This is a genomic window from Archangium sp., from assembly GCF_036277355.1.
Classification (GTDB): domain Bacteria; phylum Myxococcota; class Myxococcia; order Myxococcales; family Myxococcaceae; genus Archangium.
On the sequence record NZ_DASUNC010000065.1, the window covers coordinates 1 to 53,795 of the forward strand.

37 protein-coding genes, 1 tRNA gene, 1 pseudogene and 1 riboswitch are annotated in these 53,795 nt (G+C 70.4%); of the genes and pseudogenes, 28 read left to right on the top strand and 11 right to left on the bottom strand.

Going from position 1 to position 53,795, the window contains the following annotated elements; genetic code table 11:
* A pseudogene (locus tag VFZ09_RS17650) lies at positions 1-330 on the top strand (integrase core domain-containing protein); the annotation flags it as partial.
* A 52-nt stretch (positions 331-382) separates the two neighbouring features.
* On the opposite strand, the gene VFZ09_RS17655 reads toward VFZ09_RS17650, so the two are convergent.
* The 3 genes from VFZ09_RS17655 to VFZ09_RS17665 all read right to left on the bottom strand — a co-directional run bounded on the left by VFZ09_RS17655 (position 383) and on the right by VFZ09_RS17665 (position 3,745).
* Complete coding sequence (locus tag VFZ09_RS17655) at positions 383-2,233, bottom strand: aminoglycoside 6-adenylyltransferase (RefSeq protein WP_329728757.1); 1,851 nt, start codon at positions 2,231-2,233, stop codon at positions 383-385.
* 293 nt (positions 2,234-2,526) lie between these two features.
* Positions 2,527-2,622, bottom strand: a tRNA-Sec gene (locus VFZ09_RS17660).
* A 46-nt stretch (positions 2,623-2,668) separates the two neighbouring features.
* Positions 2,669-3,745 carry a metallopeptidase family protein gene (locus VFZ09_RS17665; protein WP_329728758.1) on the bottom strand — a complete coding sequence of 359 codons (1,077 nt, stop codon included), beginning with the start codon at positions 3,743-3,745 and terminating at the stop codon, positions 2,669-2,671.
* Positions 3,746-3,835: 90 nt separating this feature from the next.
* Between VFZ09_RS17665 and VFZ09_RS17670 the strand changes: the two genes are divergently transcribed.
* A complete protein-coding gene (locus tag VFZ09_RS17670) occupies positions 3,836-4,192 on the top strand; it encodes a response regulator (protein ID WP_073563930.1) in 357 nt (118 codons plus the stop codon).
* A 156-nt stretch (positions 4,193-4,348) separates the two neighbouring features.
* A complete protein-coding gene (groL, locus tag VFZ09_RS17675; protein WP_329728759.1) occupies positions 4,349-5,989 on the top strand; it encodes a chaperonin GroEL in 1,641 nt (546 codons plus the stop codon).
* Between the two features lie 103 nt (positions 5,990-6,092).
* Here groL and sinK read toward each other — a convergent pair whose 3' ends face one another.
* Complete coding sequence (sinK, locus tag VFZ09_RS17680) at positions 6,093-7,673, bottom strand: hybrid histidine protein kinase/response regulator SinK (RefSeq protein WP_329728760.1); 1,581 nt, start codon at positions 7,671-7,673, stop codon at positions 6,093-6,095.
* 140 nt (positions 7,674-7,813) lie between these two features.
* Between sinK and VFZ09_RS17685 the strand changes: the two genes are divergently transcribed.
* On the top strand, positions 7,814-8,209 hold the full coding sequence (locus VFZ09_RS17685) for a demethoxyubiquinone hydroxylase family protein (RefSeq protein WP_329728761.1): 396 nt from the start codon (positions 7,814-7,816) through the stop codon (positions 8,207-8,209).
* Between the two features lie 7 nt (positions 8,210-8,216).
* On the opposite strand, the gene VFZ09_RS17690 is transcribed toward VFZ09_RS17685, so the two are convergent.
* Complete coding sequence (locus VFZ09_RS17690) at positions 8,217-9,593, bottom strand: diguanylate cyclase (protein WP_329728762.1); 1,377 nt, start codon at positions 9,591-9,593, stop codon at positions 8,217-8,219.
* A 49-nt stretch (positions 9,594-9,642) separates the two neighbouring features.
* On the opposite strand from VFZ09_RS17690, the gene VFZ09_RS17695 reads away from it, so the two are divergent.
* The 4 genes from VFZ09_RS17695 to nadC all read left to right on the top strand — a co-directional run bounded on the left by VFZ09_RS17695 (position 9,643) and on the right by nadC (position 16,307).
* Entirely contained in the window at positions 9,643-10,455 is an 813-nt protein-coding gene (locus VFZ09_RS17695; protein ID WP_329728763.1) for a chemotaxis protein CheW, read from the top strand.
* 123 nt (positions 10,456-10,578) lie between these two features.
* Positions 10,579-11,802 (top strand): response regulator, encoded by a 1,224-nt coding sequence (locus VFZ09_RS17700; RefSeq protein ID WP_329728764.1) that lies wholly within the window; start codon positions 10,579-10,581, stop codon positions 11,800-11,802.
* 90 nt (positions 11,803-11,892) lie between these two features.
* Entirely contained in the window at positions 11,893-15,441 is a 3,549-nt protein-coding gene (locus VFZ09_RS17705; RefSeq protein WP_329728765.1) for a valine--tRNA ligase, read from the top strand.
* 23 nt (positions 15,442-15,464) lie between these two features.
* Entirely contained in the window at positions 15,465-16,307 is an 843-nt protein-coding gene (gene nadC / locus VFZ09_RS17710) for a carboxylating nicotinate-nucleotide diphosphorylase (RefSeq protein WP_329728766.1), read from the top strand.
* A gap of 9 nt (positions 16,308-16,316) precedes the next feature.
* Here the strand turns inward: nadC and VFZ09_RS17715 are convergent, their stop codons facing one another.
* Positions 16,317-17,933 (bottom strand): alkaline phosphatase family protein, encoded by a 1,617-nt coding sequence (locus tag VFZ09_RS17715; protein ID WP_329728767.1) that lies wholly within the window; start codon positions 17,931-17,933, stop codon positions 16,317-16,319.
* Between the two features lie 96 nt (positions 17,934-18,029).
* Here VFZ09_RS17715 and VFZ09_RS17720 point away from each other — a divergent pair, with 96 nt between their 5' ends.
* From VFZ09_RS17720 to VFZ09_RS17735, 4 genes are all read left to right on the top strand, one after another.
* Positions 18,030-18,431, top strand: a complete 402-nt coding sequence (locus tag VFZ09_RS17720; protein WP_329728768.1) for a thioesterase family protein — start codon at positions 18,030-18,032, stop codon at positions 18,429-18,431.
* Positions 18,432-18,469: 38 nt separating this feature from the next.
* On the top strand, positions 18,470-19,435 hold the full coding sequence (gene glpX / locus VFZ09_RS17725; protein ID WP_329728769.1) for a class II fructose-bisphosphatase: 966 nt from the start codon (positions 18,470-18,472) through the stop codon (positions 19,433-19,435).
* A 27-nt stretch (positions 19,436-19,462) separates the two neighbouring features.
* A complete protein-coding gene (locus VFZ09_RS17730; RefSeq protein WP_329728770.1) occupies positions 19,463-19,891 on the top strand; it encodes an SRPBCC family protein in 429 nt (142 codons plus the stop codon).
* 388 nt (positions 19,892-20,279) lie between these two features.
* On the top strand, positions 20,280-20,459 hold the full coding sequence (locus tag VFZ09_RS17735; RefSeq protein ID WP_047857058.1) for a hypothetical protein: 180 nt from the start codon (positions 20,280-20,282) through the stop codon (positions 20,457-20,459).
* Positions 20,460-20,555: 96 nt separating this feature from the next.
* Here VFZ09_RS17735 and VFZ09_RS17740 read toward each other — a convergent pair whose 3' ends face one another.
* Positions 20,556-21,674: an ADP-ribosylglycohydrolase family protein gene (locus tag VFZ09_RS17740; protein ID WP_329728771.1), complete on the bottom strand. Its 1,119-nt coding sequence runs from the start codon at positions 21,672-21,674 to the stop codon at positions 20,556-20,558.
* A gap of 46 nt (positions 21,675-21,720) precedes the next feature.
* Between VFZ09_RS17740 and eno the strand changes: the two genes are divergently transcribed.
* Genes eno through VFZ09_RS17760 form a run of 4 tightly spaced genes read left to right on the top strand, consistent with a single transcriptional unit; the run spans position 21,721 to position 26,217 of the window.
* Positions 21,721-23,010, top strand: a complete 1,290-nt coding sequence (gene eno / locus VFZ09_RS17745) for a phosphopyruvate hydratase (RefSeq protein WP_329728772.1) — start codon at positions 21,721-21,723, stop codon at positions 23,008-23,010.
* 15 nt (positions 23,011-23,025) lie between these two features.
* Positions 23,026-23,805, top strand: coding sequence for a 5'/3'-nucleotidase SurE (gene surE, locus VFZ09_RS17750; RefSeq protein WP_329728773.1), 780 nt, complete (start codon positions 23,026-23,028; stop codon positions 23,803-23,805).
* A gap of 2 nt (positions 23,806-23,807) precedes the next feature.
* Complete coding sequence (locus tag VFZ09_RS17755; RefSeq protein WP_414640713.1) at positions 23,808-24,725, top strand: peptidoglycan DD-metalloendopeptidase family protein; 918 nt, start codon at positions 23,808-23,810, stop codon at positions 24,723-24,725.
* A 58-nt stretch (positions 24,726-24,783) separates the two neighbouring features.
* Positions 24,784-26,217: a glycoside hydrolase family 1 protein gene (locus VFZ09_RS17760; RefSeq protein WP_329728774.1), complete on the top strand. Its 1,434-nt coding sequence runs from the start codon at positions 24,784-24,786 to the stop codon at positions 26,215-26,217.
* Here VFZ09_RS17760 and VFZ09_RS17765 read toward each other — a convergent pair.
* Positions 26,214-27,179, bottom strand: coding sequence for a hypothetical protein (locus VFZ09_RS17765; RefSeq protein ID WP_329728775.1), 966 nt, complete (start codon positions 27,177-27,179; stop codon positions 26,214-26,216). The two genes, VFZ09_RS17760 and VFZ09_RS17765, sit on opposite strands and share 4 nt — an antisense overlap.
* A 101-nt stretch (positions 27,180-27,280) precedes the next feature.
* On the opposite strand from VFZ09_RS17765, the gene VFZ09_RS17770 reads away from it, so the two are divergent.
* The 3 genes from VFZ09_RS17770 to VFZ09_RS17780 all read left to right on the top strand — a co-directional run bounded on the left by VFZ09_RS17770 (position 27,281) and on the right by VFZ09_RS17780 (position 30,946).
* The gene (locus tag VFZ09_RS17770; protein ID WP_329728776.1) at positions 27,281-28,642 is read left to right on the top strand and encodes an MFS transporter; all 1,362 of its coding nucleotides are present in this window, start codon (positions 27,281-27,283) and stop codon (positions 28,640-28,642) included.
* 92 nt (positions 28,643-28,734) lie between these two features.
* Positions 28,735-29,793, top strand: a complete 1,059-nt coding sequence (locus VFZ09_RS17775) for a hypothetical protein (protein WP_329728777.1) — start codon at positions 28,735-28,737, stop codon at positions 29,791-29,793.
* Between the two features lie 16 nt (positions 29,794-29,809).
* Positions 29,810-30,946: a tetratricopeptide repeat protein gene (locus tag VFZ09_RS17780; protein ID WP_329728778.1), complete on the top strand. Its 1,137-nt coding sequence runs from the start codon at positions 29,810-29,812 to the stop codon at positions 30,944-30,946.
* A gap of 241 nt (positions 30,947-31,187) precedes the next feature.
* Here VFZ09_RS17780 and lexA read toward each other — a convergent pair whose 3' ends face one another.
* Complete coding sequence (gene lexA, locus VFZ09_RS17785; protein ID WP_329728779.1) at positions 31,188-31,850, bottom strand: transcriptional repressor LexA; 663 nt, start codon at positions 31,848-31,850, stop codon at positions 31,188-31,190.
* Positions 31,851-32,032: 182 nt separating this feature from the next.
* On the opposite strand from lexA, the gene VFZ09_RS17790 reads away from it, so the two are divergent.
* The 7 genes from VFZ09_RS17790 to VFZ09_RS17820 all read left to right on the top strand — a co-directional run bounded on the left by VFZ09_RS17790 (position 32,033) and on the right by VFZ09_RS17820 (position 48,941).
* The gene (locus tag VFZ09_RS17790; RefSeq protein WP_329728780.1) at positions 32,033-35,368 is read left to right on the top strand and encodes a response regulator; all 3,336 of its coding nucleotides are present in this window, start codon (positions 32,033-32,035) and stop codon (positions 35,366-35,368) included.
* Entirely contained in the window at positions 35,365-37,203 is a 1,839-nt protein-coding gene (locus VFZ09_RS17795) for a sensor histidine kinase (protein WP_329728781.1), read from the top strand. The genes VFZ09_RS17790 and VFZ09_RS17795 overlap by 4 nt, the downstream gene beginning before the upstream one ends.
* Before the next feature lie 35 nt (positions 37,204-37,238).
* Positions 37,239-38,210 carry a hypothetical protein gene (locus VFZ09_RS17800; RefSeq protein ID WP_329728782.1) on the top strand — a complete coding sequence of 324 codons (972 nt, stop codon included), beginning with the start codon at positions 37,239-37,241 and terminating at the stop codon, positions 38,208-38,210.
* 79 nt (positions 38,211-38,289) lie between these two features.
* Positions 38,290-38,369: riboswitch (cyclic di-GMP riboswitch) on the top strand.
* Positions 38,370-38,466: 97 nt separating this feature from the next.
* Complete coding sequence (locus VFZ09_RS17805) at positions 38,467-40,182, top strand: hypothetical protein (protein WP_329728783.1); 1,716 nt, start codon at positions 38,467-38,469, stop codon at positions 40,180-40,182.
* A 62-nt stretch (positions 40,183-40,244) separates the two neighbouring features.
* The gene (locus tag VFZ09_RS17810; RefSeq protein WP_329728791.1) at positions 40,245-42,149 is read left to right on the top strand and encodes a hypothetical protein; all 1,905 of its coding nucleotides are present in this window, start codon (positions 40,245-40,247) and stop codon (positions 42,147-42,149) included.
* On the top strand, positions 42,146-45,739 hold the full coding sequence (locus VFZ09_RS17815) for a flagellar motor protein (protein ID WP_329728784.1): 3,594 nt from the start codon (positions 42,146-42,148) through the stop codon (positions 45,737-45,739). Before VFZ09_RS17810 ends, VFZ09_RS17815 begins: the two co-directional genes overlap by 4 nt.
* Positions 45,740-45,746: 7 nt before the next feature.
* The gene (locus tag VFZ09_RS17820) at positions 45,747-48,941 is read left to right on the top strand and encodes a hypothetical protein (protein ID WP_329728785.1); all 3,195 of its coding nucleotides are present in this window, start codon (positions 45,747-45,749) and stop codon (positions 48,939-48,941) included.
* On the opposite strand, the gene VFZ09_RS17825 is transcribed toward VFZ09_RS17820, so the two are convergent.
* Complete coding sequence (locus VFZ09_RS17825; RefSeq protein WP_329728786.1) at positions 48,925-50,868, bottom strand: DUF4388 domain-containing protein; 1,944 nt, start codon at positions 50,866-50,868, stop codon at positions 48,925-48,927. The two genes, VFZ09_RS17820 and VFZ09_RS17825, sit on opposite strands and share 17 nt — an antisense overlap.
* Positions 50,869-50,896: 28 nt before the next feature.
* Here VFZ09_RS17825 and VFZ09_RS17830 point away from each other — a divergent pair, with 28 nt between their 5' ends.
* Complete coding sequence (locus VFZ09_RS17830) at positions 50,897-51,283, top strand: VOC family protein (RefSeq protein ID WP_329728787.1); 387 nt, start codon at positions 50,897-50,899, stop codon at positions 51,281-51,283.
* A gap of 55 nt (positions 51,284-51,338) precedes the next feature.
* A complete protein-coding gene (locus tag VFZ09_RS17835; RefSeq protein ID WP_329728788.1) occupies positions 51,339-52,700 on the top strand; it encodes a hypothetical protein in 1,362 nt (453 codons plus the stop codon).
* Between the two features lie 9 nt (positions 52,701-52,709).
* On the opposite strand, the gene VFZ09_RS17840 is transcribed toward VFZ09_RS17835, so the two are convergent.
* Complete coding sequence (locus VFZ09_RS17840; protein WP_329728789.1) at positions 52,710-53,675, bottom strand: HEAT repeat domain-containing protein; 966 nt, start codon at positions 53,673-53,675, stop codon at positions 52,710-52,712.
* Between the last annotated feature and the right edge of the window lie 120 nt (positions 53,676-53,795).

The window sequence follows — 53,795 nt, forward strand, 5'->3', positions numbered from 1 at the left end:
GCCGCTATCTCCGGTGTCCACCTCGGCCGCCGTGCTGCTTCCAACCACGCTGGCTCCGCCTTCGTCGTCGCTGTGCTCGTCGTCATCGCGCCGCGCACTCTGCGGCTCCTCGAGCACCTGCACTACCTGGGCTGGATCGGAGGCTTACGCCAGTACGCCAGCGAGGACTACCAACGGGCGCTGGCTGCACGAGGCAGCCAGTGCCGCATGTCGCGTCGGGGCAACTGTTGGGACAACGCCGTGGTGGAGAGCTTCTTCTGCGCACTGAAGCAAGAACTCGTTTACACCACGGACTTCGTCACGCACGAGCAGACGCGGCGGGCCCTCTTCTAATACATTGAGGTCTTCTACAACCGGCAGAGGCGGCACTCGACCATAGTCGTCATTCACGGGAAGGGCGGGCGGGCGCCGGGAGCGTGGTGCGGATCCACTGGCTCACACGGTCGAATTGGGGGCCCGGAACCGGATGGCCCAACGCGGTCGCCAGTTCGTTCGCCGCCGAGGCGAATACCTCTAGCAACTCCAGCAGCACGGCGGACGCCGACTGCGCGTCGTAGGTCGGAAACCACTGCGGTACCCGCTCGAGCCAACGGCGATCCACCCATTGCTCGAAGCGACGCTCGGGCATGTCGTGGGCCCAGCCAGAGACGGAACTCGCGTGCCATTCGAGCATGCGGGCGAGCAGGGTGAACTTCATGGATTCGTTGAGCAGCCAGAAGCAAGGGAACCACACCTCACCCACGTGCAGCCACTTCGCGGCCTCGGTCGCGGCCAGCAGGACGTCGGAGACGGTGCGCTGGAATTCGTAGCAGGACGGTGGTCGGCGGGTGCGATCCCTGGCTTCGCTCGTCACGGGAACGGAGCGCAAGAGGCTGTCCTTGTCCAGCAGGAGCCGGTGGTCCCCCTGCAGGGTCATCTTGATCTTATCTGGCAGGGAGGCGCCCGGTACCGGGACGGTGCTCATCACCATATCGCACTCGAGCGCGTCTTCGTACAACGCCCTGACGAGGTGTCCGCCGAGAGGGTCCGGCATTCCCTTCTCCGGCGGGCTGTGCCGGTACATCGTGGCAGACCAGAGATTGCCGAAGGTGCGCAGCCACGCTTCGTCATCGAGGTATCGATCCGGGTTGCTTGAGAGCACGATGATGTCGAGATCCGACCACCGGTCCGCCCGGCCGTCGACGGCATGGGAGCCGAACAGCAGCAGGGCTCGGATGTCGGGGGTGGCTTCCGCCCACTGGATGAGCCGGTGCAGGAATGCCTCCATCGGCGCCAGGCCGGCACCGCCGTCCTCTCGCGGTGCGCTGGGCGTCTGCCGGTCTGGTTGTGCCAGCAAGGGCACGATGCATAATTCCACCCAGTCATACACACGTTCATCCGTCGGACGGGTGAGCGGTTCCGCGAGCGCCTTTGCAGTCTCATCGGTAAGCCAGCGATATAGCTTCATGACGTGCAGGAGCGAGCGGGCCAAGGCGACCAGGTCATGACGGGGAAATACCTGAGCGAGCGCGGCAAGGGCGCGCGGATCGGCCCAGGTCTCGAGGTGCAGGCCGTCGGGAGACGTCCGGGCCCGGGCCGTTGCCCACGCGTGGGCGGCGAGCATGCGCTGAAGTAGATGGGGAAGCAGCCGATCGAACTTCTTGCGGCGCGTGTACCAGAGCTCACCGCGGCGCAGGTGCTTAGCCGTCCACACCAGAGCGGAGCGGAAGCTCTCGACGTCGTTGCGAAGATCTTCGATCGAGAGGGGAGGGCCCTCCAGCGCCCTCGGGGCGGCGGGCGGCGCGGTCGTGAGGCTCGTCATCAACCCCGCCTCGTCGAGCAGGATCCTCAGGGGCAGCTGGAGGTTCTGGGCCAGCATTCGAGTGGCATCGAGGGGGGAGCTATCGGAAGGGCTGGACTGGACCAACAGCAAATCGACCACGAGGCCCGGGTCGAGCAGTGCGCGCAGGGTGCGCCGGACGGTGCGCTCCGAAGGAAGGTGGGGCAGCTCCAGCCAGATGGCATCGAAACACCGTGACCACCAGGGGTCGGCGAGACAGCGTTCGATGTCCTCGGCCAGTACCACCACGCAGCCGTCGGTGATTTCGCGGCGAGCGGTTCCCCCTCTCGAGATGGACCATGCGATCGCGCGTCTCCCCGGTACGTGCTTGGCTCCTTCAGCGAGGCGGCGGACGAGTGCCTCAAATCCAGAGACCGCCAGAAATGAGCTCGACATGCGCACCGCTTCTACCATGCGGTTCTGGCCCCGTCTCTCTTGTGACCCGAGAGACTTCGTGAGTCCCACCAGCGCATGAAGGCTGGATCGCGACCGACCCAAGGCCCCGCGTGCTCGTTCTACGAGCGCAGCCGCATGCCCGGCATCATTGCTTCCGAGCGCACTTCCCTATGAGGGATGAAAGCGAAGGGGCTGCCCTCTTGAGGGACGTAAAAGGGACGTAATCGAACGGACGCCCCCGAACGCTGGTGAACACCTGGGCCCAAGGGCTCACCCGCCGCAAACGCCCATTCTTAGAGGAGAATAGGGGTCGGTAGGACAGAGGAATCGAACCTCCCAGGGACATGTCTCCATGCCCCCCACCGGTTTTGAAGACCGGGCCGGCCACCAGGTCCGGAGGTCCTACCACTCGCGATTACTGCCGGGCCGTGCCTCCCGCGTCAACGCCGCGTTTCAATCCAACCCGCGCTGCCACAAGTCATCCTCGTCCAGCCCCATCAAATGCCCGACCTCGTGCATCACCGTGATGCCGATCTGCTCGAGGAGCTCCTCGCGCGTCTTCGCGAAGCGCTCCAGGTTCTTCTGGTACAGCACGATGGACGCGGGGTAGGGGTCGAAGTTCCCCAGGATGCTGTGGCGCTCGCCCACCGGCGAGCCCCGGAACACCCCCAGGATGCACGGCGACAGCGGCGGACTCTCCCCCAGCAGATCCTCGTCCTTGGGAATCTCCTCCACCGCGATGGTGACGTTGTCCAGGTACTCCTTCACGTGCCCGGGCAGCGCCTTCACCGCGTCCTCCACCGCCTTGTCGAAGGCCTCCTCGCCCAGCTCCACCGGCGGGGGGAACTCCTGGGGCGCCACCGCCTGCGCCTTCCCGAACCGCTTGCGCGCCTCCTTCCCATCTCCCCGCCGCTCCGCCAGCAGTCCCAGGTAGTGGTGCGCCCACGGCTCGTCCGCCGCGTCCCTCAACACCTCCTCGAACGCCGCCTGCGCCTCCTCGAACCGGCACAGCTCGAACAGGGCAATCGCCCGCTCCAGCCGCGCCTCCACCGACCTCGGCACGTGCCCCAGCGCCGCGTCCAGGCTCCCCATCGCCCGCGCACACTCGCCCACCTGGTTCAGCCCGGTGCCCTCCAACAGGAGGAACTCGAAGAGCAGCTCCACGTCGCCCGCCCGCTGGGCCAGCTTCCGGCCCCGGGCGCACAGCTCCAGGCCCTCCTCCACCGCCTCGCGGTCGTCTCCCGCCCGGCACACCAGGCACTCGGCCGCCCCGAGCAGCAATTCGAGGTCATCCGGGGCCGCCTTGAGGGCTTTCCCGTATGCCTCCAGGGCCTCCTCCATCCGCCCCAGCTCCGCCAGGGTGGCCGAGCGCCAGTGCAGGGCCTCCGGCAGCCCCGGGGCCTTGGCCAGCAGCGCCTCCGCTCCGGCCAGGGCCTCCTCGTAGGCGCCCTCTTCAAATGCCGCCGCCACCCCGTCGAGCCGAACCTCCACGTCCGACGGCGCCGCCTGCTTCGACGTACGCTTCCCCATGTGCGGCGACATACGAACCCCTTCCGCGCGTTGTCAACGTGCGTCACGGCTGTTACGTTCCGCGGCCCCCTGCCTCCCTCGTAAGGGCCCGTGAACATTCTGGTCGTGGATGATGACGTCGAGCTGTGCACGCTGCTCTCTCGGTTCCTGGAGAAGCACGGCTACACCGTCTATTCCGCGGCAGACGCCTTGCAGGCCCTCGACATCCTCGAGCGTCACGAAGTGGGCCTCGTCATCAGTGACTACCGGATGCCCCACATGGACGGCATCCAGTTCACCGAGATGCTCAAGGCGGACCCCCGTCACCAGGGCACCTCCGTCATCCTCATGACGGGCAACGCCGATGGCAACGTGCACGACAAGGGCCTGCGCAAGGGCGTGGCCATGACGCTGGAGAAGCCCCTGGACTTCAATCAGCTTCTCAACCTCGTGCGCTTCGCCGAGTAGCCCGCCCTCCACCCGGGCCGTCCGCTCCCCCACAGCCACTTCCTTCCGTGTTGACAACCCGGGGCCGGCTCTTATTTTGGCGCTCGCCTGGGCCGAGTGCTAATCCCCGCACCCCGGCCCGCGTAGTCCATTCTTCAATTTTTTCAGGAGGTTACGATGGCAGCCAAGGAGATCTTCTTCCACCAGTCCGCCCGCGAGGCGATCCTGCGCGGCGTGCGCACCCTCTCGGACGCGGTGGCGGTGACGCTCGGTCCCAAGGGCCGCAACGTGGTGATCGAGAAGTCGTTCGGCTCGCCCACGGTGACCAAGGACGGTGTGACGGTCGCCAAGGAGATCGATCTCGAGAACAAGTTCGAGAACATGGGCGCCCAGATGGTCAAGGAGGTGGCGTCCAAGACATCGGACAAGGCCGGTGACGGCACCACGACGGCCACGGTGCTGGCCCGGGCCATCTACGAGGAGGGCCTGAAGCTGGTGGCCGCCGGCCACAGTCCGATGGACCTCAAGCGCGGCATCGACAAGGCCGTGGAGACGGTGGTCGCCGAGCTGAAGAAGCTGTCCAAGCCCACGGCCGACAAGAAGGCCATTGCCCAGGTGGGCACCATCTCCGCCAACGGCGACGAGACGATCGGCACCATCATCGCCGACGCCATGGAGAAGGTGGGCAAGGAGGGCGTCATCACGGTGGAGGAGGGCAAGGGCCTGGAGACGACGCTGGACGTGGTCGAGGGCATGCAGTTCGACCGCGGCTACGTGTCCCCCTACTTCGTCACCAACCGGGACCGCATGGAGGCCGTGCTGGATGACGCCTACCTGCTCATCAGCGAGAAGAAGGTCTCGGCGATGCAGGACCTCATCCCCGTGCTCGAGCAGGTGGCGCGCTCGGGCAAGCCGCTGCTGATCATCGCCGAGGACGTGGAGGGCGAGGCCCTGGCCACCCTGGTGGTGAACAAGATCCGCGGCGTGCTGAACGTGGCCGCCGTGAAGGCCCCGGGCTTCGGTGATCGCCGCAAGGAGATGCTGCAGGACATCGCCACGCTGACGGGTGGCACGGTGGTGAGCGAGGAGCTGGGCCACAAGTTCGACGCCCTCACGCTCAACGACCTGGGCCGCGCCAAGCGCATCACCATCGACAAGGACAACACCACCATCGTCGACGGTGCCGGCAAGCGCGAGGCCATCGAGGGCCGCATCAAGCTGATCCGCGGCCAGATGGAGACGACCACCAGCGACTACGATCGCGAGAAGCTGCAGGAGCGGCTGGCGAAGCTGGCCGGCGGCGTGGCCGTCATCCACGTGGGCGCCGCGACCGAGACGGAGATGAAGGAGAAGAAGGCCCGCGTCGAGGACGCGCTGCACGCCACCCGCGCGGCCGTGGAGGAGGGCATCGTCCCCGGCGGCGGCGTGGCCTACCTGCGCACCCTGGCCGCCCTGGACAAGATGAAGCTGGGCGGGGAGCAGGACTTCGGCGTGGACATCATCCGCAAGGCCCTGCAGGAGCCGCTGCGGAAGATCGCCTCCAACGCGGGCCTCGAGGGCGCCGTCATCATCAACAAGGTCCGCGAGGGCCAGGGCGCGTTCGGCTACAACGCCCGCACGGACGTGTTCGAGGACCTGGAGAAGGCCGGCGTCATCGACCCCACCAAGGTGGAGCGCACCGCGCTGCAGAACGCCGCCTCCGTCGCCTCGCTGCTGCTGACCACCGAGGCCATGGTCGCCGATCGTCCCAAGAAGAAGGCCAAGGGCGCGGCGGCTGGCGGCGCCCCGGACTACGGCGGCGACGATCTGGAGTACTGAGCTTCAGTGACTTGAGCTGAGCTCCCGGCCCCGGGTGCCTCCCTCGAGGAGGTGCTCGGGGCCGTGGTGTTTCGGGGACTCGGTGGACGCGGAGGGAAGACCCTCACCCCGGCCCTCTCCCAGAGGGAGAGGGAGCGCCCAGGAGGCGGGACAGCTCGTGGCCGAGCTCCCGGGCATCCAGGTCCCGGGGCAGGCACCCGGACGCACCCGCGCGCAGGGCCTCCAGCACCAGCTCCTGCGAGAGGTACCCGGCGAGCACCACGAAGGGGGCTCCCCGGGCCTGCTTCCGCGCCAGGTCCAACGCCTGTTTCCCGTAGGCGCCAGGCAGCTCCCAGCTCACCACCACGGCCGCCGGGGCCTCCGCGGTGGGCTCCGCGGGCGCGCCCGTCAGCACCCGCGCCTCCAGTCCCAGCAGGGCGAGCGCCTCGGTGAGCCGCCGGGCCGCGGCGGGGCTCTCCTCGAAGACGTCCACGCGGCGGCTCGCCGGGGGCTGTGCCCGCCGGGGGGGCGCGGCTTGCGTGAGGGCCTCGCGCAGCTTCGTGCGCACCTCGCGGATGTCGTCGAAGGGCTTGAGCAGGTAGTCCAGCAGCCCCAGCTCCATGGCCTGCTGCGCCGTCACCAGCGAGGGGTAGCCCGTCATCAGGATGACGCGCGAGTGGGGATCCAACCGGCGCGCCTGCTGCGCCAGCTCCAGGCCCGAGAGGCCCGGCAGGTTCTTGTCCGTGACGATGAGGTCCACCGCTCCCCGCTTCAGCTGCTCGAGCGCGTCCTCGGCGGTGGCGGCCTCGAGCACCTCGCACTCCCGGCCCATCAGGTCCTTGAAGACGCTGCGGATGATCTCCTCGTCATCCACCACCAGCAGGCGGCGGCGCGCGGGGGCCTGCGTGGGCGCGGGGGCGCCCGGGGCAGGGCAGGGGGAGGCCACCGGGAGCGAGCCCGGGGCGGGGAAGAGGACGCGGAAGACGGTGGTGGGCGGAGGTTGAGCCGCCAGCACCGAGGAGGGGACGAGCTCCAGCCGCGCATGGTGCTCCTGCGCGATGCGCCGGCACACCGCGAGCCCCAGCCCGGTGCCGCGCTTGTTGCCCGTCACATAGGGCTCGAAGAGGCGGTGGCGCACGGCCTCGGAGACGCCCGGGCCCCAGTCCGCCACGTACATCACCGGCGACGTTCCCTCGCGCCCCAGCACCACCTTCACGCGCCCCGGCCCCGACACCGCGTCGCGCGCGTTGTTGAGCAGGTTGAGGGTGAGCTGCTCCAGCAGCCGGCCATTGCCCTGGACGGTCAGGTCCTCGGGCGCCTCCACCTGGAGCGTGACGCGGGCGGAGTCCGGGTTGAGGCCGAAGGCGCGCGTCGCCGCCTGCACGTGCGTCACCAGCGACACGGCCTGCTGCGGCGCGGGGCGCTCGCTGGCCAGCCGGGTGAAGTCGGAGATGATCTGCTCCATCCGCTCCACCTGGGCCAGCATCTGCTTCAGGGGGCCGCGCGTGCCGATCTCCTCGGACAGCATCTGGGTATAGGCCTTCACCCCCAACAGCGGCTGGCGGAGCTCGTGGAGCACTTCGGCCGCGAGCTGGGTGGAGACCGTGCTGGTGCGTTGCAGCTCCGCGGCGGCGGCCTTCGCCGCCGGCAGATCTCCCGCCTCCAGGGCCTGCAGCAGGTGCGCGAGCGGGACCGGGATGTCCATGGTTCATCAGCATGGCCGAGCCACCCGCCCGGCCGCAACGCGAGCCGCTGGAATCCGTTGACCAGCGGCCCCTGGCGCACGGATGCTGCTGGCGCCACACCTTCCGCTCATACTCACCGTATGTGCCCGGGGAGTCCTTCATGCCGCAGACCAATCCCTTCCACGCGATGGTGCCCAGGAAGTTGACGGACTCGGAGCTGGCCCGCGCCATCCGCCTGGACATGGAGGCGGAGCTGGACGCCATCAACCTCTACGCCGCCCACATCGACGCCACGGACAACGAGGACGCCAAGGCCATCCTCCGTCACGTCATGGACGAGGAGCGCGAGCACGCCGCGCTCTTCTGGGAGCTGATCGCCCGCCTGGATCCCGCCCAGGCCGAGCACATCAAGGTGATGTCGGAAAAGTACCGGCTCATCGTCTCCGGCGCCTCGCACGAGGCGGTGGAGTCCGCGGGCGAGGGGGGGGGCGGGGGCTCCGCCGCGCCCGAGCCCGGCCTGGACAAGCGGCTGACGGTGGGCTCGCTGCGGCGCTGAGCCCGGCTCAGCTTCCGGTGGGCTGGCTGTGGCGGGCCTGGGGCGTGGCCTCCAAGTCGCGGGCCGCCATGTAGACGACGTTGCGGCTGCCCTTCTTGCCCCGGTACATGGCGCGATCCGCCAGGTCCAACAGCGTGGCCTTGTCCTGCGCGTGCTCGGGGAAGCTGGCCATGCCGATGCAGGTGGAGAGCGCCAACGAGTGGCCCTCGCGCGCGAGGAAGCGGTGGTTCTCCACGGTGCGCCGGATGCGCTCGGCCACCTTCAGCGCCCCGCCCGAGTCGGTACCCCGCAGCAGCACCACGTACTCGTCGCCGCCGTAGCGCACCGCCACGTCCCTGTCTCTCACGCACCCCTTGAGCACCCGCGCCATCTCCACCAGCAACTGCGAGCCCACCAGGTGCCCGTGGGTGTCGTTGACGCTCTTGAAGTAGTCCAGGTCCAGGAAGAGGAGGCTGAAGACGCCCTGGGTCTGCTGGGCGCTCTTCACCTCGCGGTCCAGCACCAGGTGCAGGTAGCGCGTGTTGAAGAGGTGGGTGAGGTCGTCCAGGTAGGCCAGGTCCTCCACCTCGGCGATGCGGCCCAGGTTGCGCAGGGCGAGCGCCAGACAGCGGGCGAGGAAGCCCGTGGCCTCGGCGATGCCCTCGGGCGGAGAGCCGGGGTAGAGGAGGACGGCATGGCCGAGCAGATCCTCCCCCTCGATGGCGGGCACGGCGAGGGCGCGCGGCCAGAGGCCCGGCAGCCCCTCCAGCACCCGCACCTCCCGGGACGTGCCCAGCCGCGGCGCCACGGAGGTGATGAGGGTGGCCTCCTGCGTCTGACTGCTCAGCCCCTGGGTGCCCAGCAGCCGCGTCCGGCCGCTGCCATCACACTGGAACAGCAGGGCGGCGCCGGCCGAGGCCCTGGAGAGGAAGGCGGCGCAGGCGGTCTCCGTCAGCCGGGCCCGGTCGAGCGTGGTGGAGATGCGCTGTCCCGTTTCCAACAGGGAGACGTACCGGCGCAGCGCCGCGTTCTCCGTCAGCAGCTCGCGCGTGGCGAGCGCCCGGTTCACGGCGTGCTGGAGCACCTCGGGCGCCACCGGCTTGACGAGGTACTCGGAGGCCCCGCTCTTGATCGCGCGCACCGCCGGATCCACCTTGTCCAGGCCGGTGATGACGATCACCTCGATGCCCGGGTAGTGCTCCTTGGTGTGGCGCAGCACCTCCATCCCGTCCCCGGTGGGGAGGATGAGGTCCGTCACCACCACGTCGTAGGGGGCCTGGGCCAGCGCCTCCTTGACCTCCTGGACGCTGGCCACGGCGGTGACGTCGTGGCCCACCCCACGCAGGTAGTCGCCGTACAGGGCCCGGGCGATTTTTTCGTCATCCACGAGGAGGAGGCGCGCCATCTCACCGAAGGGCTTACCACCCCGGCTCCGGGGCTGCTAGCCTGCCTCCGTGCCTCCCTACGAAAGCGGACGCCGGCTCTGTCTCCTGATGGAAGCGGGCGACACCCGCTTCTCCGTCGAGGCCACCTCCGTCATGGAGGTCGCCGCGCCGGGACCCGATGAGACCAGTCTGCGCGGTGTGCTCGAGGTGAAGGACTTGTCCGTGCTGCTCGGCGGCGAGCCGGAGCAGACCCCGGGCATGGTCGTGGTCTTCGACGTCAGCCCCACGCTGGCCGTCCGCGTCCGCTCCATCGTCGAGGTGACGGACGTGGCCCCGGCTCCCCACTTCCTGCTGCCCACGGGCCTGGGCGGCACGCTGGCCGCGCTCAGCCGCAGCGCCGTGCTCCACAAGGAGCGGCTCTACCTGGAGATCAACGCCGAGGCGCTCCCCCACGAGCCCGGCACCGTGCGCCCCCCTCCGCAGCTCCCCGTACGGCTCACCGAGTTGGCGCCTGAACGCTCGCTCGTCTTCGAGTCGCAGGGGCGTTTGTTTGGTGTCCCACTGTCCTGGGTGTCCCAGGTGGTGATGCGCGGGCCCGCCTTCAGCGCGCTGCCGGGGCGGAGTGGGGCGGTCGCGGGCGTCATGCCCCATGGCCAGGCGCTCTGGCCCCTGTACTCGGCGCCGGCGCTGCTGGGAGGCCCCTCCCGGGCGGAGGACTTCCTGGTGCTGGCCGAGCTGGAGGGCCGGAGCCTGGGGCTGTGCGCCTCGCGCGTGCTGGGCGTCCACCCCCGCTTCGAGCCCGCAGGGGAGCCGGGGGAGTTCACCGCGCCCGGCGTGCCCGGCCCCGTGCTCTTTCTGGACCTGCGGCGCATGTTTTCTTGAGCAGCCGCTTGTTTTCTTGAAGGCCCGGGTGCCCAACCGTAAGCTGCCCGGCTTGACAGTGGGACGCATCGTCCCGATTTCTCACCGAATTCCAGGGGGTTTGGACCCCCGAGGCCCGAACCGATGCCCAAGAATCTGCTGGTCGCCGATGACTCGCTCACCATCCGCAAGGTGATCGGGATGATCTTCGCGACCGAGGACTTTCAGGTCACCGCGGTCGACAACGGGCTGGACGCCATCACCCGGTCGCGCGAGCTGCGTCCGGACGTGGTGCTCGCGGATGTGATGATGCCGGGCAAGAACGGCTACGAGGTCTGCGAGGCACTCAAGAACGATCCGGCCACGCAGAGCATCCCCGTGCTGTTGCTGGCCGGTACCTTCGAGGCCTTCGACGAGGCCCGTGCGCGTGCGGCCAGGGCGGACGACCACATCACCAAGCCCTTCGAGAGCCAGGTGCTGCTCGACAAGGTGAAGACGCTGGTGGGGCAGAAGTCCAACACCATGCCCGCCTCCGCCGCCACCCAGGTCATCTCCAGTGGCCCCACCGCCGCCCCGCAGCCGCAGCGTCCCGCCGGTCCTCCGGGCCCTGGCGTGCCGCGTCCTCCGGGGCCGGGCATGCCGGGTCCGGGTGTGCCCCCGGGGCCGGGTGCTCCGGGCATGGCGCGTCCTCCGGGGCCGGGCATGCCGCCGGGGCCGGGTCCTCGTCCGGGGATGCCGGGGCCGGGCATGCCGCCGGGGCCGGGCGCTCCGGGCATGGCGCGTCCTCCGGGGCCGGGCATGCCGCCGGGTCCGGGTCCTCGTCCGGGGATGCCGGGACCGGGCATGCCGCCGGGTCCGGGTGCTCCGGGCATGGCGCGTCCTCCGGGACCGGGCATGCCGCCGGGTCCGGGCGCTCCGGGCATGCCGCGTCCGGGAATGCCGGGGCCTGGGGCCTCTCCCACCGCGGGCATGCCGACGGGCGGTCTGCCTCGTCCTCCGGGTGCCACGGCGCTGCCCACGGCGGCGCCTCCCGCCGCGGGCCGCGGCAGGGATCCGTTCGGTCTGGGTGCCCCCGCGGCCCAGCCCGCTCCCATCGAGGAGCCGGCCGAGGCCAGTGGCCTGGAGGAGCTCTCGCTCGATGAGCCCGAGCCCATCGCTCCGGCGCCGGCCCGCACTCCGGCGCCCGTCGCGGAGGCCCGGCACGCTCCCGCCGCCGATGGTGGCGAGGCCCTGCTGCGCGAGGCCCTCTCCAAGGCCTCCCGCGAGGTCATCGAGAAGATCGCCTGGGAGGTCGTTCCCCAGCTGGCCGAGACGATCATCCGCGAGGAGCTGGAGCGGTTGATCAAGGACCGCGAGACGAAGCACTGAGCTCCCATCTTCGTAGCTGCTTTCTCACCCCGACCGGCCCTCGTCGGGCCGGTCCTTCCACCGGCCCGCGTGGGCCGGTTCTCGTTTTCCATGAGCGATACGACCGAACTGCCCAAGGCCTATGACCCGAAGGAGGTCGAGGCTCGCTGGTACGCCTGCTGGATGGAGCGGAACTACTTCCGCGCCGACCCCGCGTCCGACAAGCCCGCCTTCTGCATCGTGCTGCCGCCGCCCAACGTGACGGGCAGCCTCCACCTGGGCCACGCGCTCACCGCCACCATCCAGGACATCCTCATCCGGTGGAAGCGCATGAGCGGCTTCAACGCCCTCTGGGTGCCTGGCACGGACCACGCCGGCATCGCCACGCAGATGGTGGTGGAGCGCGAGCTCAAGGAGAAGGAGAAGAAGTCCCGCCACGACCTGGGCCGCGAGAAGTTCCTCGAGCGCGTCTGGGAGTGGAAGAACAAGTACGGCAACCGCATCCGCGAGCAGCACAAGGTGCTCGGCGCCAGCCTGGACTGGAGCCGCGAGCGCTTCACCATGGATCCGGGTGTCTCGGCCGCGGTGCGCGAGGTCTTCGTCCGCCTGTACGAAGAGGGCCTCATCTACCGCGCCCAGAAGCTCATCAACTGGTGCCCCTCGTGCCACACCGCCCTCAGCGACCTGGAGGTCGAGCACGAGGAGAAGCAGGGCTCGCTCTGGCACATCCAGTACCCGGTGAAGGGCAGCGACCGGAAGCTCACCGTCGCCACCACCCGCCCGGAGACGATGCTCGGCGACACCGCCGTGGCCATCCACCCCGACGACGAGCGCTACCAGGGGCTCGCCGGCCAGTTCGTGGTGCTGCCGCTCACCGGCCGCGAAATCCCCATCATCGCCGACGCCGAGCTGGTGGATCCGGCCTTCGGCACCGGCGTGGTGAAGGTGACGCCCGCCCATGACTTCAACGACTACCAGACGGGCCTGCGGCACCACCTGCCCATGCTCAACGTCCTGGACGAGGCCGCGCGCATCAACAAGGAGGGCGGTGCGTACGCGGGCCTGGAGCGCTTCGCCGCGCGCAAGAAGATCCTCGAGGACCTCACCGCCCAGGGCCTGCTGGAGAAGGAGGAGCCGCACAAGCTGTCCGTGGGCGGCTGCCAGCGCTGCGCCACCGTGGTGGAGCCGCGCCTGTCTCCGCAGTGGTTCGTGAAGATCGAGCCGCTCGCCAGGCCCGCCATCGAGGCGGTGGAGCAGGGCCGCACGAAGATCATCCCGGAGTCGTGGACGAACACGTACTTCCACTGGATGCGCAACATCCACGACTGGACCATCAGCCGCCAGCTGTGGTGGGGCCACCAGATTCCGGCCTGGTACTGCGCCGAGTGCAGCCCGCGCCTGGAGGCCACCGGCGGCATCGACTACTCGCGCGCCGAGCCCCACGTCTCACGCACCGCGCCGGAGGCGTGCCCCAAGTGCGGCGGCTCTCGCCTGGAGCAGGACCCGGACGTGCTCGACACGTGGTTCTCCTCGGGCCTGTGGCCCTTCAGCACCCTGGGCTGGCCCGAGCAGACCCCCGAGCTGAAGGCCTACTACCCCAACTCCGTCATGGAGACGGGCCACGACATCCTCTTCTTCTGGGTCGCCCGGATGATGATGTTCGGCCTGCACTTCATGAAGGACGTGCCCTTCCGCACCGTGTACCTGCACGCGATGGTGCGCGACGAGAAGGGCGAGAAGATGTCCAAGACGAAGGGGAACGTGATCGATCCCCTCGACATCGTCCTGGGCGCTCCGGCCGATCAGCTCAACAAGAACCTGCGCAACAAGTTCCCCCAGGGCATGCCCGCCCACGGCGCGGACGCGCTGCGCTTCACCCTGGCCTCGCTCACCCAGCAGGGCCGCGACATCAAGCTCTCGCTGGATCGCGTGGCCGGCTACAAGGCCTTCGCCAACAAGCTGTGGAACGCCAGCCGCTTCGCCCTGATGAACATGGGCGACTTCAAGCTCGAGAACGAGAGGCGCATCACCGATCGCGAGCTCACCCTGGCGGACCGGTGGATCATCTCCCGGCTGCAGCGCGCCACCACGGAGACCCGCACCGCGCTCGAGGCCTACAACTTCGGCGAGGCCGCCTCCACCCTCTACCAGTTCCTCTGGGCCGAGTTCTGTGACTGGTACATCGAGCTGGCCAAGGGCGCGCTCTACGGTGAGGACGCCAAGGCCAAGGACAACACCCGCGCGGTGCTCGTCTTCTGCCTGGACCGCATCCTCCGGCTGCTCCACCCCTTCATGCCCTTCATCACCGAGGAGATCTGGCAGAAGCTGCCGATGGAGCGGGAGACCGACTCCCTCATGATCGCCTCGTACCCCGAGCCGGATGCGCAGCTCGTGGACGCCGCCGCCGAGGAGCAGATGGGCCCGGTCATCGCCGCCATCGAGGGCCTGCGCAACATCCGCGGCGAGAGCAACCTGCCGCCCTCGGCCCGCATCACCGCGTACGTGCAGAGCGCGGATGCGCGCACCCGCGAGCTGCTCGAGCGCTCGCGCGGCTACCTGATGCCCCTGGCCGGCCTGGGCGAGCTGCGGATTTCCGCTCCGGGACCCAAGCCCGCGCAGTCCGCGGCCTTCGTGGGCCCGCGGATGGAGGTCTTCGTCCCGCTCGCCGGCCTCATCGACGTGGATGCCGAGCGCGAGCGCCTCACCAAGGAGATCTCCCGCTCCGAGCAGGAACTGGGCGGCATCCAGCGCAAGCTGGACAACCCCAACTTCGTCGCCAAGGCGCCTCCGGACGTGGTGGAGAAGGACAAGGCCCGCGTCGAGGAGCTCACGGCGCGCATCTCCAAGCTGCAGGACAGCCTGAAGCGGCTCGCTCCCGACACGAGCACGCCCGCCGAGGCCGAGACGCCGGCTCCCGAGCCCAGCGCCAGCAAGGCGGACGCAGAGGGTGAGGTCGTCAAGGCCGAGGCGGGTGCCGTCGAGGCCGAGGCCGTGGAGACCGAAGCGGGTGCCGTCGAGACGACGACCGTCGTGGACGAGGACGACGAGGAGTTCGAGGCCATCGACGAGGAGTTCGACGAGGACGACGGGGACGGCCACGCGATCGGAGAGGCGGAAGCCGGAGAGGCTCCGGCCAGGGCCGAGCGCAAGGGCGACACCGCCCAGGGCGAGGTGAAGGCCAAGGTCGCCCCCGAGGCCTCGCCCGTCAGGGCTTCGGCGGAGAAGAAGGCCCCCGCCAAGAAGGCGGCTCCGGTCCCGAAGCCGACCCCAGCCCCGGCCCCAAAGCCGACTCCGGCCCCGAAGCCGAAGCCGACTCCGACCCCGAAGCCGACTCCAACCCCGACTCCGAAGCCGACTCCGGCCCCGAAGCCGGCTCCGCCTCCGAAGCCGGCACAGAAGGCGGCGGCCAAGAAGGCGGCCCCCGTGAAGAAGGCGGCGGCCAAGAAGGCTCCAGCCAAGAAGGCGGCTCCTGTGAAGAAGGCAGCAGCCAAGAAGGCGGCCCCCGTGAAGAAGGCGGCGGCCAAGAAGGCGGCTCCGGTGAAGAAGGCCGCGGCCAAGAAGGCTCCAGCCAAGAAGGCTCCGGCCAAGAAGGCTGTTGCCAGCAAGGCACCGGCGAAGAAGGCCGCGGCCAAGAAGGCTCCGGCCAAGGCCCGGCGCTGACCTCGATCGGAGACGCGACTCACATGGATGCCTTCCTGGATCGCCTCATCTCGCTCGCCCTGGAGGAAGACCTCGGGGCGGCGGGCGACATCACCACCGAAGCCCTCGTCCCCGCGGACGCCATGGGCTCCGCCGAGCTCATCGCCAAGGAGCGGCTCGTGCTCGCCGGGCTGGACACCTTCGCCCGCGTCTTCGTGCGCGTGGATCCCGACGTCAAGGTCGAGCTCCTCGCGCGCGACGGACAGGAGGTGCAACCCAAGGCCCTCGTGGCCCGGGTTCACGGCCGCATGCGTGCGCTCCTCACCGCCGAGCGCACCGCCCTCAACATCGTCCAGCGCACCTCGGGCATGGCCACCATGGCCCAGCAGGTCATGGCCGCGGTGCGCGGCACCAAGCTGCGCATCCTCGACACGCGGAAGACCGCCCCCGGCATGCGCTCGCTGTCCAAGCAGGCCGTGAAGGCCGGTGGTGCCTTCAACCACCGCTTCGGCCTCTTCGATGGCGTCCTCATCAAGGACAACCACATCGCGGCCGTGGGCGGCTCCGTCCGCGAGGCGCTCCGCCGCGCCCGCACCAACGCGCCTCAACTGGTGAAGATCGAAATCGAGGTCACCCACCTCGATCAGCTCGCCGAGGCGCTGGAGGAGGGTGCGGACGTGGTGATGCTCGACAACATGGACGACGAGCAGATCCGCCGCGCCGTGGAGCTCACGGCCGGCCGCATCCCGCTCGAGGTCTCCGGCGGCATCACCCTGGAGCGCCTGCCTCGTCTGGCGAAGCTCGGCGTGGACTTCGTGTCCATGGGCGCGCTCACCCACTCGGCGCGCGCCATGGACCTCTCCCTGGAGATCGTCCAGGCGCGGTAGGCCGTCCGCTCAGCGGCTGGGGACGAGGGCTTCGTAACGAGGCTCTCCCTCGGCCGACGCGGGGAGGTTCATCTCCAGCGCCGCCGCCACGGTGGGCGCCACGTCCGTGGTGCTGATCTCCCGCGGGTAGATGCCCGGCTTCACTCCCTTGCCCGCCAGCACGAGGGGCACGAGCTGATCGTACGCGTACGGGGTGCCGTGGTTGGTGCCGACGGACTCGGCGCTGATGACGTGGAAGGGCTTCACCACGTACAGCACGTCGCCACTGCGCCCCGGGTAGTAGCCCTTGCGCAGGGGCTCCACCCACCCCGCCACGTCCGGCGTCGTGTAGAGGTCGTCGCTCGCCACCGCCAGCGTGATGGCCGGCTGCTTCGCCAGCCAGGCCGCCGCGGCCCGCCGCACCGCCGCCCCGTCCACCTTGCCTCCTTCCAGCGTCTTGCCGCCCAGGTACACGTCCAGCTCCTCGACGGTGGCCGTGACGTCTCCGCCGAACCGCGCGCGCAGCGCCTCGGTCAACCCCTTGGAGAGGGCTCGCGGATCCACCCGCTCGGCATCCACGCCCGAGGCCGCCCAGTGCTCGGGCACCGCCGCGCCGCCGTGGTCCGCCGAGAGCACCACCAGGAGGTTGGCCCGCCCGCCCGCGGCGCGCTCGGCCAGGGCCACCAGATCTCCCACCGCCTTGTCCAGCCGGTGCATCGTGTCCTGCATCTCCCACGAGTTGGGGCCGTACTGGTGGAAGACGCGATCCGTGGCGCTGAAGCTCACCGTGAGCACGTCCGGCACCTCGTCCTTGCCCAGGTTCTCGCCCTCGATGGCCGCCCGGGCCGCCTTCACCACCAGGTCCATGGACAGGGGGGAGATGGCGAACGCGGTATAGGACTGGGGGCCAGGGGAGGGGAGGCCGCCGGTGAGGGGATGCGGAAACACACGCCCCAGCCCGTAGTGCTCGCCCTCGTAGGGCCGGTCATCCTCCCCCACGTACGCGGTGCGGGGCAGCAGCGGCTCCCACGTCTTGTTGAACCACGCCTCGGCGGGGTTGGCCGCGTTGAAGGCCTTCAGCCAGCCCGGCAACTCCTTCGTGTACCAGGTGCCCGTGGTGAACTTTCCCACCGTCTCGTCGAACCAGTAGGCCTGGCCGAGCCGGCCCGCCAGCGGGATGGCCGAGCGCGCCTTGCCCGACAACGCGATGACCTTGCCCTGCTCCTGCGTGGACAGCCGCAGCCGGTCCGCGAACGTCTCCGCCATGAGGTTGGCCGGGCTCACGTCCTCCTGGGAGAGGGGCGCCTCCAACACCGGGTGCGCTGGATCCGGGAAGACGCGCTCGGGCTTGCCCGTGGCCCGGTCGATGATCCGATTGTCCACGATGCCGTGGCGCCAGGGGTTGGCCCCGGTGGCCAGGGTGGTATGGCCCGGCGCGGTGCGCGGCTTGGCGTAGCCATAGCGCGCGTACGGGTAGAAGGCCCCCGAGTCGATGAGCTGCCGCAGCCCTCCCTTGAGGCGCGGCTTCGTGCGCAGCAGCAGATCCGAGCCCATCGCATCCACCGTGATGAAGAGCGTCAAACGGGGGGGCGTGGCCAGGGCGGGTAGGGCGGTGAGCAGCAGCAGCGGGAACAGGACACGGAGCATGGATATGGATCCTCCATGCCTCTTGCTCAGAAGCAACCAACTCCCGAGCCCCATGCTTTCCGGGCGCACACTCCCCTGTTACGGTCGCCGCGACTCATGGTCGAAGCACGAATCCGAGTGATCTACGGCGACACGGACCAGATGGGGGTCGTGTATCACGCCAATTATTTCCGCTACTTCGAGTTCGCTCGCAGTGAGTACTTCCGCTCCCGCGGAGGCAGCTACCGCGAGGTGGAGCGCGAGGGGCTCTCCCTGCCCGTGGTGGAGGCCACTGCCTCCTATAAGTCGCCCGCTCGCTACGAGGACATGCTGCTCGTGCGCCCCTGCGTGAGCGAGGTAAAGCGGGTGTCGCTGACGTTCACCTACGAGATCTTCCGCGAGGGGGGCCCGGATACCCCCCTGTGCACCGGGCGCACCGTGCACGCCTGCGTGGGCCGCGATGGCAAGCCCACCCGCCTGCCGGACGCGGTCGTGCGCCTGTTGCACGAATCGCCCTGAGTCCCCACTTCTTCACGTCGTTTCCAAGGAGACACACAATGGATCGCAACCTGGCAATGGAGGCCGTGCGCGTCACCGAGATGGCGGCCATCGCCTCCGCCCGGCTCATGGGCCGCGGCCACAAGAACGAGTCGGATCAGGCCGCCGTGGACGCCATGCGCCGGGCCTTCGACGCCCTGCAGATCCAGGGCACCGTGGTCATCGGCGAGGGCGAGCGCGATGAGGCCCCCATGCTCTACATCGGCGAGAAGGTGGGCCGGCGCAACCCCGAGGATCCCGAGGTGGACATCGCGTTGGATCCGCTCGAGGGCACCAACCTGTGCGCCTACGGCCGTCCGGGCAGCATCTCCGTGGTGGCCATGGCCGGCAAGGGCAAGCTGCTCAACGCGCCGGACACCTACATGGAGAAGATCGTCGTGGGCCCCCGCGCCCGGGGCGCCATCGACCTGCGCCGCAGCCCCACCGAGAACCTCCACGCCATCGCGGAGCGGATGAAGCTCTACGTGTCGGATCTCACCGTGGTCATCCTCGACCGCGAGCGGCACGCGGACCTCATCAAGGAGGTGCGGGCCGCGGGCGCGCGCATCCGCCTCATCGATGACGGAGACGTGGCCGGCGGCATCGCCACCTGCTTCGAGGACACCGGCGTGGACGTGCTGATGGGCATCGGCGGCGCCCCCGAGGGCGTCATCACCGCCGCGGCCATCCGCTCCACGGGCGGCGACATGCAGGGCCGCCTGGTGCCTCGCAACAACGACGAGATCGCCCGCGCCAAACGCATGGGCATCACCGACATCTCGAAGATCTACACGGCCGAGGAGCTGGCGGGCGGCGAGGTGATGTTCGCCGCCTCCGGCGTCACCACCGGCGACTTCCTGCGCGGCGTGCGCTTCTTCGGCAACGGCTGCGAGACGCACTCGGTGGTCATGCGCAGCAAGACCGGAACGGTGCGTTTCATCCAGTCTCGTCACCGCCTGGACAGCAAGCCGGGTTACAACTTCTAGGCAACCCCCATCGAGGAGACCCGCACCATGCCTGGCGCCTCACGGAGCATCGTCGTCAACGCCCCGCCCGAGAAGGTCTACGACATCGTCACCACCTACGACCGCTACCCCGAGTGGCTCGGCGAGGTGAAGAAGATCCGCACCTCGGATCGCAAGGGCGACGAGGTGAAGATCCACTACGAGGTGGACTTCAAGATCAAGACCATCCACTACACCATCCTCGCCCGCGAGGAGCGGCCCAAGCGGATGTCCTGGTCCTTCCTGGAGGGCGAGGTGATGAAGGACAACAAGGGCAGCTGGGTGCTGGAGCCGGAAGGCGAGGGCCGCACCAAGGTCACCTACAGCGTGGATGTGACCGTGGGCCCCCTGGTCCCCAAGTCCATCCTCAACGCCCTGGTGGACCAGTCGCTGCCCAAGATGCTGGATGCCCTCAAGCGCCGGGCCGAGGGCGCCTAGCGGCTTCGACGCTGTGCGGCATATGCCCTCCGGTCCGCCGGAGGGCAGGCGGGTGGACGGCCCGGAGCCCGCAAGAGCCGTCACTCCGGATGTTCCGGTGACTCCGTCCGGTTGGAGCGCTTGCGGGGGGCGCTGGCTCGATTAGAATCGAGTCAACGTTCTCGGCGTCCGGTGGTTCGAGGCCACATCGTTTCCTGGACATTTCCGCCAACTCCAGGTGCCGGGTGGTAGACGGGCAAGCGTACGAGGTTGCTTGCGCGTATTCAGAAGGAACCAGGGTCCTTACTTTGCATCTGAAGTACTCAGAAGCCGATAGGGTGGCAGGAAACCAGGAGCGGGATGGCGGGCGTACATCAGGGTACGTAGGCTGAGTGGAGAAACCGAACCCATGCTCGACGCCTTCATCATCGAGGAAATCAAGCGCCGGGAACGCAACCGGGAAGAGCGGGATCGCCCCGCCCTGGAGATCCCGCTGCCGCTGCCCGAGGATCGTCCCAAGCGCCGGTCCGACGCCGACGACGACGAGAAGCCGCAGCGCGGCGTCATCATCATCGACCTGCTCGGCTGAGCCGGTCCCGCTTGCGTCATTCCGAGGCCCGCGGTGGACGTCCTGTCACGGGGACGGCCCACGCGGGCTTCGTGCTTCCTGGTACCTGTGGCCGCCTCACTCCGGCGCCAGCGGCAGCAGCTGGCGGGGGTGGTAGAGCGAGCCGAGCGGACCCGAGCCGGGCCCCAACGCCTCCAGCACGCCGTGCCGCCACTCGGACGGGATGGCGTCCTCGCCGTGGAATGCACCCAGGAGTGCTCCGGCGACGGCCCCGTTCGCGTCCGCGTCTCCACCCCGGTTGATGACGTCCAGCAGTCCGGTCTCGAAGCTGGGCGCGTGCAGCACCTCCCAGTAGGCCAGCCGGAAGGCCACCCGCACGTGGTCCTGCTTCCGGTGCATGTGCAGGTCCGGCCAGTAGAGCATCGGATCCTCCTGCTGGGCCGCGGCCAGGTCCTCCTTGAGGGCCTGGGTGGCGACCGTGACTTCCTGGACGTAGTCGCCCGCCGAGCGGCCGAGGATCGCACTGCCCACCGTCAGCCCGCTCATGGCGGCGGTGATGAGGTCCTCCTTCTTCAACGGCTCGCCCGCGGTGAGGGCGTGCGCGAGGGAGCCATTGAAGGCGGCGCACGCCAGCTGGCAGCGCGGGTCGAAGTGCGTGAGCGCCGAGTCCGCGAGCGAGGCCTGGACGCGGGCCTGGGTGTCCTCGTGGAAGAAGACGCCGAGGGGCGCGGTGCGCGCCAGGCTGCCGTTGTGGGCCACGCGCCGCATGCCCTTCAGCCACACGCGCCGCCCCGCCGTCGCCTTGGGGAGGCCGGACTCGGCCACTTCCGTCAGCACCTCGGTCATGTACTCGCTCAGGCCGGCGGCGTGCCCCTGCCAGGCGAGGTAACGGCGCAGCTGCTGATCCGCGTCATAGGTGCCCAGCTCGCGCAGGCCCACGCCCAGGCAGCTCGCCATCTGCCCGTTCTCGCCCACCTGGCCCCTGCGCAGCTCGAAGGGGCCACCTCCCTTGAGGGCGCGGTGCGGCCCGTCCGCCAGCTGGGGGAAGGGAGGGGCGGGGAGCAGCCGCGCCTTCAAGGGGACGCCGAGCGCATCTCCCACGGCGAGCCCCAGCAGCGCGCCTCGGCCACGCTGGCTCGGGTAGGGGTCGGGTCCAGGAGTGACGGGTCGGCGTGGAGGCGGCATGCGAGGGGGGGAAGAGCCTTCAGGGGGCCGACAGTGTAGCAGCCCTCCCATCGAGCAAGCTTGCGAGGGCGGGAGCCGTCCTCTAGAACCCCGCGCCATGACCGAGATTGCTCAAATCGTGGCGCGTGAAGTGCTCGACTCCCGCGGCAACCCCACCGTGGAGGCCGAGGTTTTCCTGGCGGGTGGGGCCAAGGGCCGTGCGGCGGTACCCTCCGGTGCTTCCACCGGTGAGCACGAGGCGCTCGAACTGCGGGACGGGGAGAAGGATCGCTACCTGGGCAAGGGCGTGCGCAAGGCCGTCACCCACATCATGGACACCATCGCCCCCGAGCTGGTGGGCATGGACGCGGCGGACCAGTTCGCGGTGGACCAGCAGATGCTGGAGATGGACGGCACGCCCACCAAGAGCAAGCTGGGCGCCAACGCCATCCTCGCGGTGTCCATGGCCACGGCGCGCGCGGCGGCGGATGCCTTCGGCGTTCCCTTCTACCGCTACGTGGGCGGGGCCCAGGCGCGCACCCTGCCGGTGCCGCTGATGAACATCCTCAACGGTGGCGCCCATGCCGACACCCGCGTGGACGTGCAGGAGTTCATGGTGGTGCCCGCGGGCGCTCCCTCGTTCTCCGAGGGCCTGCGCTGGGGCGCCGAGGTCTTCCACGCGCTGAAGAAGATCCTCAAGGGCCGCAAGCTGGCCACCGGCGTGGGTGACGAGGGCGGCTATGCCCCGGACCTGCCGGCCAACGAGGAGGCCCTCAAGCTCATCATGGAGGCCATCTCCGCGGCGGGCTTCAAGGCCGGCGAGCAGATGTTCCTCGCGCTGGACGTGGCCGCCAGCGAGTTCTTCGACAAGGGCTCGAAGAAGTACCGCCTCAAGGGCGAGGGCAAGGAGTTCGACGCCAAGGGCATGATGGACTACTACCAGCAGCTCGTGTCGCGCTACCCCATCGTCTCCATCGAGGACGGCATGGCCGAGGACGACTGGGAGGGCTGGAAGGGCCTCACCGACGCGCTCGGCGAGAAGATCCAGCTGGTGGGCGATGACCTCTTCGTCACCAACGTGGAGCGCCTGGGCCGCGGCATCCAGGGCGGCGTGGCCAACTCCATCCTGGTGAAGGTGAACCAGATCGGCAGCCTCACCGAGACCTTCGACGCGGTGCGCATGGCCCACAAGGCCGGCTACACCTCGGTGATGAGCCACCGCTCGGGCGAGACCGAGGACACCACCATCGCGGACCTGGCCGTGGCGCTCGACTGCGGGCAGATCAAGACGGGCTCGGCGTCGCGCTCGGACCGCGTCGCCAAGTACAACCAGCTGCTGCGCATCGAGCAGGAGCTGGGCGCCGGTGCGCGTTACGCGGGCAAGCGGGCCATCAAGGGCCTGAAGTAAGGAAACGAGAGAGACGTGGCCGACAAGAAACCTCGCATCCTGGTCTCCAACGACGACGGCTACTTCTCCGAGGGCCTGCGCGCCCTGGCGGACGCGGTGAGCCCGCTGGGGGAGGTGTGGGTGGTGGCACCGGACCGCGAGCAGAGCGCGGCCTCGCACTCCATCTCCCTCAACCGCCCCCTGCGCATCACCGAGGTCCGGGAGCGCTGGTTCGCCGTGGATGGCACCCCGGCGGACAGCGCTTATCTGGCGATCCATCACCTCCTGAAGGATGATCGCCCGCGGATCATGGTGTCCGGCATCAACCACGGGGCCAACCTGGCCGACGACGTCAACTACTCGGGAACGGTGGCGGCTGCCCGGGAGGCGGCGCTGCTGGGCATCCCGTCCATCGCCTTCAGCCTGGTGTCGCGTGCGCCGTTCGACTTCCAGCACGGGGCGCGTTTCGCCCGCTCGCTGGTGGCGGCGGCGCTCGCCCAGCCCAAGCTGCCGGCCCGGATGCTGCTCAGCGTCAACATCCCCCGGGGCGAGCCCAAGGGCTACGCCATCACCCGCCTGGGCCGTCACTCGTACGGCTACGACGTGGTGGAGAAGGAAGACCCGCGCGGCCGCAAGTACTACTGGATCGGCGGCAGCACCTACGAGCACGAGGACATCCCCGGCAGCGATTGCAATGCCGTGCACGATGATCGCCGCATCTCGGTGACGCCCCTCAACTTCGAGCTGACCGACACCCAGTCCCTGGCGGCGTTGTCGGGTTGGACCCTCGAGGGATTCAGCAAGGGAGGGGACTGAGGTTGGCGGTGGTGGGCGCCAGCCCGGCGCGGGCAGCGGGGTTGCTGCTGCTCGCGCTGCTCGCCACCACCGGCTGCGCGGTAGCGCAGGGCGTCACCCGTCCTCCCGTTGTGGCTGATTCCACTCCCGCGCCTGTCTCCGAGTCTCCCCCCGTGGAGCTCGGAGAGTTGCGCGAGCCCCACCCGGAGCCGGAGCTCGTCTCCGTCCGGCATACCGTGGCCCCGGGCGAGACGATGTACCGCATCTCCCGCACCTACGGCATCACCGTGGAGGAGCTGTCCGAGGCCAACGGCATCTCCGATCCGCGCACCCTCGCCGTGGGCCAGGAGCTGATCATCCCCGGCTTCGAGAAGCCGGTGCGGGTGGCCACCGAGTCCTCTCCCACGCCGGAACCCGAGCGGGAGCGGCCGGGGCCGGGCTCGAAGCCTCCCGCGTCCGAGCGTCCGCCCAGGCCTCCCGTCGTCGTCACGGCACCGTCACGTCAGACGCCCCGGCCCACGACGCCTCCAGCGTCTTCCCGCCCCGTGCCGGAGACGAAGGGCATGTTGGACTGGCCCCTGCGCGGGGTGCTGTACGCCCGCTTCGGGAAGAAGGGCCGCGAGCCGCATGATGGCATCGACCTGGCGGCGCCCGCGGGCACGCCGGTGAAGACCGCCCAGGAAGGCTCCGTGCTGTACGCGGGCGAGCAACGCGGCTACGGGCTCATCGTCATCATCCAGCACTCGGAACACCTCATCACGCTCTACGCGCACAACCGCGACCTGCGCGTGCGCACCGGCCAGAAGGTGCGGCGCGGCCAGGTCATCGCCACCGTGGGCGAGTCCGGCAAGACGAGCGGCCCGCAGCTCCACCTGGAGGTGCGTGTCGGCGGCAAGCCGGTGGATCCGCTCGACTATCTGGGCCCGCTGCCAGCGTCGTGACGCTCCCGGGACGCTCCCGGTTGCCGGACGGGTGGACTCCCGTGGTAGGGGATCGCCCATGAGCCTGCTCCACGCCGCGAAGATCGCCCTCGGTTCCCTGGTCAAGGCGCCCCATCCGCCGGCCCCTCCGCGGTCCGGTCTGGCGCCCCTGCCTCCCACGCGGCAGGTGCTGCCGTCCGGCTTCCTGCTGGGCGCCGCCACCGCCAGCCACCAGGTGGAGGGGGGCAACGACAACGACTGGTCCGAGTGGGAGAAGGGCTCGTACCCGGACGGCAAGCCCCACATCAAGCACCGGGACGTGTCCGGGGCGGCGTGTGACTCGTGGAACCGCTTCTCCAGCGACGTGGCGCTGCTGCGCGAGCTGGGGGCCAATGCCTACCGGCTGTCCGTGGAGTGGAGCCGGCTCGAGCCCGAGGAGGGCTCGTGGAACGAGGCGGCGGCGGACCGGTACCTGGAGTGGATGCGGATGCTGCGCGCCCAGGGGATTCAACCCATGGTGACGCTCAGCCACTTCACCCTGCCGCGCTGGGTGGCCGCCCAGGGCGGGTGGGCCAATGAGAAGACGGTGGAGTGGATCGCCGCCTACACCCGCCGGGTGGCCCGCAAGCTGGGCTCCGAGGTGGACCTGTGGTGCACCCTCAACGAGCCCAACGTGCTGATGGCGTTCGGCTACATGAAGGGCGAGTGGCCGCCGGGGTTGAAGGACGGGAAGCTCGGGCTGCAGGTGCTGGCGCGGCAGATCCGCGCCCACGCCCGCATGGCGCGCGAGCTGCGCGAGCACGACACGGTGGACGCGGATGGAGACGGCCACGCCACGCGGGTGGGCATCGCGCACCACGTGCGCATCTTCCAGCCGGCCACGCGCTCGCCCATGGATCGGGTGATGGCGGGCTTCACGGATCGCCTCTTCAATCAGCTGCTGGTGGATGTGAACCGCACCGGCCGCATCCAGATGTCCGTGCCGGGCATGGCGGACATGGACGAGGCGGTGCCGGACCTGAAGGGCTCGTACGACTACCTGGGGCTCAACTACTACTCGCGGGACATGGTGCGCGCGGACTTCAGCAGCCCCACGCTGTCGCGCCAGTACGTGGCCGAGGGCCGGCCGGTGAACGACCTGGGCTGGGACATCTACCCCGAGGGCCTCTACCAGGCGCTGAAGCGCTACGGGCGGGCGGGCCTTCCCATCTACATCACCGAGAACGGCATGGCGGACGGGAAGGGGGAGCGCCGGCCCGGCTTCCTGCGCGAGCACTTCGAGGCGCTGGTGCGCGCGGCCCACGAGGGCGTGGACGTGCGCGGCTACTTCCACTGGTCCCTCATGGACAACTTCGAGTGGGCGGAGGGCTACGAGCCGCGCTTCGGCCTGTTCCGGGTGGACTACGGCAGTCCGGACAGGAGGCGGGTGCCGACTCCGGCGGTGGCCACCTTCCAGGAGCTGGCGCGCGGCCTGGGACTCAGCCCCCAGGCGCGCACGGACGACGCGGCCTAGAAGACGAAGTCCTGCTGGAAGGCGAAGCCCACGCCCACGAAGGGGATGGCCTGGGACGTCTCCTGGCCGGCGCGGTAGCGGTGGCGCACGTGCCACGCCGCCGTGAGGAAGGCGGTGGGGTGGTTGAAGGAGGAGTAGCCTCCATCCTTGAAGGTGTAGGCCACGAGCGCGCCCAGCCGCATGTTGGCGTTGTTCGCGGCCTTCACGTCCTCGCCGGGCCGGAAGTTCTCCTCGTCGTAGAAGGGCAGGAGGTAGCGGAAGGTGGCGCCCAACGTCAGCGGGCCGGCGAAGTAGACGAGGTTGACCTCTTCCGTGAGCACCAGGCCGCGGCCGGGGAGCAGGGTGTCCGGGCCGGCGTCGTACCAGAGCGTGTCATCCCCCCGCAGGCGCATGTTGAAGTAGTCGAGGGTGACGACGTTCTGGAGGGCGACGGGCCCGACCTGGGCCTGCAAGGTCGGCTGCAGCATGGCGTGCCAGCCGAGGGTGCCGTAGGTCCGTTGGGAGGCGGTGTTCGCGCGCTGCACCGCGTCGGAGTACTCGTCCAGCGGGGAGCGGAAGGACTGGAGCATGCCGGCGGTGCCGAAGAAACCGTAGGCATCCACCAGGGCCTTGAGGTTGAAGACGGCGATGGGCTGCCAATTCACCAGGGGCCCCACCGCCGTGTAGCAGGGGTTGATGCGCACCTGTCCGCCCAGTCCCACGAAGGTGTCGCGCCAGAGGATGTCCTCGCTCTGACCCAGACGCCGCGTGTCGCTGATGCGCACCTTGTACTCGGCCACCGTCGGATTGACGCCCCCGCCCACGAAGTGATCGAAGTTGAGGCGCCGCGCGGGCATGCCGGTCAGCGGAGGCGTGGCGCGAGGAACCTCGGGGGTATCCCCGGTGGGTCCCTCGGCCAGCGAGTTGGAACCCAGGAGCAGGAGACCGCACAACAGGGTACGGGCAGAGGCGGAGGAAGGCATGGGGCCCTCTTTCCTTCGTGGGGGGCTCCGGGGCATCGTGTGGACCGAAACGCGCCGGGGCCAGAATGGGGGCCCCATGCTACATCAGGAATGAGGCGACCTTGGAAGTCACGGCCGCGGTGCTACCCCACGAGTCCAAACGGTTGGGCACGCTGGAGCAGCTCTATCTGACGTTCTTCTGGTTCTCCAGCAACGTGCACTGGGGCGCCATCCTCACCATCCTGGTGCAGTCCCAGGTGCTCGTCATGGTGGGGGACGAGTCCAAGGGGGCCGGGGTGGGCACGGCGATCGCCATCGGCTCCCTCACCGGCATCCTCGTGCCGCCCCTGCTGGGCACCTGGAGTGATCGCGTCAGGCTGCGCATGGGGCGGCGGCGGCCCTTCATGCTGGTGGGCACGGCGCTCAACCTGGTGGCGCTGGTGGGCATGGCCACCTTCCCCTTCCTCAAGACGGACAGCCTGTGGGGCTTCACCGGCGCGTACTGGTTGTACGTGGGGGCCTACCTCATGGCCAACTTCGCCAACAACGTCGCCACGGCCCCCTACACGGCCCTCATGCCGGACGTGGTGCACCCGGAGCAGCGCGGCTCCGTGGCCGGGTGGTACGGGTTGATGACGCTGCTCGGCAATGGCGTGGGCATGGGCCTCGCGAGCTCCATGGTGAGCCAGCAGGCCTCCCTGGGCGAGTTCCAGGGGCAGATCTACCGCGTCTACCTGCTCATCGGCCTCATCCTGGTGGTGGGCGTGCTCGTCACCGTGCTCGGCACGCGCGAGCAGCCGCTCACCACCGAGCCCAAGCCCTTCGACTGGGGCTCGTTCCTGCGGGGCTTCGTGGCGCCGTTCCGCTCGCTGGACTTCCGCTGGGTGTTCCTCACCCGGATGTTGATGTCCATGGGTGTGTTCAGCGTCCAGAGCTTCCTCATGTTCTATCTGCGGGACGTGGTGAAGGACTTCTCGGTGTTCGGCCGTCCGCTGGCCACGACGCCGGAGCTGGCCGTGCTGGGCGTGTTGGGCCTGCTGCTCCTGCTGGCCCTGCCCAGCACGGTGATCGCCGGAAAGCTCTCGGACCGGTATGGGCGCAAGCGCGTGGTCTACGTCGCCGGAGGCATCCAGGCGGTGGTGGCCGCGGGCTTCATCGTCACCGACAACTACCTGGCGGCACTCTTCATCGGCGCCCTGTTCGGCGTCGGCTACGGGGCCTACGAGAGCGTCAACTGGGCGCTGGCCACGGACGTGCTGCCGGACATGGACGACGCGGCGAAGGACATGGGCATCTGGCACATGGCGCTGACGGTGCCGCAGTTCCTGGCCACCCCCGTGGCCGGGTGGCTGCTGGACACCTTCAATGCCTTCGGCAAGCAGGGCGGCCGGTCCACGCTGGGCTACACCGTCATCTTCGCCATCGCCATCGTCTACTTCGCACTGGGCACCGTGTTCGTGGCCCGGGTGAAGAAGGCCCGCTGAGCGACGCTGGCACACCGGGCGGGCAGGTGGGCCCATGCCGGGCCCGCTTCTCGCCGCCCCGGGTGGGCCGTCTGGTACTAGAGTGGCGCCCCGTGAGTCGCCTTCCGCCACTCCTGCTCGTCCTCCTGCTCGGCACGGCCGCCGGCGCGCAGCCCTCCTCCTCGGAGCCGGAGGCCGCGCCGCCCGCCGCGGAGCCGTCTCCCGAGGCCCCGGAGCCGGCTCCCGTCCTCACCGTCATCCTCCTGCCCCTGGAGAGCAACGCGGATGCCCGGGAGCAGGCCGCGGGTGTGACGTCGCTCCTCGTGAGCCGGCTCGCCGAGTCTTCCCGCCTCGCGGTCTCCACCGCGTCGGATCAAGAGGCCGTCCGCCTCGCGGGCGTCTGCGCCGCGGGCCCGTGTCCCGAGGCCGCTCCCGGCACTCCCGGCTCCAGCAAGGCGCGCTACGTCGTCACCGGCCGGCTCGATGGTTTTGGCTCCCGCTACCTGCTCACCACCCACGTCGTGGACTCGGAGGGTGGACGCGTCCTGGGCCGGCCTCGCATCGAGGTGGCCGCGCGGGAGGCCCTGCCTCGCGCCGCTGTGTCGGTCGCGGATCAACTGCTCGCTACGCTCATCCCGGAGCCCACGGAGCGCGCGATCGTGAAGGCGCCCACCGTCACGAAGGTCCCCGGAGTGGGCTCGTTGCTCGTCGGCGTGCGGTTCAACAACAGCCTCATCTCCAACCTCTCCACCTTCAACCCCGGTGGTGACGTGGAGCTCGGCTTCCAGTTCCATCCCGAGTGGATCGTCTTCGGGCAGGTGGGCCTCACCTACGTGACGGCCCAGGAGGCGGGGCGCAAGGGCGGCCTCAACGTGCTGCCCAGCGTGCTCGGCCTGCGCCACTACCACAACGTCGAGCGCGCCTTCCGCCCGTACTGGGGACTGGGTCTCGGCGTGCAGCTGTCCTTCGGCGAATTCGGCATCTTCCGGCAGACCGGCCCGCTTCCCACCGTCATCGGCTTCTTCGGCTGCGAGTACCTCATCGCCGGCCATCTCGGCATCCAACTCGAGGCCTCCACCAACCTCGCCCAGGCCACGCTCGGTCTCTCCGATGGGGGACTGGGCAGTGGCCTCAACCTCGAACTCAACGCCGGCATCGCCTGGCACTTCTGAGCCCGGAGCTCCCCGCATGCACCCTCGCTGGCGTGTCCTCTCCCTGCTTGCCCTCCTCGCCGCTGGTTGCGAGGACCGTCCCTCACAGCCCTCTCCCAAGGAGCAGGCCGAGGGCTACTACGTGAAGGGCACCACCGAGTACCTCCAGGGCAAGTTCGACGAGGCCCTGACGTCCTTCAACACGATGAAGGAGCTGTCCCCGGACGACCCCCGCCTGCCCGCGGCCATGGGCGAGCTCTACCTGTCCATGGGCCGCCTCGGTGACGCCTCCACCCAGTTCGAGCTCGCCCTCAAGCGGGATTCCAAGCGCTCCACCAATTGGAGCCGGCTCGGCTTCATCCAGGCCCAGCTCGGCAAGGCCGACGCGGCCCAGGGCTCGCTGCGCAAGGCACTCGCCCTGAACCCCAAGGACTTCAACGCCCTCGAGCAACTGGCGGAGCTGCACGTGAAGCGCGGCGAGAAGGACGCCGCCGTGAAGCACTTCGTCCTCGCCGCCGAGGCGAGCCCGGATGCCAGCAAGGCCCCCCTCGTGCTGCGCGCCGTGGACGTGCTCACGGCGGACGGGCGCCACGCCGAGGCCCTGTTGCTGCTGGGCGAGTGGACGGGGAAGGGGGTGCGGACTCCCGAGCTGCTCACCGCGCTCGGCGACGAGCAGGTGCGGGCCGGTGAGCTGCTCCGCGCCGCGACGTCCTACCGTGATGCCGCCGCCGCGTCTCCCAAGGATCCCACGCTGTGGGAGCTCGTCGGGGAGATCTACTCGAAGCTGGAGAAGCCGGAGGAGGCGCTCGCGGCCTACCGCGAGTCCCTGCGCGTGAAGGATCGGGCCATCGTCCACGTGGCCATGGCGCGCCTCCACCTGGGCCGCGATGACCGCAAGGCCGCCGAGGAGGAGCTGGGGCGCGCCCTCGAGACCGTCTCCGGCTCGGACGTCCATGAGCTCACCGAGCTGGCGGAGCTGCTCACCACGTTCGACCGCAAGCCGGACGCCTTGCGCATCCTCTCCAACTTGAGCGCCGAGCCGGACCACGCCAAGAACCTGGACCTACAGCTGCGCACCGCCACCCTGGCCCAGGAGCTGAAGGACGAGGCCACCGTGCGCACCGTGTGTGAACGGATCGCCAGCGGTGGTGTGAAGCTCAAGAAGTGCCCCTGAGCAACGCCCGAAGCGGAAAAGTGCGGCGCGGCCGTCCGGCGCATTCCACTGGTCACCGGTGACGAGTGAAACGCGACAGGCCCATTCCACTGGTCACCGGTGACGAGTGAAACGCAACAGGCCCATTCCACTGGTCACCGGTGACAAGTGAAACGCGACAGGCCCATTCCACTGGTCACCGGTGACCAGTGAAACGGGCCTGGGGCAATCCACTTCCACGCGCGTAGAAGTGAAACGGGGGCTAGTTCTTTCCGCCCGGCAGCTTGCGGTACACGCCGACCACCTGGCCCAGGATCATCGTCGAGCGGAAGTCCGCCTTGCTCACGTAGATGGGCTGCATGGTGGCGTTGGCCGGCTGGAAGCGGATGCGCTCGCCCTCCGGGTAGTAGCGCTTCACCGTGGCCTCGTCCTCGATGAGCGCCACCACGATGTCCCCGGCCTGGGCCTGCGGCGTCTTGCGCACGAAGAGGTAGTCCCCGTCGAAGATGCCGTCGTCGATCATCGAGTTGCCCTTGACGCGGAGCGCGAAGACCTCGCGTCCCTGACCGCCCAGCAGGAAGCTGTCGATCCGGACCGAGTCCTCCACGTTCTCCTGGGCGAGCAGGGGAGCGCCGGCCGCCACCTTGCCCAGCAGGGGGATCTCCACCAACCCCGACTCCTTCTTCACTCCCAGGCCGAGCAGCAGCCGTGCCCGCTTGGTGGGCACCAGTGACCGGCTCTGCTGCTCGCCCCGGTTGAGGTAGCCCTTGCGCTCGAGCGCCTTGAGGTGATCGTTCACCCCGTTGGTCGAGCGGATGTCCATCTCCTCGCCAATCTCGCGGATGGTCGGCGGGAAGCCCCGCGACTCCGTCTCCTTGACGATGAAGGCCAGGATTTCCCGCTGGCGTTCCGTCAGCTCTTCCATGCCTCGCTCCCTCGTCTGGTGGGCAACCCACCGGCGCAACAAACTTTCAGTACCGTCATGCTCCCTGAACATACGTATAGAGTCAATTCGTTCAAGGATGAGCACGGACAATCCGTGTGGGTCCGCCGGTTCCGAACAGGCCCTGGGGTCTCCCCCCTTCTGCGCGTAGACTTCCAGACACCTTGTCCGAGCCCCGACATACCCTCCTGTTGGTCGACGACGAGCCCGACGTCATCGACCTCCTCGTGCGCATGTTCCAGAAGCGCTACCAGGTGCTCTCGGCCCACTCCGGGCCCGAGGCGCTGGGGCTGCTGCGGCAGCATCGCGTGGACGTGCTCATCACCGACCAGCGCATGCCGGAGATGACGGGCATCGAGCTGGTGGCCGCCGCGCGCGCCGAGGGCATCGACGTCACGGCGATCCTCCTCACCGGCTACACGGATCCCGAGGACATCATCGCCGCCATCAACCGCGGCCAGGTGTACCGCTACATCACCAAGCCCTGGGACCTGAACGACCTGGTCATCACCGTGAAGAACGCGGTGGAGTACACCCAGCTGCGGCGGGACAAGGAGCGGCTGCTGCGCCAGCTCCACCAGCGGGTGGAGGCGCTCGGTGTCCTCTACGAGGTGAGCCGCGCCAGTGCCGGCGAGCCGCTCGGCTACGACGCCATCATCGACCGCGTCCTCACCGCGGTGTCGCGCGTGCTGCCCTACGACTGTGGCGCGGCCCTCATCGCGTTGGGCTGGGATCGCACCGCCACCCTGCGCCTGCGCTGCCAGGGCACCGTCGTCGGGGAGCAGTCCCTGCTGGGCGTGAAGGAGTCCATGCTGGCCGCGTGGGGCCAGCGCTCGGGGCTGGTGCTGCCCGAGGATCGCGTCATCACGCACGTGACGGGCACCACCTCGCAGGACGCCTCCGCTCCGGCCTCCTGGGCCAGCCAGCTCACCGTCGCCCTCACCGCCGGGGGCCGCCCCGTGGGCCTGTTGTCGCTCTTCTCCCAGCGCGCCCACGTCTACTCCGAGGAGGATGGCGCGCTGCTCGACACGCTCGCCAACCAGACGGCGGACGCCATCCAGTCCCTGCGCGCCTCCGAGGAGGCCTCGCGCCAGCGGATCGATCGCATGGTCGAGTCCATGGCCGATGGTGTCATCCTCACCGACGAGAAGAATGAGATCGTCGTGCTCAACCCCGCCGCGCGCCGCATGCTCGTGCTGGGGGAGGGGCCCCCCTCGCCGGACGCCAGCAAGCGGCTGCGCGAGAAGCTCGGGTTCGATCCCTTCGAGCTGGTGCGCGGCTGGGAGTACGGCGGCGCCCAGGTGCTGCGCGAGGAGCTGAAGCTCGACGAGCGCACCATCCACACCACCGTCACCCCGGTGAATGACTCGCGCGGGGTGCTGCGCGGCGTGTGCGTGGTGCTGCGCGACGTCACCGAGCAGAAGCAGCTCGAGGAGCGCAAGGACGAGTTCGTCCACATGGTGAGCCACGAGCTGCGCACGCCGCTCACCTCCATCTCCGGCTCGTTGGACCTGGTGCTCAACTTCCTGGCCAGCGACATGAACGAGAAGCAGCGCCGCTACCTGATGCTGGCGCGCGACTCGACGGAGAAGCTCAACGCCATCGTGGATGACCTGCTGGACCTGGCCAAGTTCGCCAAGGGCCGGCTGCGGATGAATTTCGAGTGGACGTACGTGGACGAGCAGGTGCGCCGCGCGGTGGAGAAGTACGGCCCCGCCTTCATGGAGCGGCGCATCAAGGTGTCCGCCGGCCTGCCGCAGCACGGCCTGCGGGCGCTGGCGGATCCCAACCGGCTCACCCAGGTGCTCAACAACCTGCTCACCAACGCCGCCAAGTTCACCCCCGAGGGCGGGGAGGTGCGGCTGGAGCTCAAGGCCACCTCGGCGGTGCCCGGCTACGTGGCGCTCACGTGCTGGAACAGCGGCGAGCCCATCGCCGAGGAGAACCTGGAGCGCATCTTCGACCGTTTCGAGCAGGCTCGCACCCAGGCCAACCGCACCGTGCGGGGCACCGGGCTGGGCCTGGCCATCTGCCGCAACATCGTGGAGGCCCACGCCGGCCACATCTGGTGCGAGCCCTGCCAGGACGGCGTGCGCTTCGTGGTGGTGCTGCCCGTGGAGCCGCCCCCCGAGTACCTGCGCCCGGACGGCCTGGACTTCACCCAGAAGCACAACCCCGAGCGGCGGGGCAGCCTGGTGCTCGCCGAGTCCGAGCCGGACATCGGCTACATCACCAAGGCCCTGCTGCGCGCCCGCGGCTACGAGGTGCGTCTGGCCCCCAACGCCGAGGAGTGCCTCACCCAGGCGCGCGCCCACCACCCGGATGGTCTGCTGGTGGATGCGCGGCTGCCCGTCATCGACGGCCTGCGCCTGGCGGAGATCCTCCGGCATGATCCGGAGACGCGGCAGCTGCCGTTGTTGCTCTTCTCCGCCTTCGACGAGCGTCAGCGCGCCTTCCGGGCCGGAGCGGACGCCTTCCTGCCCATGCCGCTGCAGTCGGATCGGCTGCTGGCCACCGTGGATTCGCTGGTGCGCGGCAGCGCCGGCCAGCACCACGGGCGCGTGCTGGTGGTGGACGATGACGAGAAGGTGGGCGTCATCTGCCGCGAGGTGCTGGTGAGCCTCGGCTACGAGGTGCAGGTGGCCTCCACCCTGGAGGAGGCGCACCGGGCCCTGCGCGAGCGCCGCCCGGACGTGCTGCTGCTGGACGTGCAACTGCCTGACGGCGACGGCTACCACTTCCTCGCGGAGCTCAAGGCCGAGCGCGCCAGCGGTTACATCTCCGTCATCTTCATCTCCGGCCATACCGAGACGAGCGCCAAGGTGCGTGCCCTCAAGCTGGGCGCGGACGACTACCTCACCAAGCCCTTCGACGCGCTGGAGATGGGCGCGCGCGTGGAGATGGTGCTGCGCCGAAAGGAGCAGGAGCTGGGCGCCTCGCCCACCACGCAGCTGCCCGGCTCGGGCGCCATCGAGCGCGAGGTGCAGCGCCGGCTCGCCGAGCGCCGGCCCTTCGCCTTCTGCTACCTCGACCTGGACAACCTCAAGGCCTACAACGACTACTACGGCTTCGCGAAGGCCGACGGCGTCATCCGCCAGACGGGAGATCTGCTGCGCGAGGTGTTCGGCCAGGACGGCCTGCCCGGGGACTTCCTCGGCCACGTGGCGGGTGACGACTTCGTCTTCGTCACCTCGCCGGAGAGCGTGGATCGCATCTGCCAGCGCGCCATCGAGGCCTTCGATCGCATCATCCCGCTCTACTACGACAAGCAGGACCGGGAGCGCGGCTACATCGAGGCGGATGACCGCTACGGAGACAAGCGCAAGTTCCCCATCATGAGCGTGTCCGTGGTGGCGGTGCTGAGCGATGGGCTGTCCAGCGATCATGCCGAGCTGGCGCGGCAGGCCGCGGACATGAAGAAGCGCGCCAAGGCGATTCACGGCTCCGTCTACCTGCGCAGTGATCGGGAGCTGGCGGTCATCCGGACGGCCACGGGATGAGGCTCTACCAGCAACTCATCCTCTTCATGCTCGCGGCCACCGTGCTGCCCCTGGCGGCGGTGGGCTTCCTGCTGCTGTCGCGCGCGGAGGCGGAGCTGGCCGGGCGCATCCTCTCCGAGCAGCGCGTCATCGCGGAGAGCACCGCCGAGAGCGCGTCCTCGGAGCTGATGAAGACGGTGGATGCGCTGGCCCGCTCGGCGGAGCTCTTCAACTGGGAGAGCATCACCCCCGAGGAGTTCCAGGGTGGGCTGCAGCTGCTCTACGGGCAGTCTCCCGCCGTCAGCGCGGTGCTGCACCTGGATGCGCAGGGCAACCCGCGCGGCCCGCCCGTCTTCCAGGCCGCTGGCGACAGCGAGCACCCGGGCTTCGAGCCCTCCGCGACGCAGGCGCTCGCCCGGGCCGTGCCGGTGCAGACGCTGCGCCGGGGCAACAAGGGACAGGCCGCCCTGGGCCGCGTCTACGCGCACGCCCTCAGTGGCCGAGCCGCGGTGGCGGTGGCGGTGAAGCTGGGGGATGGAGAGGACGCGCCCTTCGCGCTCGCCGAGGTGGTCCTCTCCGACCTGGAGGCCCTGCTGGCCCGGCGCGCCCAGGGCAACCCGGGGTACATCCACCTGGTGGACACCACGGCCGGGCGCATCCTGGCCAGCTCCCTGCCGGATCGCCGCCTCCAGCCGCTGGAGCCCGCGCTGGCCGCCCAGCTCGCCTCGGGCGACGCGCCGGTGCGTGGCTTCCGGGTGGACGCTCCCGCCATCTGGGTGAGCGCCGCGCGGGTGCCCAAGGTGCCCGGCTTCGAGGTGGTGGTGGCCGTGGACGAGGCCGTCGCCCTGGCCCCGGTGCACGGCATGCGCCGCACGGTGCTGCTGTCCATCGGGGGCGCCTTCGTGGTGCTGCTCGGCCTGGGCGCGCTCTTCACGCGCCGGCTCAACCTCCGCCTGTCCCGGGTGGTGGCCGGTGCCGAGGCCTTCGGGCGTGGCGAGTTGGATCGGCGCGTCACGGTGGACGGAGGGGACGAGCTCAGCGAGCTGGCTTCCACCTTCAACCGCATGGGCTCCGAGCTGGAGGCCGCCCGCGCCCGGATGCTGCGCTGGAATGACGATCTCAAGCTCCGCGTGGACGAGGCCACCGCCGAGCTGAAGGCCGCCCAGGCCCAGCTGCTCGAGGCCCAGAAGCTCGCGGCCGTGGGGCAGCTCGGCGCCGGTGTGGCCCATGAGATCAACAACCCCCTGGCCGGCATCCTGGGCAACACCCAGCTGTTGATGCTCGAGCGCGACGAGAAGGATCCCGACTTCGACACGCTGCGGAAGATCGAGCTGAGCGCCAAGCGCTGCAAGGAGATCACCCAGAACCTGCTGCGCTTCTCCCAGCAACGGGCGAAGCCGGAGCTGCGCGCGGTGGATCTCAACGCCGTGCTGCGCGACGCGCTCTCGCTCACGGAGAATCAGCTCAGGGGGGAGGGCATCGTCCTCACCACGGAGCTGGCCTCTCCGCAGGCGAAGGTGAAGGCGGATCCAGGACACCTGTCCCAGGTGGTGCTGGCCCTGGTGTCCAACGCGCGCACCGCGATGATGAAGACGGAGGTGAAGCGGCTCACCCTGCGCACCGGCGAGCGGGACGGGCGGGGCTTCTTCGAGGTGGAAGACACCGGCAAGGGCATCGCCCCCGAGCACCGCTCGCGCATCTTCGAGCCCTTCTTCACCACCAAGGACGTCTGGTCCAACGTGGGCCTGGGGCTCTCCGTGGCCTGGCGGGTGGTCAGCGAGGCGGGCGGTACCATCGATGTGCGCACGGAGGTGGGGCAGGGCACCTGTTTCACCGTGTGGTTGCCGAAGGCGTGAGGCCCGGGCCCCGCCTGAGGTAGCTTGGGGGCTGTATGGACGCCCCCCGCTCCCCCCGGCGCAGTGCGCCCTTCCTCCTGGGTCTTCTCGCCATCCTGGCGGCACTGCCGCTGGGCTATTTCCTCTTCCTCCATCAGCCCCCGGCTCCTCCGCCTCCGCCGGTGGTGGAGGCCCCGCCCCCCGTGGCCCCGGCTCCGGAGGCTCCGCCCGAGCAGCGCGCGATGGAGCTCAAGCTGGAGGAGATCCGCGGCACGGTGGAAGTGCGCCGGGGCGGCGGCGAATGGCGCACCGCCAGCGTGGGCGAGGCCCTGCACCCCTCGGACGCGGTGCGCACCCGGGAAGGCGCCTACGCCGTCATCATCGGTGGCGAGGCCGTGGAGGTGCGCATGGAGGCCGGTGCCGAGGTGTCCGTGGAGGCCCTCACGCACTCGCTCACCCGCTTCCTGCTCACCAACGGTATGACGACGGCCCGCGTCGACATGGGGGCGGGGCAGACCTTCGAGATGAAGGCCGCCGGCAGCGACGCCGAGGCCCGCACCGAGGGCGGTACCTTTACCATGAACAACAACGGCGCGGGCACGGTGTCCCTGGCCACCCTCAAGGGCGAGGTCGCCTTCAGTGGCCAGCGCAAGGTCGTCATCGTCCGCGCCGGCCAGCAGTCCATCATCCGCCCCGGCCGCGCGCCCGTGGAGCCCACCCCCATCCCCACCAGCCTCCTGCTCAAGGTGAACTGGCCCGCCCACCCGCGGCGCAAGGTCGTCGTCTCCGGGCAGACCGACCCCGGCACTCAGGTGCGGGTGGGGGGTCGAATCGTCCCCACCGACGAGGAGGGCCGCTTCTCCCAGGTCCTGCCTCTCCAGGAAGGCCAGAACTCCGTCCAGGTGCAGGCGGTCTCCGTGGGCGGTCTGCGCCAGGAGGAGGCGCGCGATTTCAACCTGGATACCACCCCGCCCTCGGTCAAAGTGGACCCGGGTCTCTGGGATGACCCAGGGTCCAAGGGCCCATGACGGCGGGCGTACAGACGAGCGCCCCGCCATCCGGCCGCCCGGCCTCGGATTTGCACCATCTCAAGAACTGAGAGTCGTCCCTGCACAAGGGCAATCCCGGGTGAAAGCCTGGGTGCGCAAAGCCGTGGGGCCTGAAGTGGGCCGGCCGTGGTTGCCGTGGGAACTGGCGCCGAGCGTGGCGTTGGGGGGCTGTACCCGGGAGTGTCCTTGGGCGGGATGGGTCCATCTCCCCGATGTGCATCCGAGGTCCGCCACGATGTCGCGAACGCTGATTCCCCTCGTGTGTCTGGTCCCCGCGCTGGCGCTGGGCCAGCTCCTGGCACCGCTGACGGGCAGGACGCAGGTGGTCAACGACGGGCCCGGGGATCAGACGGATCCCCACGTGAGCGGGGCGCTGATCGCCTACACCCACCAGGGCAGCCTCAGCAGCAGTGAGATCCGCTACCACGATCTGCTCACGGGCGTGGACCGGGCCATCCCCACCGAGGGGGGCTACGACTCCCTGGCCGACATCAGTGGCAACACGATCGTCTTCACCCGCACCACCGACGACAGCCGCGTCTTCCGCTTCGACGTGGGCGCGGAAGGTGGCGCGCGGGAGCTCGCCCCGCGGTCCGGCGCGGATCGGCGCGCGGCTTCCATCGGGGGCCAGACGGTGGCCTGGCAGGAACTGGGCTACACCGCCGAGTCCCTGCCGCCGGAGATCTTCGCCTACCGCCTGGACACGCTCGCGCTCACCCGGCTGACCGAGGACACGCGCGTGGATCGCTCGCCCGCCGTCAGCGCGGATGGGCGGGTGGTGGTGTGGACCCGGTGCGTCACCAGCACCAACGGGTGTGACCTCTGGGCGGCCCGCGAGGTGGAGGGCGGCTACGACGTCTCCCAGCTCACGGGGCCCGAGGGCGAGGAGTCCCTGCCCGACACCAACGGCGAGGTGGTGGCGTACGTGACGCGCTCCGTCGTCGACGGCGTGGTGGAGTCGGACATCGCCTGGCAGCCGGTGGGTGGGGGCGAGGTCCATCGCCTCGCGCTCCCGGGCACGGACACCAACCCCAACGTGAGCGGCCCGCTCATCGCCTTCGAGCGGCGGGAGGCGTCCAGCGCGACGCCCAACTTCGACGTCGTGCTGTATGACTTGCGCACGCAGACGTACTACCGCCTCACCGAGACGCCGGAGAGCGAGACGCTCAGCGACATCAGCATGGGCGAGGATGGGCTGGTGCGGGTGGCGTGGACGGTGCGGCAGGGCGGCAATCTCAACGTGTACGCCTACGTGTTCCGCCTGCCGGCCGATTGCACGCGCACTCCCATCAAGGATGCCGCCGCCGTGTGCGCCTCGCCCGGTACGCGCTCGCTGCTGGGCTCGCTGGTGGTGAGCCGCGCCGAGGGGGCCCCGGAGGTGGTCTCCACGGAGTTCGAGAGCACGGGCACCGGGGTGCTCTGCGTGGACAACGGTTTCGAGGCGTCGCCGGCCACCGCGGGCTGGGTGTGGATGGGGGTGGGCCTGCATGTGGGCCCGGATGAGATCCGGGAGGACGTCACGAGTCTGGCCCGCAAGGTGCCGCTCCAGGGCCGGCTCGCGCTGTCCGCCCAGGCCGCGGGCGCTCCCGGCAGTGCGTTCCGGGTGCGTCTCTATGGCGAGATGACCTGTGACATCGGGCCCGAGGAGGGGATGTCCCAGGAGACGGAGTCCCGCTACGGCCAGCTCGTCCCCGCGCAGGTGGAGGCCCGGCCACCGGCGGCCGCCCTCACGCGGTACTTCGTCCCCAGCGGGTACGAGGGCAAGCGCGTCCGGGACGGCGGCTCGGAGACGGGTGGGACACCGGACGGAGAGCCGCTGGAAGGGGTGCGCGGGGGCTGTGGCGCCGCGGGCGGCCCGGTGGCCCTGCTGGGTGTCTGGCTGTTCGCCTCGTTGCTGCTTCGTGACGGACGGGCCACCCGGGCGCGGAGCCTTGTCGCGTCGCGGCGATAGAATTTCGGGCACGGCAAGGTCGCTGATAAATTACCAACACTCTGAACTGTCTCCTTCCCGTGCTGCTGCTCGTGGCCTCGGCGGCCTCGGCGGACACGCTCGACATCCTGGGTCCGTCCGCGCCCGTCCCACCCGATGGGTTTCCCATCGCCCTGGTGCGGCGGGACGGGACGGGTGCGCCCGTGGCGGCGCAGGGACTGTCCGTGTCGGCGAGCGGCGCCCGGTTGAGGCCCGGGCCCGAGCAGGCGCCCTTGCGGACGTTCGTCGTCGTCCCGGAGCCGGGTGCACGGGAGGGGCGGGTGACGGCCGAGGGGGCGGGGCTGAGGGCCGAGGCGCGGTACGTGCTGGGCCCGCCGGCCACCCAGGTGTCGCTCACGGTGGAGCCGCCCGCGCCCGTGAAGGGGAGGGACAAGGAGGCGCGGCTCACGGTGCGGATGCTCCAGCCGGATGGCACGCCGGATGACTCCGGGGCGCCTCCCGTGCTGCGCGCCAACGTGGGACGGGTGGAGGAGTTGGAGCGCACCGGGCCCGGGACGTGGCGGGCCCGCTACGTGCTGCCGGACACGCGCTACCCGGAGGTGGCCATCCTGGTGGCCCTCTCGGCCTGGCCCCACCCCCAGTCCATCTACGGCGCCTACGGCAAGGTGCTGGTGCCGCTCGCCGCCTCGGTGGAGCTGCCGGGCCGCACCGAGCCCAACGCGGATCTCTCCGCCACCATCGCCGGGACGAGCTTCGGGCCGGTGAAGGCCGCGCCGGACGGGCGCTTCCGGCTGCCCGTCATCGTCCCTCCCGGGCACAGCGTCGCGCAGATCCGCGCGGTGGACGCGGCGGGCAACGTGCGGCGCTCGAGGATGGATCTGGCGCTGCCGCCCACGGATGGGCTGGCGTGTGTCCTCAACCCGCAGCGGCTCCCAGCGGATGGTGTTTCCCGGGCGCGCATGCTGTGCGCCACCAGCGACGCCTACGGCCGGCCGGTGCAGGACGCGCGGGTGACGGCCTCGGTCCGCGGCGGCACCTTGAGCGGGCCGACGCGCGCCGCGGGGGGCCTGCTCGAGTGGATCTTCACCGCTCCGAGCACTCCGTCGGCGGAGCCGTTGCGGCTGGTGGCCACCTGGCCGGAGCGGGGCACCAGCTCGCGCGAGGAGCTACCGCTGTGGCTCGTGCAGGGGCCCGTGGCGAGCACCACCCTGTCGCTGGCCGAGACGGTGGTGCACCTCGGCTCGACGGTGGCCGTCACCGTCACCCCGCGGGATGCCTCCGGCCAGCCGAGGCCCGGGGCCGTGGTGGTGCTCCGCGCTCCGGTGGGCACGTTCAGTCCGCCTCGCGAGGAAGCCCCCGGCGTGTTCGGCAGTGCCTGGACGCTGCCTCCGGACGGTACGCCGGGCGACGCGGAGGTGGAGGTGCACGCGTATGGCCCGCCGGGCACGGAGCCGGCGCGCCTGCGTGTCTGGGCGGACGGCGGTGTGCTGTCCGCGGGCGTGACGGATCTGGCCGGCCTGCCGGTGCCGGGACAGCCGTTGCGCGTGGGCGGCGAGGAGCGGGTGACGGGTGAGGAGGGCACGGTGGTGCTCGGCCCCGTGCGCCCGGGCCGGGTGGAGGTGGTGCACGGCCTGTGGCCCGGCCTCCGGGAGACGGTGCACGTGGTGGCCGAGGGCGGGCCGGTGTTTCCGCTGGAGCCGCCCCTCGCCCGCGCCCATGCGGAGCGGACGGTGCGGCTCGCGCCCTCCGTGCCGGTGAACGTGCGGCTGAAGGTGGAGGGCTCGCGCGTCACGTTCTGGATGGAGGACGCGTCGGGCCGGGTGTTGCAGGGCCGCGAGGCCCACGTGTCCCTGTCCGCCGGTCAGCGCGGTGCCATCGAGGTGAAGGACGGGCGCGGCAGCTTCCAGGTGACGCATGACGGGCCGGTGAGTGTCTCGGTGGCGGACGTGGCCACCGGTGTCACCGCGCTCGCCGAGGTGCGGCCTTGAGCCGGGCCACGTGGGCACTGTGCGTGGGCTTGCTCCTGCTGCCGGGCGCGGTGCGTGCGCAGCTCGCGCGGGCGGAGTCTCCGGAGCTGGCGGCGGCCATCACCGGGCGCGTGTGCCGGGACCTGGACGCGGATGGCCGGTGTGCCCCCGAGGAGCCGGGCCTGGCGGATGTCCGGCTGGTGCTGGCCACGGGCCGCGAGGTGCGCACGGACGCTCGGGGCCGCTACCACTTCGCCGAGGTGGACGCGCGCGGGCCCGATACGACGGGCGGAGTGCACCTGCGGCCCGGCCGGCAGCGGCTGAAGGTGGATGCGCGCACGCTGCCGCCCGACAGCGTGGCCGTCCCCGAGGCCGTCACGGTGGAGGTGCCCTGGGCCGCCGTGGTGCTGCGGGACTTCGCGGTGCGTTCCCTGCCCGAGTCCACGCCTCCCCTGGTGCTCGGCTATGACACGACACCTCCCGCCGCGGCGGCGGTGCCGGGCGGGGTGGACTTCGTCGTGGCGGGGCATGCCTCGCCGGGAGACGAGGTGCTGGTGGGCGGCCGCCCGGCCGAGGTGGACGCGCGCGGCGACTGGCGTGCGAGCGTCCGGCTCGTGCCCGGGGAGAACGTGCTGTCCATCACCGCCTTCGGGCCGGAGTCGACCCTGCGCCTCTTCCGCCAGCGCATCGACGTGGTGTCGCGCGAGGGCGGCCTGCTCGTCATTCCTCGCGAGCCCGAGCCGGCGGGGGTGTTGCGGCTGCCGGGCAGCAGGGACGAGCCACCGGCGAGTGGCCCCTCCTCGTTGATGGCCGAGTACCCCGCGGGCACGCGCGTGCGCTCGTCACGGGGCGAGGTGACGGTGGGGCCGGAGGGGTCCGCGCTGGTGCCGCTGGTGCTCGTCCCGGGCCGCAACCTGGTGGCGCTGGAGGTGCAGCCTCCCGGCGAGCCGGCCCGGACGGTGACGATCCAACTGGAGGCGGTGCCCCGGCCCTTCGCGGTGGGGTTGCTGGACGTGGAGGCCACCTTCTCGCCGTCCCAGGGGAACTTCCGGCTGCGGGGGCGCGGCGCGGCCCATGGTGAGGCGCGCCTGGGGCCCCTGTCTCTGGTGGGGGAGTTGGATCTGCGGGACACCGACGTGGATCTCCTGCGTGAGCGCCCGGTGGCGGACTGGCTGCGTCCCCGCATCCCGCGGTTGGATCGGGCGCCGGATCCAGACCTGGCCATCGCGGAGTGGGGAGACACCTCCGTGGGCCTCACGCCCAACCCCACCGAGAGCCGGCTGCGGCTGGAGGTGCGCCACGAGCGGTTCGGCCGGGTGGGCCTGGGGACGTACCGGGCCTATCAGGCGGAAGGGGAGGTGGGCCGCTACCACCGGCCGCTGTTCGGTCCCTTCGCCGAGCTGGAGGCGGAATGGGGCCGGCTGCGCGCGGGCGTGAATGCCTTCGCCGGTGGGCTGGCGGATCCCACGCGCGCGCTCGCCGCCCAGCCCGCGTACGAGGAGCTGCGCAGCACCGGCGGCAGCCTCTACTACCTGGGCTCCTCCCCGGTGGCGGAGGGCTCGGAGTGGGTGCGCGTGGAGGTGCGCGACGGCCTCACCGGGCTGCCGCTCGCCGAGCGCCACCTCATCCGGGGCCGGGACTACGACATCGACTACCTGGCGGGCCGCATCCTGCTCGCGCGGCCGCTGTCCCTCATCGCTGGCGAGCCGCTGCTGCGGGCGGATCCATTCACGGCGGCGCCGGAGCCCGTCCTCACGGTGCAGTACGCCGCGCTGGAGTCGGGCTCCCCGGCGGACGCCGCGGGAGGCGAGGCGTGGACGGAGTGGCGGGGCGGGCGGGTGTCCGTGTCCGCCGTGCGCGAGCAGCGCGGGGGGGCACCCTTCCTGCTCCTCTCCGGGCACGCGCGCACCACGCTGGGCGGTTACACGCTCATGGCCGAGGTGGCGCGGAGCCGGGGCTCGGCGGTGATACCGGAGCGCTTCGGTGTCTCGGACGATGGGGGCCTCACCTTCCTGCGGCCGGACGACGAGGAGACGGCGGGCGGCGGGGACGCCCTGGGGCTGCGCCTGCGCGGGCCGGGCCTCTTCGGCACGGGCTCCGTGGACGTGGCCTTCCGCCGGAGGACCGAGGGGTTCTCCGATGGGACACACGCGGACACCCGCTCCTTCCGCCAGTTCTCCCTGCGCGCCGTGCAGCCGCTGGGGCCCTGGCGGCTCACGCTGCTCGGGGACGAGCGGCTCTCTGCGGACCCGCGGCGGCCCTTCGCGGAGGGGCTGTTGGGGGCACGGACGTTGGGCGTGGGGTGGGGCTACACCGCGGAGCGCTGGGGGGTGGAGCTGAGCCTCCGGGACTCCCTCCTGCGCGCCAGCGAGGAGCCCGGTGAGGGGGCGCTGCTCGAGGGAGGGCGCACGTCCGCGGGGTTGCAGGGCCACTACGTGGTGAATGACTGGCTGCGCGTGTCGGCCAGCCACCGGCAGGTGCTCCACCAGCGGGGCCTGGGGCCGGGCCGCGTGGATGACAGCTTCTCCTCCGCGGGCGTGGACGTGAAGGTGGGCGACGAGGGGAGGGTGGGTGTACGCGGCGGCTGGGGCCCCGAGCTGGGCCCATTGGCCTGGGTGCAGGGCACGTGGCGCCGGGGACAGGACGTCTACTACGGCAGCCACTCGGTGGACGTGGACGGGCCGGACTTCGGCGCCAGCCGCGCGGTGAGCGGGGCGAGCACGGAGCTGGGGGACGGGACGCGCCTCTTCGTGGAGGACGTGGCCTCGCACGACGCCAACGCCGTGCGCCTGGCGCGGGCGGTGGGTTTCCAGCAGACCGTCTTCGGCGCGTTGAACGTGGGCGCCCGTTACGAGCGGGGCCTGCGCCATCCCCTGGAGCTGCCGGGCTCGTTGCGGCGCGACGTGGCGAGCCTCTCCGGGCAGCTCCTGTGGGAGCGCCTCCGGGCCGATGGGCGCGTGGAGCTGCGCTTCGAGCACGGTACGCCCCCGCGTGGCTCGACGGAGCCGGTGGATCGCATCCAGGCGGTGATGGCCCTGGCCACGGAGGCGGTGCTGCGCGAGGACCTGACACTCTCGGCGCGGATGAACTACGGCCGCACGTACCAGCGGGAGAGCAGGGAGGCCGAGGCCCGCCTGCTCGAGGGCTATGCGGCACTGGCCTGGAGGCCCGGCCCCTTCCTGCTGGTGGCGCGCTACGGCCTCACCCGCGAGCTGCTGCCCGGCGAGCGCTCCGTCTTCGGGGAACGTGGCCAACAGATAATTTCACTGCTGCCGGCGGTGCGCCTGGGGGACCGCTTCGCGCTCGCGGCGGGGTTGCATGCGAGCCGCAGCACCCGCGACGATGTGTCGATATGGGTTCTCACCGGCTCGTTGCGCCCGTCGGTCCGAGTGGTGGGTGGTCTGGAAGTCGCGGTGGAGGCCGCGGGCCGGTCGGTCGCGCCCGAGAGCGAATCCCTGGGGTCGCTCCGCGGCGAGGTGGCATACCGGGTGGACGAACGGCTGCGGGTGGCCGCGGGCTATACGCTCCTGGGATTCACCGGGACGGGCCTGCCGAAGGAGGCACGTGATGGGTCCGACAGGCTCTATCTTCGGGCGGAGCTGGCGTACTAGGTGGGGCGTGCGTCTGCGGCTCCTGTCCCTGTGCGTGCTCGCGGGAGGGGTGATGTTCGCCGCCGCCCGGGCGCATGCCGACTGGCGCACGGACCTTTCCCTCAAGGAGCAACCCAACCACGTCCTCGAGGTGTGGGGGCCGGAGCGCTTCTCGGTGGGCCACGGGCAGGGGGCCTACCTGTTCATGGATGGGGGGACCCCGCGAGCCATTGGTGGGCTCTCGTCCGTCACCGCCTCCGCCGCCACCTACTACCATCCCCCCGAGGACTGCTTCATCTCGGTCAGCCAGGAGTTGGGGGCGGCCCTGAGCGCGGTGAGGGCGGATGGGGGCACCTGCGGACCCAATGGAAACTCCCTCGTCCCGGTGGACGGCCGCGTCCTGCGGCTGAAGCACGCGCAGGATGGCGGAGCCGTGGCGGTGGTGGATTTCGGCAGCGAGGTGGGCGTGGTGGGCTACGCGTCGTACAAGAGCCTCTACGAGTCCACGTCCTTCTTCCCGGTTCCCCTCGACAGCACGAAGCTGCGCTCCCTCAGTGGGGAGCTCGGGGTGGTGCGGGTGGGCAGCGCCGTCTATGCGCTGCTCGGCACCACGATGACCAATTCGAGCGTCTACTGGATTGATCTCAACAATCTCACCTGGCAGGAGCTCCAGAGCCAGACGGGTTTGACGCCCGCCGCCGTGCAGGCGATCGATGTGTTCTCCGCGGGTGCTCCGGCGAGGCCCGCTCCCTATGCGGTGGTGGGCACCCAGCACGCGCTGCTGCAGGGCTCGCTGGCTGCCGTGAAGTCGATCCGGCCGGTCCTCCAGCTCGCGGATGATGCGGGCGTGCTGGGCGTCTCCATGAACGTGGGTGCTGGAGGCGCCGCCGGACAGGGTTTCGGCATGGCCATCGTGGCACTGGCGGACGGGAGCCGACAGGTGATGAGTCCGGTGCCCATGCTCTCGGACACGGAGGCGGGGACCCTCTGGCGGGTCCGGAGCCTTCCGGCGGGGGTCTCGTCGGCTCCCTTGAAGGCGGTGGCCTGCACGGAGGCGAGCTCCTGCGTCTTCTCCGCCGACAAGGCCGATGGGGGCAACCTCTTCATCTACACCAACGCCGCGGGCCCGGAGCTGGCGGTCACGGTCTCGGACGGAGGCGTGGTGGACGCCGGGACCTCCGCGTCGGAGACCGTGGTGACGCTCGACGAGGGCGGGCGCTACCAGTTCACCTTCGCGGCGGAGGATCCGGATGGAGATCCGGTGCTGGTGACGTCCACCCCTCCGCCGGGTGGAGCCTCGGGAGGGTGGACAGCGGTGCGGGATGCCGGAACGCAGCCGGGGGACCCCGAGGTCTGGGACGTCACCACCGCCGCCGCCTGCGAGACCCGGAAGCTCGGGAGCTTCACGGTCTCCGCCTCGGATGGTCTGGCCCGGCATGAGGCACATGAGACCGTCGACGTGTACGTGAAGCACTCGACGTCGCCGGAGCCGCCCACGGTGGTGTTCGACGATGGGGGCACGCTGCCGGGCAGTGGTGCCGTGAGCCAGTTGATGCCGGGTGGACCGCCGCTGGTGCTGCGGATGGCCAGCGGTGGCACGACGGCCGCGGGCTGCGTGCTTCATCCGAAATGGGAGCCGCTGTTCTCGGGCACGGGGGTTCCCTCGCTGGAGCAGGATGGGGGCACCGCCATCATCACGCCGCCGGCCAGGTTCTGTTCTCCGGCGGCTGGGAGCTTCGGCTTCCAGCTCAGCGTCACGGACGACGGGGGCCTCTCCAACGCCCGGACGTTCAACGTGGGCATGGCGCCCTGGGGCAGGCCGAACGCGGTCTTCGGTACGGGTCCGGTCGAGGAGCTCGTCGCGGGCGAGTCGCGGGTCCTCGAGCCCTTGAAGCCCCTCCACGCCTGCATGGATGGAACGTCTCCCTTCCCGGAGGTGGCCACCCGGTGGAATCCGACGCTGTCCGATGGCGGTGTCGTGCCGGATGTCGGCATCCGGTTCCGCGAGGAGGGCGGGCGGTACGTGGTGGAGACGCCGGAGTGCGTCGATGCGGACCTGAAGGTCTCCGCCCAGCACTACCTGGTGTCCGACGAGGCCATCACCGGTCCGGGCTCGGAGCACCACCTGCGCGTCCGTGCCGCGTTGATGGACTTCGCCGCGGGCTCGCTGCTGCTCGTGCCGGACGTGAGCCCCTCGGGCGAGCTGCGGGTGGGCGTGGACTCGGACCTCAACTGCCCCGCGCGTCGTGGACTGCAAGCGCAGGTCTGGCTCGAGCGCCAGGATGGCGGCGTCCTGAGGACGCAGGAGTTGTCCATTCCCGGCACATGGGAGGTGCCCCTGGGGACGGGGTGCGGCCGGCCCGTGGTGTTGAAGGGGTGGATGGAGGACGACGCGGGCCAGCGCTCCGCGGTGCGCCAGCAGGAGGTCGCGACACTCCGGGTGGACGCGGGGCTGGAGCCATTCCCGGAGGTGCCCGCCCTGGTCGCCCGGTGCGGAGATCAGGCCCGCGTCACCCTGACCCAGACCTTCCCGGCGGGCACCTGCCAGACGCCGGAGGTCACCTGGGTCCAGGAGCAGGATGGGGGCCCCGCGCTCGAGCAGGAGGTGCTGTCGGGCGCCACGGTGTCACTGGTCACGCGCGACACCGGGCTGGACTCGCTGGTGGGCAGGTCGGTGGTGATGCGGGTGACGGCGAGCGTGGGTCCGGACAACGAGGCCTCGCAGCAGCTCACCGTGCCCATCACCGTGGAGCCCTTCGTGAAGGTGCGCCGCCGCACCGAGCTGCCCGCCGCCTCGGAGACGGGGCTCGTCGGCGTCTCGGTGGACCTCTCCAACACCACCTCATGCGGGGTGACGGGGGTGAGCTACGTGGAGCGCCTGGAGGGCCTGACGTACGTGGAGGGCAGCGCGAAGTTCGACGGCCAGCCCCTCGAGGCCACCTGGGAGTCGGGGGCGCTCACCGCGACGGGGTTGCCCCTGGCGGGCGGGAGCACCCACACGCTCACGTACGTGGCGCGTCCGCACCTGGTGGGCGAGCGCCGCATGGAGGGCGAGGCCCGGCTGGGCGGCGAGCTCATCTCCATTCGCGAGCCCACGGGCCCCTCGGTGCCGGACTCCGGCTGTGGCTGCTCCGGTTCGGGTCCGGGCCCGATGCTGTTCGCGCTCGGAGCGCTGGTGGCGGCCGTGCGCCGCCGCCGCGCGCGTCCTACAGGCCGAAGCTGATGCGGCTGCGGTTGCTGGTGCCCGGCTCGTCGCGCCGCTCCTCCAGCACGCCGATCAGCTCCAGGCCCCGGAGCGTGGCCAGCACGCCGCGCTCGGGCAGCTCCGTGATGGTGAGCAGGTCCGCCACCGTCTTGCTGCCGTCCGTGTAGGCCAGCAGCAGCGCCTGCGGTCCCTTCAGCTTCAGCTCGTGCAGTCCGTAGGGCGGGGCCGCCGCGGGGAAGAGCCGGCGCGAGCGCGGCATGTGCTGGCGCAGCGTCTCCAGCGGCTCGGAGCGCAGCACGCCCTCGAGGATGAGATCCCCGGGGAACACGGACAGCTTCACCAGGCCCGCCCGGGGCGGACGCGTGGGGCTGAAGCCGTAGGCACCCTCGGTCCACGAGAAGGTGGACCAGAGGATCTCCTTCACCTGCTCCTCGATGAGCTGCGGGTACTTGCGCGCGTCCAGCAGGCCCAGGCGCATCATCGCCTCGCTGGTGCGGAGGTTCTGCTCGCGGGCGAGCGTGGCCACCTCCTGCAGCTTCGCCTCGGGCAGCACGCCCCGGCGCACGCAGAAGCGGCCGAAGCGCTCGTGCGCGAGGTTGGAGGCCGCGTACACCGGGCGGCCCGCCTCGAAGTAGACGACCTTCAGCACTGAGCCCTGCTTGAGCTTCAGCTCTCCGCTGTGGCGCGCCTCGTAGTAGGCGTTGAGCAGCCGGGGAACGCTGGTGTTCTTCAGGTCTCCCGAGAGCGACCACTCGGGCGGCGGACGGCGGCCGGGGCCGGAAGCGGCCGGCTTGCTCCACACCTTCTCGCGCTCACCGAAGGGCAGGGCGAGCCCGGGCTCGGGATCCGGGGACGTCTCCGGGGCCGCGGCCGGTGCGGGCGCCTCGGCGGTGGGCTCGAGCGCCTCCAACGCCGCGAAGGCCTCGGTGGCGGGGGCTGGCGCCGGTGCCTCGGCGGCGGGCGCGAGTGCCTCCAGCGCCTGGAGCTCCTCGGCGGAAGGGAGCGGGGTCGCCCTCTCGACGGTGGGCTCGAGTGCGTCCAGCGCCTGGAGCTCCTCGGCGGAGGCGGGCGGTGGCGGCGCTTCCTCTATCTGCTGGGCGAGAGAGTCCAGCGCCTGGAGCTCTTCCGAGGAGAGCGCCATGGTCGGCGTCTTGTCGTCCGACGCCATCTCCTCCAGGGCATCCAGCTCCTCGAGATCCTCCGTCTCGAGGGTGACGGGGTGCACCCCCTGGCCGAAGGCAGGCGCCTGTTCGTCGGGGCCGGGCTCGGCCTCTGCCTCGGGAACGGCTTCGAGCTCGGGAACGGCTTCGAGCTCGGGAACGGCCTCCAGCTCGGGCGCGGCCTCGGCCGGAGCTTCGCCGCCCATGGGCTCCTGGGCCTCCTCGACGAGCACGAGCCCCTCGATGACGGGGGCGTGCTCCTCGGGAGGAGGGCTGAAGACGGGCTCGTCGTCGCTGGAGGTGAAGCCCGGCTCGTCCTCGGAGGAGGTGAAGACGGGCTCGTCGTCCATGTCCAGCAGCGCGGCGTCCTCGAAGACGACCACCTCCTCCTCGTCCTCGCCGGACGCAGGGGGCGGCAGGGGACGGGTGAGGCCGCACAGCTGCTCGACGGACTCCAGCAGTTGCAGCAGCTCGAAGGGTTTCTCGAAGAAGGCGCGGGCGCCGTGGACCTCGGTGGCCTCGCGGGCGAAGCGGTCTCCCTTGAAGACGCCGCTGACGGCCACGGCGGGGATGGCGTGGTCCCGGAGCGCGGAGAGCACGGCGCTGCCCCGCATGTCGGGCAGCAGCAGGTCCACCACCGCGGCATGGAAGGCCGCAGGGCGCAAGAGGGCGAGCGCGGCCTCGCCGGTATGGACGGCCGTGGCCTCATGACCGCGGCTTTCGGCCGCGGCGACCATGAGGGAGGCGAGTTCGGGGTGATCCTCGACGATCAGCAGTCGCGCCATGGGGGGTGGGCACCATAGCATTCGATTCATGGACGTTCAGGGCTTCCACCACCTGGCAATCCAGGTTCGGGACGTTGAGAAGGTCACGGCTTTCTACCGGGAGGTGCTGGGCTTCTCCGAGCTCGAGAGGCACCACCGGCCGGACGGCTCGTTGCGCAGCATCTGGGTCGGGGTGCCGGGAGGAGGTTTCCTGGCCCTGGAGGAGGTGTCGGGGCAGCCCGAGCCGGGCCCCTTCCGGAACGAGCAGCCGGGCCTCTTCCTGCTGGCCTTCCGCATCCCCAAGGCCGGGCGGGCCGGGGCGGTGGAGGCGCTGGCCCGGGCGGGGGTGCCGCTGGAGCACGAGACGCGTTGGACGGTGTACGTCCGGGACCCCGAGGGGAACCGGGTGGCGCTCAGTCACCACCCGGAGGACTGAGGGCGCAGGCGCGCCTTGCGGAAGGCGGCGGGGGGGGACTACAAGCCGTGCCGTCATGCGCCTGGGCGAACTGCTCCTTCAGGAAAACGTCGTCACCCCCGAGGCGCTGGAGGAGGCGCTCGAGTCGCAGGTCGTCCACGGCGGGCGGCTCGGGACGAACCTCGTCGAGCTGGGGCTGCTGACCGAGCAGGAGCTGGCCCGGTTGCTGGGCAAGCAGCACAACGTGGCGTCCGCCTCGGGCGAGATGGTGCCGGATCCCCGTGCGCTGGAGCTGGTGGACCTCAACGAGGCGGACGAGAAGGACTACCTGCCCATGCGGGTGGACGCCACGCGGATGAGCGTGGCGGTCATCAACCCCCAGGACATCGAGACGCTGGACGCGCTGGCCTTCAGGACGGGTAAGCGCGTGGTGCCGGTGGTCATCCCCGAGTTCCGGATGAACCAGCTGCAGCGGCGCTACTGCAAGGCATTCCGGGCGATGCGGGCCATCGACATGAACGCCGTGCGGCCCTCGCGCGCGCAGCAGCAGGCGGAGAAGGCGGCCGCGGCGGAGCAGTCCGCGGATCTGATGAGCGAGGAGGAGTTCCAGTCGCTCTACGCGCAGGCGCTCACCGGTGGGGGTGCGCCCGTGGGGGCGGAGCCGGTGTTGGACCTGGTGGAGATGGTGGAGGAGGAGGCCCCGGCTCCGATCGTCGAGGGGTACGTGACCGAGGCGCCGGTGGAGCTGCCGCCGCTGGAGTTGCTGCCGGAGGCGATGGTGCTGGAGGAGGCGCCGCCCGCCGCTCCGCCCCGGGTGCCCGCCGTGCCATCGAAGCCGCCGCCTCCCATCGCGGTGCCGCCGAAGCCACCGCCGCCTGTCGCGGCGCCGCCCCCGGTGGCGTCCGTGCGGCCGCGTGCGCCGGTGGTGGTGGCACCGGAGCCGCCGCCCACGCCGCTCACCTTCGCCGAGGCGCAGGCGGAGCTGGGGCGCAGCCTGGATCGCGAGCAGGTGGCCACCACGGTGCTGCGCTTCGCGCTGGGCAAGTGGAAGCGCAGCCTGCTGTTGAGCGTGCAGGGCAGCCTGGTGACGGGCTGGCGCGGCATGGGGCAGGGGGTGCGCGAGGCCGCGGTGAAGCGCATCGGCATCGGCCTGCAGGCGCCGAGCACCTTCCGGCTGGTGCGGGACACGCGCTCGCACTACGTGGGCCCGGTGCGCCGGGATGCGGCCTCGGGCCTCTTCTACAAGCTGCTGGGCGGGGACTACCCGACGACGGCCGTCATCCTCCCGCTGCTGGTGCGCGGCAAGCTGGTGCACCTGCTGTACGTGGACAACGGGCCCGGCCAGCTCACCCCGCCCGACGTGGGCGAGCTGCTCATCCTCTCGCAGGGCGTGAACCGCTCGTACGAGGCGATGATCCGCCGCCGCAAGAGCGCGTGAGCCGGCTGTTCATGACTGTTCCTGGCGGTTGCGTAGGGCGCGTGCGATGGCGTCGAACGCCTTGGCTCCGACGGAGTCCTCCGGACGGTTCGCTTCGATGACCGCCGCGTCTTCGGGTCGCCCGACGAGTTCGAGCAGGGCCACGGCGCCAAAGGCGCAGTTGGGCGAGACCGCGGGCACGAGGCTTCGGGCAAGGGTGCGCAACTCGGCGCGCGTCTCGTCCGGAAGTGAAGGGAGGACTTGCTCCTTGTACCGCGGGAGCAGGACGAACAGGCGGTCGCAGTAGTACGCGGCCTCTCCGTCCTGACCCGCGGCATCCTCGAGCAGCCCGGAGGCAGTGGAGATGAACGAGGGCAACGTGGACGCCACGACGGCGGGAAGAGCCGCGTCGAGAACCGTGATGACTCGTGTCTTGTCCTCCACGGAGACCAGGGGGGAGCCTACCCACGCACGGAGCTCATCCGGAGTCTTCTCCAGCAGCACGCGCAGGCCAGGCAGCGAGCCGTGATTCTTCAGGTCGAGCTGGGCCAGGCATCTCCGGACGGTGGGTAGAAGAGCCGGGTGGCGTCTCCTCCACAGAGCTTGTGTCACCACGTTCACGTCGCTGACCTCCGGAGCGGTTTCCGCGGCCAGCCGCTCCAGCTTTCGTACGAGCACGGCCCGGGCTTCCGGGTCCTCAATCCGCCCCAGTGTTCTGATGATTTCGTCGACGACGGACTTCCCGTCGTAATCCCCACGTGTCTCCTCGAGAGCGAGTTGTTGCTCCAGTCGCTTGACGCTTGCCGTTCCGCCAAGCTCACCCAGACCGAAGACCGCGGCTTGTCTTGCGAGCGCATCATCCCCCTGCAACATCTCCTCGAGCAGGGTCCTTGCCTCCGGTTCTGCGCCGAACCTTGAAATCAACTCACGGGCGCGGTCCAACTCTCCCCACTTGCACGCGTCGACCAGTTCGTCCTGTAGCTGCACCGTGTCCATCGTGTGACTCATTTCCTGCCTTGGTCATTCAGGGGAAGCTGACGCCTGGAGGCACATACCGCCGGACCAGGGTGCCATCGAGTCGATACAGCTCATGAATGGCCTTGTTGTCCGCCCGAA

What these genes read in the sequence shown, in the direction of transcription:
- VFZ09_RS17655 (WP_329728757.1), bottom strand. Translation starts at nt 2,233, where the DNA reads ATGGTAGAAGCGGTGCGCATGTCGAGCTCATTTCTGGCGGTCTCTGGA.
- VFZ09_RS17665 (WP_329728758.1), bottom strand. Translation starts at nt 3,745, where the DNA reads ATGGGGAAGCGTACGTCGAAGCAGGCGGCGCCGTCGGACGTGGAGGTT.
- groL (WP_329728759.1), top strand. Translation starts at nt 4,349, where the DNA reads ATGGCAGCCAAGGAGATCTTCTTCCACCAGTCCGCCCGCGAGGCGATC.
- sinK (WP_329728760.1), bottom strand. Translation starts at nt 7,673, where the DNA reads ATGGACATCCCGGTCCCGCTCGCGCACCTGCTGCAGGCCCTGGAGGCG.
- VFZ09_RS17685 (WP_329728761.1), top strand. Translation starts at nt 7,814, where the DNA reads ATGCCGCAGACCAATCCCTTCCACGCGATGGTGCCCAGGAAGTTGACG.
- VFZ09_RS17690 (WP_329728762.1), bottom strand. Translation starts at nt 9,593, where the DNA reads ATGGCGCGCCTCCTCCTCGTGGATGACGAAAAAATCGCCCGGGCCCTG.
- VFZ09_RS17700 (WP_329728764.1), top strand. Translation starts at nt 10,579, where the DNA reads ATGCCCAAGAATCTGCTGGTCGCCGATGACTCGCTCACCATCCGCAAG.
- VFZ09_RS17705 (WP_329728765.1), top strand. Translation starts at nt 11,893, where the DNA reads ATGAGCGATACGACCGAACTGCCCAAGGCCTATGACCCGAAGGAGGTC.
- nadC (WP_329728766.1), top strand. Translation starts at nt 15,465, where the DNA reads ATGGATGCCTTCCTGGATCGCCTCATCTCGCTCGCCCTGGAGGAAGAC.
- VFZ09_RS17715 (WP_329728767.1), bottom strand. Translation starts at nt 17,933, where the DNA reads ATGCTCCGTGTCCTGTTCCCGCTGCTGCTGCTCACCGCCCTACCCGCC.
- VFZ09_RS17720 (WP_329728768.1), top strand. Translation starts at nt 18,030, where the DNA reads ATGGTCGAAGCACGAATCCGAGTGATCTACGGCGACACGGACCAGATG.
- glpX (WP_329728769.1), top strand. Translation starts at nt 18,470, where the DNA reads ATGGATCGCAACCTGGCAATGGAGGCCGTGCGCGTCACCGAGATGGCG.
- VFZ09_RS17730 (WP_329728770.1), top strand. Translation starts at nt 19,463, where the DNA reads ATGCCTGGCGCCTCACGGAGCATCGTCGTCAACGCCCCGCCCGAGAAG.
- VFZ09_RS17735 (WP_047857058.1), top strand. Translation starts at nt 20,280, where the DNA reads ATGCTCGACGCCTTCATCATCGAGGAAATCAAGCGCCGGGAACGCAAC.
- VFZ09_RS17740 (WP_329728771.1), bottom strand. Translation starts at nt 21,674, where the DNA reads ATGGGAGGGCTGCTACACTGTCGGCCCCCTGAAGGCTCTTCCCCCCCT.
- eno (WP_329728772.1), top strand. Translation starts at nt 21,721, where the DNA reads ATGACCGAGATTGCTCAAATCGTGGCGCGTGAAGTGCTCGACTCCCGC.
- VFZ09_RS17760 (WP_329728774.1), top strand. Translation starts at nt 24,784, where the DNA reads ATGAGCCTGCTCCACGCCGCGAAGATCGCCCTCGGTTCCCTGGTCAAG.
- VFZ09_RS17765 (WP_329728775.1), bottom strand. Translation starts at nt 27,179, where the DNA reads ATGCCTTCCTCCGCCTCTGCCCGTACCCTGTTGTGCGGTCTCCTGCTC.
- VFZ09_RS17780 (WP_329728778.1), top strand. Translation starts at nt 29,810, where the DNA reads ATGCACCCTCGCTGGCGTGTCCTCTCCCTGCTTGCCCTCCTCGCCGCT.
- lexA (WP_329728779.1), bottom strand. Translation starts at nt 31,850, where the DNA reads ATGGAAGAGCTGACGGAACGCCAGCGGGAAATCCTGGCCTTCATCGTC.
- VFZ09_RS17795 (WP_329728781.1), top strand. Translation starts at nt 35,365, where the DNA reads ATGAGGCTCTACCAGCAACTCATCCTCTTCATGCTCGCGGCCACCGTG.
- VFZ09_RS17800 (WP_329728782.1), top strand. Translation starts at nt 37,239, where the DNA reads ATGGACGCCCCCCGCTCCCCCCGGCGCAGTGCGCCCTTCCTCCTGGGT.
- VFZ09_RS17805 (WP_329728783.1), top strand. Translation starts at nt 38,467, where the DNA reads ATGTCGCGAACGCTGATTCCCCTCGTGTGTCTGGTCCCCGCGCTGGCG.
- VFZ09_RS17825 (WP_329728786.1), bottom strand. Translation starts at nt 50,868, where the DNA reads ATGGCGCGACTGCTGATCGTCGAGGATCACCCCGAACTCGCCTCCCTC.
- VFZ09_RS17830 (WP_329728787.1), top strand. Translation starts at nt 50,897, where the DNA reads ATGGACGTTCAGGGCTTCCACCACCTGGCAATCCAGGTTCGGGACGTT.
- VFZ09_RS17835 (WP_329728788.1), top strand. Translation starts at nt 51,339, where the DNA reads ATGCGCCTGGGCGAACTGCTCCTTCAGGAAAACGTCGTCACCCCCGAG.
- VFZ09_RS17840 (WP_329728789.1), bottom strand. Translation starts at nt 53,675, where the DNA reads ATGGACACGGTGCAGCTACAGGACGAACTGGTCGACGCGTGCAAGTGG.